The sequence below is a fragment of the Caldicoprobacter sp. genome (assembly GCF_047459465.1).
Classification (GTDB): Bacteria; Bacillota; Clostridia; order Caldicoprobacterales; family Caldicoprobacteraceae; genus Caldicoprobacter.
In genome coordinates, this window is the sequence record NZ_VSCO01000002.1 from 1 (window position 1) to 48,497 (window position 48,497).

At 46.5% G+C, this 48,497-nt stretch carries 47 protein-coding genes; 46 read left to right on the plus strand and 1 reads right to left on the minus strand.

Going from position 1 to position 48,497, the window contains the following annotated elements; translation table 11 throughout:
* Both FWJ59_RS00270 and FWJ59_RS00275 read left to right on the plus strand, forming a co-directional pair.
* The coding region (locus FWJ59_RS00270) for a TatD family hydrolase (RefSeq protein ID WP_414479977.1) at positions 1-665 on the plus strand (665 nt) is incomplete at its 5' end.
* A 60-nt stretch (positions 666-725) separates the two neighbouring features.
* Positions 726-1,316, plus strand: coding sequence for a TatD family nuclease-associated radical SAM protein (locus FWJ59_RS00275; protein ID WP_414479978.1), 591 nt, complete (start codon positions 726-728; stop codon positions 1,314-1,316).
* Positions 1,317-1,325: 9 nt separating this feature from the next.
* Here the strand turns inward: FWJ59_RS00275 and FWJ59_RS00280 are convergent, their stop codons facing one another.
* Entirely contained in the window at positions 1,326-3,356 is a 2,031-nt protein-coding gene (locus tag FWJ59_RS00280) for a penicillin-binding transpeptidase domain-containing protein (RefSeq protein WP_414479979.1), read from the minus strand.
* Between the two features lie 340 nt (positions 3,357-3,696).
* On the opposite strand from FWJ59_RS00280, the gene FWJ59_RS00285 reads away from it, so the two are divergent.
* From FWJ59_RS00285 to spoIIID, 44 genes are all read left to right on the plus strand, one after another.
* A complete protein-coding gene (locus tag FWJ59_RS00285; protein ID WP_414479980.1) occupies positions 3,697-4,728 on the plus strand; it encodes a G5 domain-containing protein in 1,032 nt (343 codons plus the stop codon).
* Positions 4,729-4,730: 2 nt separating this feature from the next.
* A complete protein-coding gene (gene rsmA, locus FWJ59_RS00290; protein WP_414479981.1) occupies positions 4,731-5,624 on the plus strand; it encodes a 16S rRNA (adenine(1518)-N(6)/adenine(1519)-N(6))-dimethyltransferase RsmA in 894 nt (297 codons plus the stop codon).
* A 106-nt stretch (positions 5,625-5,730) separates the two neighbouring features.
* On the plus strand, positions 5,731-7,167 hold the full coding sequence (locus FWJ59_RS00295; protein WP_414479982.1) for a hypothetical protein: 1,437 nt from the start codon (positions 5,731-5,733) through the stop codon (positions 7,165-7,167).
* A 257-nt stretch (positions 7,168-7,424) separates the two neighbouring features.
* Positions 7,425-8,195 carry a sporulation transcription factor Spo0A gene (spo0A, locus tag FWJ59_RS00300; protein ID WP_414479983.1) on the plus strand — a complete coding sequence of 257 codons (771 nt, stop codon included), beginning with the start codon at positions 7,425-7,427 and terminating at the stop codon, positions 8,193-8,195.
* A 113-nt stretch (positions 8,196-8,308) separates the two neighbouring features.
* On the plus strand, positions 8,309-8,614 hold the full coding sequence (locus tag FWJ59_RS00305) for an ArsR/SmtB family transcription factor (RefSeq protein ID WP_414479984.1): 306 nt from the start codon (positions 8,309-8,311) through the stop codon (positions 8,612-8,614).
* Positions 8,615-8,617: 3 nt separating this feature from the next.
* The gene (locus tag FWJ59_RS00310; RefSeq protein WP_414479985.1) at positions 8,618-10,297 is read left to right on the plus strand and encodes an FAD-dependent oxidoreductase; all 1,680 of its coding nucleotides are present in this window, start codon (positions 8,618-8,620) and stop codon (positions 10,295-10,297) included.
* Positions 10,298-10,613: 316 nt separating this feature from the next.
* Positions 10,614-11,009 (plus strand): hypothetical protein, encoded by a 396-nt coding sequence (locus tag FWJ59_RS00315; protein ID WP_414479986.1) that lies wholly within the window; start codon positions 10,614-10,616, stop codon positions 11,007-11,009.
* Between the two features lie 193 nt (positions 11,010-11,202).
* On the plus strand, positions 11,203-11,460 hold the full coding sequence (locus FWJ59_RS00320; RefSeq protein ID WP_414480020.1) for a Veg family protein: 258 nt from the start codon (positions 11,203-11,205) through the stop codon (positions 11,458-11,460).
* 77 nt (positions 11,461-11,537) lie between these two features.
* Positions 11,538-13,106, plus strand: a complete 1,569-nt coding sequence (locus tag FWJ59_RS00325; protein ID WP_414479987.1) for a DUF3794 and LysM peptidoglycan-binding domain-containing protein — start codon at positions 11,538-11,540, stop codon at positions 13,104-13,106.
* Positions 13,107-13,334: 228 nt separating this feature from the next.
* Positions 13,335-14,219 carry a 4-(cytidine 5'-diphospho)-2-C-methyl-D-erythritol kinase gene (ispE, locus tag FWJ59_RS00330; RefSeq protein WP_414479988.1) on the plus strand — a complete coding sequence of 295 codons (885 nt, stop codon included), beginning with the start codon at positions 13,335-13,337 and terminating at the stop codon, positions 14,217-14,219.
* A gap of 3 nt (positions 14,220-14,222) precedes the next feature.
* Positions 14,223-14,966, plus strand: a complete 744-nt coding sequence (locus FWJ59_RS00335) for an NTP transferase domain-containing protein (protein ID WP_414479989.1) — start codon at positions 14,223-14,225, stop codon at positions 14,964-14,966.
* A gap of 118 nt (positions 14,967-15,084) precedes the next feature.
* Positions 15,085-15,771 carry a stage II sporulation protein R gene (spoIIR, locus tag FWJ59_RS00340; RefSeq protein ID WP_414480021.1) on the plus strand — a complete coding sequence of 229 codons (687 nt, stop codon included), beginning with the start codon at positions 15,085-15,087 and terminating at the stop codon, positions 15,769-15,771.
* Between the two features lie 178 nt (positions 15,772-15,949).
* A complete protein-coding gene (gene sleB / locus FWJ59_RS00345; RefSeq protein WP_414479990.1) occupies positions 15,950-16,660 on the plus strand; it encodes a spore cortex-lytic enzyme in 711 nt (236 codons plus the stop codon).
* Positions 16,661-16,746: 86 nt separating this feature from the next.
* Positions 16,747-18,093 (plus strand): germination protein YpeB, encoded by a 1,347-nt coding sequence (gene ypeB, locus FWJ59_RS00350; protein ID WP_414479991.1) that lies wholly within the window; start codon positions 16,747-16,749, stop codon positions 18,091-18,093.
* A gap of 113 nt (positions 18,094-18,206) precedes the next feature.
* On the plus strand, positions 18,207-18,362 hold the full coding sequence (locus FWJ59_RS00355; RefSeq protein ID WP_414480022.1) for a small, acid-soluble spore protein, alpha/beta type: 156 nt from the start codon (positions 18,207-18,209) through the stop codon (positions 18,360-18,362).
* 375 nt (positions 18,363-18,737) lie between these two features.
* Positions 18,738-19,820, plus strand: coding sequence for a D-alanine--D-alanine ligase family protein (locus tag FWJ59_RS00360; RefSeq protein ID WP_414479992.1), 1,083 nt, complete (start codon positions 18,738-18,740; stop codon positions 19,818-19,820).
* A gap of 14 nt (positions 19,821-19,834) precedes the next feature.
* A complete protein-coding gene (gene murI / locus FWJ59_RS00365; RefSeq protein WP_414479993.1) occupies positions 19,835-20,641 on the plus strand; it encodes a glutamate racemase in 807 nt (268 codons plus the stop codon).
* 32 nt (positions 20,642-20,673) lie between these two features.
* Positions 20,674-21,318: an MBL fold metallo-hydrolase gene (locus FWJ59_RS00370; RefSeq protein WP_414479994.1), complete on the plus strand. Its 645-nt coding sequence runs from the start codon at positions 20,674-20,676 to the stop codon at positions 21,316-21,318.
* A gap of 28 nt (positions 21,319-21,346) precedes the next feature.
* Complete coding sequence (locus FWJ59_RS00375; protein WP_414479995.1) at positions 21,347-23,017, plus strand: CTP synthase; 1,671 nt, start codon at positions 21,347-21,349, stop codon at positions 23,015-23,017.
* Between the two features lie 723 nt (positions 23,018-23,740).
* Complete coding sequence (rho, locus tag FWJ59_RS00380; protein WP_414479996.1) at positions 23,741-25,768, plus strand: transcription termination factor Rho; 2,028 nt, start codon at positions 23,741-23,743, stop codon at positions 25,766-25,768.
* Positions 25,769-25,797: 29 nt separating this feature from the next.
* Positions 25,798-26,862: a sporulation integral membrane protein YtvI gene (ytvI, locus tag FWJ59_RS00385; RefSeq protein ID WP_414479997.1), complete on the plus strand. Its 1,065-nt coding sequence runs from the start codon at positions 25,798-25,800 to the stop codon at positions 26,860-26,862.
* 172 nt (positions 26,863-27,034) lie between these two features.
* On the plus strand, positions 27,035-27,247 hold the full coding sequence (gene rpmE / locus FWJ59_RS00390) for a 50S ribosomal protein L31 (RefSeq protein WP_414479998.1): 213 nt from the start codon (positions 27,035-27,037) through the stop codon (positions 27,245-27,247).
* 71 nt (positions 27,248-27,318) lie between these two features.
* Positions 27,319-28,305 carry a DUF1385 domain-containing protein gene (locus tag FWJ59_RS00395; RefSeq protein ID WP_414479999.1) on the plus strand — a complete coding sequence of 329 codons (987 nt, stop codon included), beginning with the start codon at positions 27,319-27,321 and terminating at the stop codon, positions 28,303-28,305.
* Entirely contained in the window at positions 28,247-29,116 is an 870-nt protein-coding gene (gene prmC / locus FWJ59_RS00400; protein WP_414480000.1) for a peptide chain release factor N(5)-glutamine methyltransferase, read from the plus strand. The genes FWJ59_RS00395 and prmC overlap by 59 nt, the downstream gene beginning before the upstream one ends.
* Before the next feature lie 85 nt (positions 29,117-29,201).
* Positions 29,202-30,278, plus strand: a complete 1,077-nt coding sequence (gene prfA / locus FWJ59_RS00405) for a peptide chain release factor 1 (protein WP_414480001.1) — start codon at positions 29,202-29,204, stop codon at positions 30,276-30,278.
* 41 nt (positions 30,279-30,319) lie between these two features.
* Positions 30,320-31,069: a ZIP family metal transporter gene (locus FWJ59_RS00410; RefSeq protein WP_414480002.1), complete on the plus strand. Its 750-nt coding sequence runs from the start codon at positions 30,320-30,322 to the stop codon at positions 31,067-31,069.
* 83 nt (positions 31,070-31,152) lie between these two features.
* Positions 31,153-32,202 carry an L-threonylcarbamoyladenylate synthase gene (locus tag FWJ59_RS00415; RefSeq protein ID WP_414480003.1) on the plus strand — a complete coding sequence of 350 codons (1,050 nt, stop codon included), beginning with the start codon at positions 31,153-31,155 and terminating at the stop codon, positions 32,200-32,202.
* Between the two features lie 28 nt (positions 32,203-32,230).
* Positions 32,231-32,698: a low molecular weight protein arginine phosphatase gene (locus FWJ59_RS00420; RefSeq protein WP_414480004.1), complete on the plus strand. Its 468-nt coding sequence runs from the start codon at positions 32,231-32,233 to the stop codon at positions 32,696-32,698.
* 69 nt (positions 32,699-32,767) lie between these two features.
* Positions 32,768-33,475 (plus strand): ribose-5-phosphate isomerase RpiA, encoded by a 708-nt coding sequence (gene rpiA, locus FWJ59_RS00425; protein ID WP_414480005.1) that lies wholly within the window; start codon positions 32,768-32,770, stop codon positions 33,473-33,475.
* Positions 33,476-33,524: 49 nt separating this feature from the next.
* Entirely contained in the window at positions 33,525-34,154 is a 630-nt protein-coding gene (upp, locus tag FWJ59_RS00430) for a uracil phosphoribosyltransferase (RefSeq protein WP_414480006.1), read from the plus strand.
* Between the two features lie 70 nt (positions 34,155-34,224).
* Complete coding sequence (locus FWJ59_RS00435; RefSeq protein WP_414480007.1) at positions 34,225-34,560, plus strand: hypothetical protein; 336 nt, start codon at positions 34,225-34,227, stop codon at positions 34,558-34,560.
* Entirely contained in the window at positions 34,547-36,511 is a 1,965-nt protein-coding gene (locus FWJ59_RS00440) for a V-type ATP synthase subunit I (protein ID WP_414480008.1), read from the plus strand. The genes FWJ59_RS00435 and FWJ59_RS00440 overlap by 14 nt, the downstream gene beginning before the upstream one ends.
* A 67-nt stretch (positions 36,512-36,578) precedes the next feature.
* A complete protein-coding gene (locus FWJ59_RS00445) occupies positions 36,579-37,043 on the plus strand; it encodes a V-type ATP synthase subunit K (RefSeq protein ID WP_414480023.1) in 465 nt (154 codons plus the stop codon).
* Positions 37,044-37,054: 11 nt separating this feature from the next.
* Positions 37,055-37,663, plus strand: coding sequence for a V-type ATP synthase subunit E (locus FWJ59_RS00450; protein WP_414480009.1), 609 nt, complete (start codon positions 37,055-37,057; stop codon positions 37,661-37,663).
* A gap of 58 nt (positions 37,664-37,721) precedes the next feature.
* Entirely contained in the window at positions 37,722-38,750 is a 1,029-nt protein-coding gene (locus FWJ59_RS00455; RefSeq protein ID WP_414480010.1) for a V-type ATP synthase subunit C, read from the plus strand.
* Positions 38,743-39,066 carry a V-type ATP synthase subunit F gene (locus FWJ59_RS00460; RefSeq protein ID WP_414480011.1) on the plus strand — a complete coding sequence of 108 codons (324 nt, stop codon included), beginning with the start codon at positions 38,743-38,745 and terminating at the stop codon, positions 39,064-39,066. The genes FWJ59_RS00455 and FWJ59_RS00460 overlap by 8 nt, the downstream gene beginning before the upstream one ends.
* Before the next feature lie 7 nt (positions 39,067-39,073).
* Positions 39,074-40,846 (plus strand): V-type ATP synthase subunit A, encoded by a 1,773-nt coding sequence (locus FWJ59_RS00465; protein WP_414480012.1) that lies wholly within the window; start codon positions 39,074-39,076, stop codon positions 40,844-40,846.
* Positions 40,839-42,224 (plus strand): V-type ATP synthase subunit B, encoded by a 1,386-nt coding sequence (locus FWJ59_RS00470; RefSeq protein WP_414480013.1) that lies wholly within the window; start codon positions 40,839-40,841, stop codon positions 42,222-42,224. Before FWJ59_RS00465 ends, FWJ59_RS00470 begins: the two co-directional genes overlap by 8 nt.
* Positions 42,225-42,227: 3 nt before the next feature.
* Positions 42,228-42,875 (plus strand): V-type ATP synthase subunit D, encoded by a 648-nt coding sequence (locus FWJ59_RS00475; protein WP_414480014.1) that lies wholly within the window; start codon positions 42,228-42,230, stop codon positions 42,873-42,875.
* A gap of 584 nt (positions 42,876-43,459) precedes the next feature.
* Positions 43,460-44,839: a uracil-xanthine permease family protein gene (locus tag FWJ59_RS00480; RefSeq protein WP_414480015.1), complete on the plus strand. Its 1,380-nt coding sequence runs from the start codon at positions 43,460-43,462 to the stop codon at positions 44,837-44,839.
* A 497-nt stretch (positions 44,840-45,336) separates the two neighbouring features.
* Positions 45,337-45,993 carry a YwmB family TATA-box binding protein gene (locus tag FWJ59_RS00485; RefSeq protein ID WP_414480016.1) on the plus strand — a complete coding sequence of 219 codons (657 nt, stop codon included), beginning with the start codon at positions 45,337-45,339 and terminating at the stop codon, positions 45,991-45,993.
* Positions 45,994-46,079: 86 nt separating this feature from the next.
* Positions 46,080-47,114, plus strand: coding sequence for a stage II sporulation protein D (spoIID, locus tag FWJ59_RS00490; RefSeq protein WP_414480017.1), 1,035 nt, complete (start codon positions 46,080-46,082; stop codon positions 47,112-47,114).
* Positions 47,115-47,176: 62 nt separating this feature from the next.
* Positions 47,177-48,037 carry a peptidoglycan DD-metalloendopeptidase family protein gene (locus FWJ59_RS00495; protein ID WP_414480018.1) on the plus strand — a complete coding sequence of 287 codons (861 nt, stop codon included), beginning with the start codon at positions 47,177-47,179 and terminating at the stop codon, positions 48,035-48,037.
* A gap of 136 nt (positions 48,038-48,173) precedes the next feature.
* Positions 48,174-48,434 carry a sporulation transcriptional regulator SpoIIID gene (gene spoIIID, locus FWJ59_RS00500; RefSeq protein WP_414480019.1) on the plus strand — a complete coding sequence of 87 codons (261 nt, stop codon included), beginning with the start codon at positions 48,174-48,176 and terminating at the stop codon, positions 48,432-48,434.
* The last annotated feature ends 63 nt before the right edge of the window (positions 48,435-48,497 follow it).

The window sequence follows — 48,497 nt, forward strand, 5'->3', positions numbered from 1 at the left end:
TAAATGTAGGCTCCACCCTTGAAACTTCTCGCATGTCGGTGGAGCTGGCAGCGCGGTATCCCTTCATATACGCCGCTGTGGGGGTTCACCCCCATGAGGTGTCGCAAATGAGCAGCCGGGATTTGGCTACCCTTGAAGCTATGACTACAGGCCAAAAAGTGGTGGCCATAGGTGAGATCGGCTTAGACTATTATTACGATTTTTCGCCCAGGGAGTTGCAGAGGGAATGGTTTGCCCAACAGATAGACCTGGCATACAGCCTGGGATTGCCCATAATCATACATGATAGGGAGGCCCATGCAGACGTGCTCGACATACTCAAAGCTAAAAAGGACAGGATAGTTGGCGGGGTAATGCACTGCTATTCGGGAAGCTGGGAGATGGCAAAGGATTTCATGGACCTTGGGCTTTACATCTCTCTGGGTGGTCCGGTTACTTTTAAAAATGCTAAAAGGCCGGTGGAGGTAGCTCAAAAAATTCCTCTGGACAGGCTGGTCATTGAAACCGATAGCCCCTATCTGGCACCTACACCTCATCGGGGTAAACGCAATAACCCTGCTTATGTAGGGCTGGTGGCCCAGAAAATTGCCGAGATCCGCGGGATGTCCTTTGAGGAAATAGCTGAAATTACGCTTAACAATGCTAAAAAGCTATTTAAAATATAGTGAATTGTGTTATAAGAAATTAAGATATGATGAGCGGATTTAAGAAAAGGAGATGGAGTAATGAACAACTACGTCTATAGGTTAGGGGATGCTCTATACATCAATTTGACCAATCGATGTACCAACTGCTGCGATTTTTGCATTCGCAATATCCATGACGGCATGGGGGAGTACAACCTATGGTTGGATAAAGAGCCCACCGTCCAAGAGGTGCTTGAGCAGATAGGGGATCCCACTCAGTACAGCGAAATAGTGTTTTGCGGATTTGGGGAGCCCATGATAAAGCTGGAGGAGCTCCTAGAGATTGCCCGCGAAGTCAAGAGAAAAGGAGGCAAGGTGAGGATCAATACCAACGGCCAGGCCAACCTTTACCACGGCAGGAATGTGGTGCCCTTGCTCAAGGGGCTGGTGGATGTAATCTCCATAAGCCTCAATGCGCCCACCGCTGAACAGTATGACGCCATATGCCATTCGCGCTATGGGAAAGAAGCCTTTGAAAATATTTTGGAGTTTGCCAGGGAATGCGTCAAGGTCATTCCAAGGGTGGTGCTTTCGGTGGTGGACGTATTATCCCCTGATGATATTGAAAGGTGTCGCGCCATTGCCGAGGATATAGGAGCACAGCTTAGGGTACGTCAGATGATAGAATGAGGAGGATGCTCACCGGTAATATTCCGTGAACATCCTCCTAGCTATGTCAAGCTTGACGTCTCCTTGGCCTGCTGGTACTTCCAGCGCCACGCATACAAGGAGGGGTTTTTCACTGTTTAGGGTAAATCCGATGAACCAGGCTATCTCCTGGGTTTTATCCCCAACCTGTGCCGTCCCGGTTTTGCCAGCGATGGTAAGCCCGGGAATTTTTACTCTATGCGCCGTCCCAGTTGGATCTTCCACCGTATCCACCAGCATGGGCAGCAAGGTTTCCACATGCTGTTGGGGTATGGCGCTTTCCAGCCATGGTTTTGGCTGTAAGGATTCCACGATTTGCCCCGAGGAGGTACGGATTTCCTTTATGATCTGTGGAAGCATCATCTTGCCGCCATTGTAGAAAGCGGTATACATGGCAGCCAACTGTAAGGGAGTTATCAGCATTTCACCCTGTCCGTAGCTGGTATTGGCAAGCAGGGCATCGCTCCATTGGGTGGCATCGTTTTTCACCTGGGAATTTTTCACCGGCAAAATAAATGGTAGGGCTTGACCTATGCCATATCGGGTAGCTAAGCTTTCGAAGTTTCTGTAGCCTATTTTTAGTCCCGTCCATGCGAAGAATATGTTATCTGACCACACGATGGCGTTGCGTAAATTTACATCCCCTGCTGGATGGGGCACCCGTCTAATAGGGGGAGCAGTCCAGTTTGACGAAGGGATCCATTCCTCTTTTTGGGCTTCGGGCACTACTGTTTCCGGAGTGATGACCCCCAGCTCCAGAGCCATGGCTGCCGTAAAGGGCTTGAATACAGACCCCGGTGGATACAGGCTTTGTATGCACCTGTTTACAAGGGGATGGTTAGGGTCCTGGGATATCGCTTTCCATAAGGAAGGAGACACTCCCACGGGGAATACGTTGGGGTCAAAGGAAGGTTGACTTACCATGGCCAGTATTTCGCCGGTTGATGGATTTAATGCTATAACGCTACCTCTATGATCTTTTAATGCTTCGTATGCGGTTTTTTGAAGATGAGGGTCGATGGTCAGCATAACGTCGTTGCCGTCCTGGGCTTCCACACTGGCTATGATATATTTTTGCTTTCCTTCTTGGTCTTCTATGTAGAGGGTATAGCCTTTCTGCCCTCTTAAGCTTTCTTCCAGCGCTGCTTCTATTCCCTGTCGTCCAATCAGGTCATCTGCTTCATATCCCTTGGATGCCTTTTCCTTCAGCTCATCCTGATTGATCTTTTGTACATATCCCGTTACATGCGCAAATGCTTGTTCCATGGGATACTGACGTGTGGTATAGCTTTTGCTGGACAACATGACCCCTTTTACCTTGAGAAGCTCACTTTTGTACTCTTCGGAAATATTAAATGGTAAGTTTTTGATGGGAACGAAGAAGTCGGGGTTGTCCTTTACCCATTTTTGGTTGAGTATGCTGTGTATGGCGCTTTCGTCCATTTCTATGAGGGACGCCAGGGCTTTAACAAAGCTATCGATGTCCGGAATGGCTGAAGGCTTGGCTCCCACCGTATAAGCCGGACCGTCAACAGCCAGCGGATTTCCTTCCCTGTCGGTTATGGTTCCCCGTTTGGCTGTGTGCTGTTTGATTCTCACTTTATCCCCTTCGCCCATGATGGGAAATATGAGGGAAGGGGACCATGATATCTTCCATTGCTTATCCTCCAAAACCAGCGGAAGGGTATATTCATATTCGAAAGTTCCCACCGTATTGGTATAGAACTGGGCCTTAAAGGGAAGATAGGCCTCATCCTCTTCGATGACAATTTCCTGTGCAGTGATTTCCAACTTGTCTAATTTGATAGCCGAAAATATGTTGGTATACCTGTTTACGAAGTCCTGTTGATTGATGGAGGATTGGGATTCCACAGACAAAAGTTCATACATGTCCTGATAGTTGCCCTGTTTCCAAGCCTCAAGATAAGCGTTGGCAGTCTCTTTTGGATGGGGCTTGGAGCAAGCCGGTACTGTGAAGCAGATAATCAAGCTCAATGCTATTAATACTACCAACCTTTTCATGAGGGCATTTCACCTCTCTGCCAAATTCGTGCTTTTGTATATTTTATCATACATCCTTTAAATATTCACCTGGTGAATTTTCGTTGTGATATACGATAAAGAGTATAGAATCGACATCATTTGGAATAATATAGAAATAAATAGAATAAAAAATTATGGATAAAAGTTTGAGCGTGGCTTCGTTGATGGGGACTTTATGATTAAAGCTATACCTATGCTATAAATATTACAAAACGTTGACAAAATATTAAAAAAATATTACAATGTGTAACAGATTTATTATTTGCGTTTGTTGTGCGTAGCCCACGCGATGCCTTGATGAATAAAAGGAGGGTGATTCATGAAACCTCAAATAGGCGGGGCAAATAATGCGCTGAGAGGCAAGTTTAAGTTCTTGTTGATGGTACTGATTGCCCTGCTTATATTAGGCGTAATTTCGGCCGCAGCTGTCTATTATATAGACAGCATAAGCTATGCGGTCACATTGAGGGATGATGGACGAGAGGTAGAGATAGTTACTTTAGAAAAAACGGTTGGTGAGTTTTTGGAGAAATATGAAATTGAGCTGGGACCAGGGGACAACATAAATCTTCATAGAGACGACAGGCTTTATGATGGCATCGTAATTGAGATAACGCGCACTTTGCCTTTTTACGTCGTAGCCGATCAAGAGGAAAAAACGGTATACCTTCCTCAAGGAGCTACGGTGGCTGATGTGCTCAAAAAGGCGGGCATTGCTTTGAGGGAAAAGGATGTGGTAAACTACAGGTTAGATGCAGGTGCCATTCCTGGGGAAAAGGTCATAGTAACCAGGTATGATGAGGAGGTCATAATAGAGAAGGAGCCCATTGCTTACAACGTAATTATCAAAAAAGATGACAATATGGATGAGGGAGAACAGAAGGTTGTCCAGGAAGGAAGAGAAGGGGAACTTCAAAGGAAGATACTGGTCACCTACCGGGATGGCCAGGAGATACTGAGAAAGGTGATAGAGGAAAAGGTGGCGGTACAGCCGGTAGACCGGGTTGTGCACGTTGGTACGGTAAAGAAAAAGATAACTTCCCGTGGAGATGTTTTGCGCTATTCCGCAGTAAAGACCTTTGTAGCCACCGCTTATACCCATACCGGCAACCCTACCAAAACCGGCGTTATGCCAAAGGTGGGATACATCGCGGTAGACCCTAGGATAATTCCACTGTATAAGACGGTGTATATAGAGTTCCCTAAGGGATGGGAGCATTTAAACGGTTACTATAAAGCCATGGATACTGGGGGAGCTATCAAGGGCTACAGGATAGATGTATTTATGGATAGCGAAAGTGAATGCATTAATTTTGGGAGAAGGAGTGTCAAAGTATACTTTCCTAAATGACGATGGGTAAGGATATACAATCGCTTACTTCGCCGAGAGTGGTCAAGGAGCTTATGGCCCGATACGGGGTGAGTTTTAAGAAGGGTTTGGGGCAAAACTTTCTAATTGATAGAAACATACTTGCCAAGATAATAAACGCGGCTGAACTTGATGGAGAAGATTTGATACTGGAAATCGGAGCAGGGATAGGGACCTTGACCAAGGAACTGGCCAAAGCTGCCAAGCAGGTGGTAGCAATTGAGATAGACGATAGGCTGTTGCCCATTCTCCATGATGTGCTTTCAGGTTACTCCAATGTGAATCTCATTCACGGGGATATTCTCAAGCTGGACATAAAGCAAGTGACGGAAGAATACTTCGGTGATCAGCCGTTTAAAGTGGTGGGCAATTTGCCGTATTATATCTCCACGCCGGTGCTGATGATGTTTTTGGAAAGTGGCTTGCGTTATGAGTCCATGGTAGTCATGGTACAGAAAGAAGTGGCGCTGAGGATGACGGCTGCGGCTGGCACCAAGGACTACGGAATGCTGTCCATTGCTGTTCAGTATTATACCTGCCCTGAAATAATAGCTATTGTGTCGGCCAATGTGTTTATTCCACCTCCCAAGGTGGATTCTGCCATCGTGTTGCTTAAAAGAAGACCCTATCCCCCGGTTCGGGTGGAGGATTCCCAGTTGTTTTTCCAAGTGGTAAGGGCGGCTTTCGGCCATAGACGAAAAACCGTACTTAACGCGTTAACGGCGTTGGAGCTGGAAGGTGTGGATAAGGAAAGATTACATGCTGTACTGAACAGATGCAGTATTAACTCACCAATGCGGGGTGAGGACCTCACCATACAGCAATACGCTGATATAGCCAATGAGCTGTGGTTTGAGAGCAAAAAAGTTTATAGATGAGCGTACACTGAATGATGGGAAACCCCAATTCGTGAGAATTGGGGTTTCTTTTTTTGTATTGTCTCATATATTTATAGTAAATAAAAAAGTAAAGGAGGGAGAAGAGTTGGCTAGAGGGTATTATCATCGTTCGTTTGTTATTTTACAACCTTGGGATACAAAGTTCAACATGAAAGCAGAAAAGTCACCTGCGGGCTATTGTAAAATTGAGGTGCGAAATGATAAATGCAGGATGTATTTCCATGTACAGGATTTAAAATTTCAGACGGCTCAGCAGGAAAGCTATGACATTTTTCTGGTATCGGCACAGGAAGGGATATCTCCTCAAAGGATTGCTACTATCGACGTTGATTCACGAGGGCGCGGAGAATGTGTTGTGGAAGTAAACGTAAACGATGTTGGTGGTTCGGGCTATTCTCTTGACCAATTCCATGGACTAGCCGTTGTACGTCATGATCGTGACGATATCAGCTATCCTTTGGTGGGTTATGCCAATAAGCGAGTAGAACTGGATTGGGCAGGACGAATAAAAAAGGATATAAGTAGATTTTACAATAAGTCTGTCAGGACAGTGGCTGAGAGCAGGAAAGAGAGCAGTCAGATGAGGTTGGCTGAGGAGAATAGGAGCGAGAAAGCTCATAAAGAGCCGTTATTACCCATTGACGATAAAAAGCAAAAAAGCATACAGGATATAATTACAGCGCTGGCGCCTTTGTTGCACAGTAAAATACAGGAGGGGCAAGAGGAAGGCAATAAATTACAGATGCAACAGGCATATGAAAAAGAAGATTTGGATACTGTTAAGGGTTTGACTGGCGACAGAGAAAAATCAGAAGACACCGCCATGATAAAAGAGCAAAAGAAAGATGAGAAGGATATTGATGTACAGCGCGATGAAGGCCGTAGCGCATCCGAAATGTTGCAGGATGTATTTGAGGTAAGAGAGGACAGGGTTGTCTCCGCGGACACTAATGGGAAAAAGGATGCTATGCTGGAAGAGGCACCTCAAGCACACACGGAAGACAGAGAATCAAAAGCCCGAGAAGCTGTGGTACAGGAGATGTCTCCCGAAGGAGGGCAAATTCAAGAGCAGGCTGATGCGGATGAAAGCAGACCTGCTGAGGGAGAAAGCAAGATTCAAGGGCATACAGCCGAGCTATCGAGGGAACAAACATACTGGGATAAAACCAAGGATTATTATATCAAGTTGTTTGAAACTCACAGGAGGGTTTATCCGTTTATATGGGAAAAGGAAGAAGTTCAATGGGTGGAGGTACCATATGTGGACGATTACAGCCAGTACGCCTACATAGCACCTCAGCATATTGATAACGTCTATTATGACCATTACATCGTGGGGCTTGTAAAGGAAAAAGGAGAGGTTCGCTATGTAGCATATGGGATTCCGGGGCCATACGGCTCCATGCCTCCCGTGTTTATGCAGGGATTTTCTAGATGGGTTCCATCAAGGTACGGTTATGGAATGGGATATTGGCTGATGTATGTTGATGCCTATACTGGAGAAATTGCATATCCATATTAATATGCCTTCTGGCCAGGTTAGGCATAGGATTGGGTTGACAAATTGAGGTGTGAAAAAAGGACAGCGCTATCCTTGGCGTTTTGTCCTTTTTTGTTTTCAAAAATGTTGTTGCCTCCATCTTCCAAACTCCAAAGAAATATGGTAAAATAAAAAAAGTATTTTACAAATTATACTAATTATGTAAAATTTCGACTTAAAATAACAAATTTCGCATAAATTTAACATTAAATGCATTAATTTGAGGGGTGAGGGTAAAAATGGAATCGAAAATTAGAGTTGTCGTCTTGGATGATAATATGGGCATAAGGGAGATTTTAAAGGATTACGTCAACATGCAGGATGATATGGAGGTGGTTGGAGTAGCTGGAGATGGAGTGACAGGCTTGGAAGTCATAAAGGCAACTTGTCCCGATGTCGTCATCATGGATATGATCATGCCGCAGCTGGATGGGTTGGGGGTGCTTGAACACCTCAATACGGGTAGTTTGCAACCTTCTCCTTCGGTGATATGTTTATCAGCGGTAGGGCAGGAGGACTTAATTCGCAAAGCCATAGAATTGGGAGCCAAATATTATATGGTAAAGCCCTTTGATTTAGCAATGATGGTAAAGAGGATAAGGGAAGTCGTGCGTAAAATCGAACCTGCTAAGGTCAATGCAGCAAGTGTCGTAAAAAGTGAAAACCTAGAAGAAAGGATTTCCAGTATATTTTTGACTATCGGAATCCCCGCTCACATCAAAGGTTATCATTTCTTGAGAGAAGCCATCAAGATGGTGGTGGAAAACTCCGAACTTATAAACTGCATTACCAAAGAGCTATATCCGGGCATTGCCAAAAAATTTAATACCACCCCCAGCAAGGTGGAACGGGCCATTCGCCATGCCATCGATGTGGCATGGAGCCGCGGTAAAGTGGAAAATATCAACAAACTGTTTGGGTATGTTGTATACAGTAAGAATGAAAAGCCTACCAATGGAGAGTTTATTGCGTTGGTTGCCGATAAGCTGAGCATGGAATGGTCGGCATAGTTGTTGAAGGTTTAATAAATGTTGACAGCGCCTTCCTATCATAATATGATAGTACAAGGATATAATAGATAGACGACGTGGAAAATATTCGTGATGGGAAGGATGGATTATAAATGGACCTGTCCAAGTATCAGCATAAGGCTGAGCTTTTAAAGGTATTGGGGCATCCTGTAAGGTTATGTATTGTACACGGCCTTATGCATAATGAGTGTAACGTATCGGGAATTCAGGAGTGCTTAAAGCTTCCCCAGTCCACAATTTCCCAGCATTTAGGAATATTGAAGGCCAGAGGTATCATTAAGGGAGAGCGACAGGGGGTGGAGGTAAAGTATTCGGTAGTCCACGATGATGCCATCAAAGTGGTGAAGATCCTGTTGGATGATGAGCCCCTTTTTTCTGCGGGGTCAAAGGAGGAATAACTTATGAGTAAGAAAAAGCTGGTTGTGATTGGGGATGAACTGGATGGTATAAGGGTAGCTGCCAGGGCTGTGCGGCAAAATCCAGAGATAGAAGCAAAGGTGTTGATGCCTAGAGGACGTTTTTCGTTTGATCGTTACATACTTGCCTATTTCATTCAAAATGCTGATGAAGATGTTTTTTCTTTTATGGAAAGCGTCATGGAAAGTTATAAAGTCCAATATGGCATTGACATTTTAACGCATCTTAAAGTGATCGACATCCTTCCTCTTGAGAAAAAAGTGGTGTTTGAAGACTTAAAAGAAGGGGTTAGTTCAGCAGTAGAATATGACAAGCTGGTCATTGCCACTGGAGTTGTTCCGGTTGTTCCAGAGGTAGAAGGCATCAATCTGGGCAACGTCGTGTTCCTCACATCACTAGATGATATTATGGCCATCCAGGAGGGAATAGAGTCCGGGCTAATAAAGAAAGCAGTTGTGGTAGGAGCTAGTATGGCGGGAGTTTACACAGCTGAAAGCCTGTGGAAACGGGGTATTAAGGTTACCCTTGTGGAAAAAGGCCCACAGATCCTCCCCGAGTTGGATATGGAGATGGCTGAGCTGGTCAGCAGGCAGATGGGGCATAAAGGCGTTGAAGTGCTGGTGGGAGAGAAGGTCTTATCATTGATAGGCAATGCAAAAGGAGATGTGGTAGAAGTCCATACCCCCGAGCATATAATTCCTGCTGATTTGGTCATATGGTTGGAGGACATAAAACCCGATGTGGAAATAGCCAAGAAAGCGGGAATTATTATAGGGGATAGCGGCGCAATCGAAGTAGACAAGTATATGGAGACCAATGTGCCCGGCATATACGCTGTTGGTAGCTGTGTCCAGAGGATTCATCATATAACCGGTAAACCTGTATGCCTTTATAAGCAGGCCGTTGACGATATGGCGTTCTATGTGGTCAGCGAGAATATAGCGGGTTCAAATGATTGTTCATTGGAGAAAGGCGTGTTGGGCACCATAAGCATACAGGCTTTTGACCTTGGGATAGCCAAGACTGGCCTTTCTCTACAGCAAGCCAAGGAAGAAGGCTATGAGGCCGAGACAGCCATCATCTCGGTCTATGACGATAAGTATGCGTGTGGTAGTAGTTATAGAGAAAATGTGGTTAAGCTGGTGGTAGATAGGTCAAATGGCAAGATATTGGGAGCGCAGTGCGTGGGAGGAGTGTTGTCAGATAAATTGGTGGATGCGGTTGCCGCTGTCATAAGTATGGGTGGTACGGTTAAGGATTTGGCCATGCTGGATGTGACACGTCATTTTTCGTATTTCATGAACCTGCATCCCCTTTCTCTGGTAGCCCATGTGATGCTCAACAAGCTGGAAGGTAAGTTTAAGGGCATTTCACCCCTTGAACTAAATGACATTATGCGCAGTGAAGAAGTTATTCTGTTGGATGTTCGTACCCCCTCGGAGTTTAAAATGGGGACGTTGCCGGGTGCCATAAATATACCCTTAGAGGAATTGGAAGCTAGGAAGGATGAATTAGACAGGCAACGCAATATAGTGTTGATAAGCGAAAGAGGTCGTAGGGCCTATCTTGCCTTTATTAAGCTTAGGCAAATGGGCTTTGAACGTTTAAGCGTTTTAGATGGTGGATTGCTCGTATATCCTTTTGCGTCGGGTGTGGATATGTAATGTGGGTTTTGTGGAAAAGTAGGCCTATATATCCACAGTTGGAAAAGCTATAAAATGAAGGCCTGGGGATAATTATGTGGATATTGTGGATAACTTTATGAACAATTTGTAGATAATTGGTGGAGGAAATATCTTGATTTTGATATAGATTTATATTAATTTATTAAGGGAATTTTATAGAGGCCCGTGAATAAAAAATAAGCGTATACCGCACAATTTATTTAATCTGTGTTTCAATTGAAAATTACATATAAGACAAATCTTGTTTCCGGAGGGATATAAGGGGATGGCCTATAAGAAATGCCCACGATGCAATTTGAACTATATTAAAGATACCGAGTCTTTATGTAAGGTATGCCTGGAGGAGGTTGGTAAATCTCTAAGCGATAACGATAGGGAAGAGGAATACGATATTTGCCCAGAATGCGGTGAAAATATCATTGAACCAGGGGAAGAGATGTGTGATCAATGTGCCATGGAACGCATGAAAGAAGGAGAGCGCATTGAAGGTGACGGCTGGGATGATTTCTTATTAGCGGTTGATGAAGACGACGAGATATTTAACCAGGATATCGACGACGATTTAAGTTCGCTGGAAGATTTGGGCGATTTAGAAGACTTAGCTGAAGCAGAGGACTTGGAGCCCCTCGAGGATTTGGAGATCGATGAAGAAGTCGATGAAGAATTTGAAGGGGACGAAGAAGAGGAGTAATTTTTGGAAACATAATACGACTATATGCGCCTATGCTGTATTTGATAGCATGGGCGTTTTTGTTTCTGTAACAGGATAAGGGATGCCTATTGTTGGCATCCCTTATCCTATAAATTTTTATTTTCAAATATATTTTATGCCATTTGTGGCAAAAATAATCCTAGACGAAATTTTGTTTAAAAAGGTGAGACTTATGATTGACGCACAGGCATTGATGAGGGTCAGAAAGGCAGTAGAGTCCAATATAGGAGAGAGGGTAAAACTAAAAGCAAATAGAGGGCGAAAAAAAAGCCTTGTTAAGGAAGGGGTTATCCAGGAGGTCTACCCCTGCATCTTTACGGTGCGCGTCAACATCGATGACAGGTCGATCCAAACGCTTTCATTTACATATTTCGATATACTCACATCCAATGTGGAAGTAGTAATATGCAAAAATAACGAGAGGATTTAAACATATTTTTCGACTGTCACCTATATTTATTATAATAGATATCTTTATGGGACAAAAGCATGGGAGGAGGAGTGAAGGTGACCGTCGAATGCACGAGGGATGTTTTGAAAGTGGACCAAACTGTGGGGCAACAGCTATCACAAGTGCTGGTAGAAGGGGATGTTGTGGTTCCAGAGGTTAAATCCGATATCGCCAGGATACTGGACGTTGACGGTACGGTAATTGTAAATAGCAAAGAGGTAATTCAGGACAAGGTTATGGTAGAAGGAGCTGTGCTGTGTACAGTTCTATATGTTGGCCAAGGCGATTCCCAGCTTATAGAGAGCCTAGAGACAGAGATAGGCTTTACCCATTACCTGGATGTGCCGGGCGCCAAGCCCAACATGCTATCCACGTTGAAGTGCCAGGTGGAGCACATTGAGTATGAGGTCATAAACAGCAGAAAACTTAGCATAAAAGCGGTGGTCAACCTGCACAGCAGGGTTAACGAAGTCATTGGGCTGGAGGTCATACACAACTTTAAAGATATGCCGAATATACAGATGCTGAAAGACAAGGTAGCGGTATCGTACAGCCAGGGGCAGGGCAGTTCCCAGGGTATAGTAAGAGAGGACCTGGAGTTGGAAGAAGGGATGCCTTCTATAAAGAAGATATTGAAGAAAAGCGCTTCGGTAAAGGTCAATAACAGAAAGGTCATGGATAACAGGGCGGTCATTGAGGGAGATATAAGGATTCAGCTGGTTTACCTGTGTGACGACCCCAACGAACCCCTTCAACATGTGAACTATGATATGCCCTTTACCCATTCTGTAGACATTGTAGGGGCATATCAGGGATTGGAGTGTGCTGCCGACGTATGGGTACAGGAGCTCTTCGTCGAGCCGAGGGAGGATATTAATGGAGAGATGCGGGTGCTCAATGTGGAAGCAGTGATAGCAGCTGAAGCTCGGGTATTTGAGACCGAAACAAAGGAGCTGTTGATAGATGCATACTGCCCGGGATTGTCCATTCAGCCCAAGAAGAGAAGAATAAGGTTGACGCAGACGGTGGGAGAAGTCCAAGATCAATTGGTGATAAAGGACAGCGTGACATTCCCGGAAAACGTTCCACAGGCTGCCAGGATTTTGTATGTGGAAACAAAACCTATCATCACAGATCAACATATAAGCGATGGCAAGGTAGTCATTGAGGGAGTGCTGGTGAGCAAGGTAATCTACCAATCCACCGATCCATCCTATGGGCTGGCCAGCATAAAGGAGGATATCCCCTTCAGGCATGGCATAACGGTTGAAGGGGCACGGGAAGATATGGAATGCCAGAGCCAGCTGATGGTAGACCATACCAGCTGTACTTTGATTGCCCCTGATGAAATCGAACTTCGTGCGGTGTTGACGGCGGAGGCAAGGGTGTTCTCCAGCTTGGAAAAGGAAGTATTCCTGGATGTTGAAGTTGAGGAGCTGAAACAAGGGGAAGACGCAGGGATTTACGTGTATTTCGTTCAGCCGGGAGACAGCCTGTGGTCCATAGCCAAAAAGTACAACACTACGATAGACACCATATTGAAATATAACGATATAGCTGAGTCGCAGGTATTGACTCCGGGAGAGAAGCTGCTCATCTATAAGAAGCTTGAGGTTTCGCTGTAAAACCCAAAGTAATTTTTAAACTCATGCGTGTTCATGCCCCTGAGAAATTAAGGCTAACATTTATTTGGGCATGAAAACACGCCTTTTGTTTTTATAGGCTACCAAGTTAGTCTCCTTTCAACAGCTGATAAAGCGATAAAGCCATTGGCAAGATACTGTATGCTAATGTATAATTTACTAAAGTGCTGCCTTTTTAATAAAACTGTAAGGATAAGGATTGGGGATACGGTGAGAAGGATTGTTTTAAAAGCTTATGCCAAAATCAATTGGGCGCTGGACGTGTTGGGCAAGCGCTCTGATGGATATCACGAAGTACGGATGGTCATGCAGTCGATAGATTTATGGGATATGGTCTCTCTTGTGGAAAAGGAAAATGGAATAAGCATCGTATGCAATATGAATGGCATACCTGTAGATGAGACAAATACAGCTTATAGGGCTGCTGCTTTGATTAAAGAAAGGTTTGGCATAGAAAAAGGCCTCGAGATTGAACTACAGAAACGTATTCCCATAGCGGCGGGTATGGCTGGAGGAAGCGCTGATGCCGCTGCCGTATTAGTAGGGCTTAACAGGATGTGGGGTCTCAATCTTCAAGACGGGGATCTTATGGCTCTAGCCAGCTTTATAGGTAGCGATGTGCCGTTTTGCCTTGTGGGAGGTACTGCTCTGGCAGGGGGCAGAGGGGAGGAGATAACGGCGCTTTCTCCGGTTAAAGGGATATGGCTGGTGCTGGTAACCCCTGAGCAACGCATCTCCACAGCCGAGGTCTACGGCAGGTTGAATTTAAGCCGGATATCTGTAAAGCCCGATATAGCCAGCATGGTGAATAGCTTACAGCGCAGGGATCTTGAAGGTATTGCCCGGAACATGATAAACGTTCTTGAGGGAGTAACCGCCGAATTGTGCCCTTGGATAGATGTGGTTAAGAGCGATATTATGGGACAAGGGGCTATTGGGTGCTGTATGAGCGGGAGCGGTCCCACTGTGTATGGCCTTTTTGGGGACGAGGGTGCGGCGCGAAAAGCATATGCGGCCTTAAGGCATAGATATCCGCAGTGCTATGTAGCTCAAACCACTGGTTTGGGAGTACAGGTAATGGAGGAGGCTTTTTAAAGCATGAATGCGGTAATATTGGCAGGAGATAACCAGGCCGATCTGGCCAGGATTAATGCAGCCAATAAAGCACTGCTGAACATCTGTGGCCGTCCGATGATAGAATACGTCGTTGATGCCTTGAGGAACTCTTCTTCGGTGAGCAGCATTTCCATAGTGGGGCCGGTTAAGCTTTTAAAGGAGTGCATTGGGAATAGAATAGACTATTATTTTGAGGATAGGGGTTCATTTTTTGAAAACCTAGAAGCCGCAATGCAGCCCTTTAAAACCGATAGGAGGGTTATAATTGTCTCATCCGATATACCGATGATTACAGGTCAAGTGGTGGATGACTTTGTGAACCGATGTATAAACGCTGATGCCGACCTGTGTTACCCAATTGTTGAAAAGAGCTTGAATGAGAGCATGTTTCCCGGCTTTAAAAGGACCTATGTACGTCTTAAAGAGGGTACCTTCACTGGAGGCAATATGTTTTATGTAAATCCTGCTATTATTGACAAGTGCCGCCAGTTTGCAACCCGACTGGTTGAGTACCGAAAGACCCCATGGAAGACGGCCAGAATTTTGGGACTTGACCTGTTGATTCTGTTAACTATAGGCAGGTTGTCAATATCAAAGGTAGAACAGCGCTTTTATGAGCTTTTGGGCATAAGGGGAGTAGCCATCATATCTCCTTTCCCACAGCTGGCCAACGATGTGGATAAACCCAGCGATATTGAGATGGTGGAAAAATACCTTGCCCGATGATTAAAAAATTGAAAACTGTCAATACTTCTAATATCAGCTTAAAGTACGGCAGGTATTGGGGGTATTGACAGTGAAGCGCAAGCCATGGGCTGTGTACTTATTTATAATTTCCTTGATAATGCTATTGATAGCAGCTGGTGTGTATACAAATGCTTCTCAACAGCAGTACATACGCTTTCATATAGTAGCCAACAGCGATTCTCCTGAAGACCAAGCCTTGAAGCTTAAGGTGCGGGACAGGTTACTGGAAATATTTGGCCAGGAGTTTGCTGATATCAATTCTATGGAGACGGGGAGGGAGAAGATCAGAAGCAGCTTAGACGAGATACAGAGGATTGCACTTCTTGAAGTAGAACAGGCAGGCAAGTCATACCCCGTGCAGGTTCAATTTGGACGCTTTTTGTTTCCCACTAAGGCATATGGTCATCTGGTTTTGCCGGCGGGGGAATATGAGGCTTTAAAGGTAATTATAGGAGATGGTAAAGGGTCTAACTGGTGGTGTGTAATGTTTCCGCCCCTGTGCTTTATAGATATCTCTCACGGTGTGGCCAGGCACAGCGAAGAGGCAACAAAGGTTGGTGGCGCTTCACAGGCTAATATAGCTAGCGAGGTTAAAGGCAATAACCCCCAACAGGAAAGCCCTGCCAAGGGTACCGAATCTATGAAGCTTGGTGAATGGGAAGATAAAGGAGATTTGACAAGTTATAGAAAAATAGAATACAGATGGAAGGTAGCCGAATGGTTAAAGATTTCGGAAGTTAGAATAAAGAGGCTGCTTTCCTTTTTAAGCTTCTGGGATCGATAAAAAGGTGCCTATGGCACCTTTTTATCATATAAGCGTAAACCTACTTTTGTTAACCGTAATTTAAAGAGTTGGATATGGAAACTATCTGAGCTTTATATAAGGAATATTTCGGTAGGTATATTCAGTTTAGGGTTAACAAAAAATATAACAGAAGCCATATGCTAGAAAGGGAGATGGTATGGGGCATAAAAACAAGCTTTCTGTTATAGCTGTTTTGTTAACCCTTTTTATTTGCGGCACAATGCTGATGGAGCATTGGAAAAGTCAAAATGCGGCCGTCGAGACCATACTGTACTGGGGCTCTACCGGCAGCAAGGTGATGGAGGTTCAGAGAAAACTCAAACAGTGGGGCTATTACGATGGACCCATAGATGGGATATACGGTGCGAAAACCTTTGAAGCCGTAAAGCTTTTTCAAAGGAAAAATGGACTGAAAGTAGATGGGGTGGTAGGGCCTCAGACGGCGGCAGCTCTGGGCATCACCCTGAATGATACTTCTACTTCTTACCAGCCTTCAAGGGGTGGTGGAACTTCCAGCAGCGGGGATTTGTACTTGCTAGCCAGGCTGGTACATGCTGAAGCCAGGGGAGAACCTTATATTGGAAAGGTAGCGGTGGCGGCGGTGGTATTAAACCGCGTAAAGCATCCTGCTTTTCCCAACACCATTGCAGGGGTGATATACCAACCGGGTGCCTTTACGGCTGTTACTGACGGCCAGATAAACCTGGCTCCTGATGAAGAGGCGCTGCGGGCAGCCAGGGATGCTCTAAACGGATGGGATCCCACTTATGGTGCTCTTTACTATTATAATCCGGCCAAGACTACCAGCAGTTGGATATGGTCCAGACCTGTACACATCGTTATCGGGAATCATCGCTTTGCTAAATGAGCTGTGATAGCGTGAAACAGATTAATTTATATATCTATGGCGCACAGAAGAGGGCAGCAGTACTGATATGACGGGAGGCAGTGCATATGATCAGGTGGATGCTGACGATAGTATTAGCAGTGGCTTTGATAGCGGTAGGATTGTGGGGATACAATCAGTATTTACAGAATATGGAATACCGCAACTACATAGAAAATCTGTATCAAAAGTCGTTTTTTGAGCTTGTAGGGCAGATAGGCGATATAGATACAAAGCTTTCCAAGCTTATGGTGAGCGGGGATCAAAGCCAAAGCATGGTGCTGCTCGCCGAGGTATGGAGGCAGGCTGATGCCGCCCAGGTAAACTTAGGGCAATTGCCATTGGGCCATCTGTCGCTTATAAAGACCTCGAAGTTTATAAACCAGCTGGCAGATTACTGTTATTACCTTACCAAAAAAGTGGGGCAAGACCGGACCATATCATTGGAGGAGATGGATAAACTGCAAAAGTTACGTAACAATTGTGCACAGTTGAATGAAGAGCTTAAAGTATTGGTTGATAATCTCAATTCAGGCGGGGTCAAGTGGGGCGAAATAAGGCAAGCCAAAATCAAGCAGGAGCTCAATGAAAAAGCAGAGAACCTAATTGAGCAACAGTTTATCAAAATAGAGAGGACCGGTATTGATTACCCAACGTTGATATACGATGGACCGTTTTCCGAAACGCTTCAGCAGAGAAAGGATATCCGTATTCAGGGTGAGGCTATTGATCAAAAGAAGGCCCAGGAAATTGCTGCCGACTTTGTAGGGAGAGCCAGGGTAGGCGAAGTAAATGACGGTCCTGAGACCACGGCCGATATAGAGACCTGGGGAGTGTATATAAAGCCCAAGGATGGCAATGGAACCATCTTTGTCTCGGTAAGCAAAAAGGGCGGCAAGGTAGTGAATATGATTTCTGACGGGGAGATTAAATCGGCCAAGCTCTCCCTTGAAGAGGCACAGGATAGGGCAGAAAGGTTTTTGGCCCAAAAAGGATACAGCTCCATGATACCTACTTATAGCCAGAAGTTTGATGGTACGCTGGTAATAAATTTTGCATATAAGCAGGGCGATGTCATAGTATATCCCGATCTCATTAAGGTAAAGGTATCGCTCGAGGATGGCAGTATCGTTGGTTTTGATGCGCGCAACTACCTGATAGCCCATAAAGAGAGGGATATAGACCCTCCAAAGCTGTCGCTTGAGGAAGCGCGCAAGCTGGTAAATCCCAATCTCAAGGTAAAGTCGGAAGGGTTGGCCATCATTCCTACCGAGTCGGGCGGCGAGAGGCTGTGCTACGAGTTTAAGGGTGAATATGGAGGAGACAACTTCATAGTCTATATTGATGCAAACAATGGAAAAGAAGTAAATATATTGAAGATTATTGATACCGGCGATGGAACCTTGGTAATCTAGCCATATTTTTTGCAGCATAATGCGCTTTAAGGCCGGAAAAACTATTATCAGCAAAAGATAAATAGTCTTTTGCTTTTAAAGGGGGTATTATCGTGGCTAGAAGGCGCGGAATTATGTCCGATAGGCTTAAAGAAGAGATTGCCAAGGAATTGGGCGTATACGACATCGTCAAGACTAGGGGTTGGGGTGACGTCTCTTCCCGGGATTGCGGAAATATAGTTGCCAAGGCTATAGAAATGGCCGAGAGGAGCATAAGTAGGACCAACTAGCCATATAATGCTAAAAGCATGGGCGGGGGCTATTGCCTCCGCTTATGCTTTTGGTCGTATCTTTGAGTTTTAATAGTGTTTGGCAAACAAATAACCATTTTTTGAGGAAATATCTGCGAAATGTTGAATAAGAATAGTTATAAGAATAGTTTCAAGAAATAAGCGCCCCAATGATTTTAAGATGGGGGAGATGAGGGGCGATTAGGGTCAAATAAATTGTAGACTTATCATAATTGTGGTATAATCTAATTATACATAAATGAGAAGCAATGGCAAAGATTAACTGCAACTTATAGAATTGCTTGCAGCCTTAATGTGGGATATGCAAGGCTTGTCAGGCAAAGTCGTAGATAGGCTGAAGGGGGAAAAGAGTACATGCCTCAAAAGTTAAAGGTAGCTGTTCTTTTTGGAGGGCAATCGGGGGAACATGAGGTTTCCCTGATGTCGTGTGCTTCAGTGGTGAAAAACATGGACCGCAATAAATATGATATATATTTTATAGGCATTACCAAGACGGGAAGATGGCTCCTTTTTGAAGGGGATGTGGAGGACATCCAGAGCGGAAGATGGGAAGCTACCTCAAAGCCCATAGTGTTTCCTGGCGATCCTTCGTTCAAGGGCTTTTTTCTTGTAGACAACCCGTCCCATATATATAAGGTGGATGTGGTTTTCCCTATAATGCATGGACCCCATGCTGAGGATGGGACCATACAGGGGTTACTGGAGCTGGCTAATATTCCTTATGTGGGCTGCGATGTGGTGGCTTCCTCTGTAGCCATGGATAAGGCTATGGCTAAGGCCGTTTTTAGTAGCTGTGGTTTACCGCAGGGAAAGTACTTGGTGGTATTGAGGCAGCAGTTTGAGCAAGAGCCACAGCCCATAATAGATGCCATTGAATCGTATTTAGGCTATCCGTGTTTTGTAAAGCCTTCCAATATGGGTTCCAGCGTGGGGATTACCAAAGCCCACGACAGGCAGGAACTCATCGAGGGGTTAAAGGAAGCTGGACGCTATGATAGGAAGCTGGTAGTTGAAGCTTTTATCAATGGCAGGGAGATAGAATGCGCTGTCTTGGGGAACAACGATCCTCAAGCCTCTGTGCTGGGAGAGATCATCCCGTGCAATGAATTTTACGATTATAACGCAAAGTACTTCGATGATGGTAAGTCACAATTGATCATACCAGCCGACCTTCCGGAAGAAAAGGCGCAGGAGATTCGTCAGTTGGCCATAAAGGCCTATAAAGCCCTGGACTGCAGCGGAATGGCCCGGGTGGACTTTTTCGTGGATAAAGACACCCTTGAGGTGTTTGTAAACGAGGTTAACACCATACCTGGATTTACTAGAATAAGCATGTATCCTAAACTGTGGGAGGCGACGGGTGTGCCGTATTCCACCCTTATAGATAGGCTAATAGAGCTTGCGCTGGACAGGTTTAAGGAAAAGCATCCCGAGTGAAGGGAGACTGTGCGGTGGATCCAAGGCCTATTGGCGTATTCGATTCAGGATTGGGCGGGTTAACGGTAGTGAAGGAGTTGATGGCCCAGTTGCCCAACGAGAACATAGTCTATTTTGGCGATACGGCTCGCCTTCCGTATGGGACGCGCTCCAGGGAGACCATCATCAAGTACTCCATACAGTGCATACGATTTCTTCTCACTCAAAACATAAAGGCCGTGGTCATCGCTTGTAACACGGCAAGTTCAATGGCCCTTGAGACCGTAAAAGAAGTTTTTGATCTTCCCATAATAGGGGTAGTTGAGCCCGGTGCAGCCCATGCCGTCAAGGCTACGCGAAACGGCAAAGTGGGCATAATTGGCACTGAGGCCACAGTACAGAGCGGCTCCTACGCCAGGGCCATTGCCAGGTTGAACCCTGGTATACATACCCGCAGCGTAGCATGCTCGCTATTTGTGCCCATAGTAGAAGAAGGGTGGAGTGACACGCGTATAGCCTATTTAACCGCTGAAAGATACCTTGCACCTTTGAAGGAATGGGGTGCCGATACCCTTATATTGGGTTGTACCCATTATCCTCTGTTGATGAATACAATTTCAAAAGTTATGGGTCCCCATGTAACGCTAATCAACCCTGCGGTGAGTACAGTTCATGAAGTAAAACGAATTCTTGAGCAGGGGGATATGCTCAATGACAACCATAACCAACCTCAATATCGCTATTATGTGAGCGACTTTAGCCAGAAGTTTAAGCAGATAGGAAGCCGCTTTTTAAATAGGGAGATAATATATGCTGGTAAGGTGGACATAGAAAATTATTAGTAAATTTATCTAGGATGTGAGGAGGGAGAGTTATGAAGATTACATGGTTTGGACATGCCTGTTTTAAATTGGCCTCGGACTCAGGGGTTACCATAATTACCGATCCATATGATGAAACGGTGGGGTATAAGTTGCCGGAGGAACATGCCGATATTGTTACGGTAAGCCATCAACATTTTGACCACAGCTACGTACAGGGTATACCTGGCAAGCCGGAGGTTATCAGCGAAGCAGGCAATTTCTCGGTAAAGGGCATACCCATAAGAGGCATAGTCAGCTATCACGATGACCAGGGTGGTAGAAAAAGAGGCACTAACATCGTATACGTGTATGAGATAGATGGGGTAAGGGTATGCCATTTAGGGGATCTGGGGCATGTTCTTTCCAAGGAGCAGGTTGAGCAAATAGGACATGTGGACGTGCTACTTATACCTGTGGGAGGTACCTATACCATTGACGCAAAGGCAGCAGCCAGCGTGGTTTCAACCCTAAAGCCTTCCATAGCCATCCCCATGCACTACAAGACCGCCAAAATTGATTTTCCCATCGATGGCGTCGAGAAGTTCTTAGAGGTCATGGGAGGCGGGACCTACATCCATGACCATACTCTGGAGGTTAAAAAGCAGGATATAGAGGGAAAGGAGACCCGAATTTTGGTTCTTGATTATGAATGCTGATAAAAATTCTTGACAAGCAGATGAAGAGATGTATAAAATTGATGGTTGTAGAAATTTGCTGAAGCATGTTTCGGAGGGGGATAAAGTGGCTAAGTTTGTATTCATTACCGGAGGGGTGGTGTCTTCTCTCGGGAAAGGTATAACTGCTGCATCTTTAGGGAGGTTGCTAAAGAGCAGGGGGTTGAAGGTTTCCATCCAGAAATTCGACCCCTATATTAATGTCGACCCGGGTACCATGAGCCCCTATCAGCACGGTGAGGTGTTCGTTACCGAGGATGGCGCTGAAACCGACTTGGATCTGGGACATTATGAGAGGTTTATCGATGAAAACCTGAGTAAGAATAATAACGTGACTGCCGGAAAGATATATTGGTCGGTTATCAACAAGGAACGGCGGGGAGATTACCTGGGGGGCACCGTCCAGGTAATTCCTCACATAACTAATGAAATAAAGGAAAGGATTTTCCGCGTGGCACAGGAGTCGGACGTAGACGTGGTCATCACCGAAATCGGTGGAACGGTGGGCGATATCGAGAGCCTACCTTTTTTAGAGGCCATCCGCCAGATCAAGTGGGAAGTAGGAGCAGACAACTGTATGTATATACACGTTACGCTGGTTCCGTATCTGGGGAAGGCAGGGGAGCTGAAGACCAAGCCTACGCAGCATAGCGTGAAGGAGCTACGCAGCATTGGCATTCAACCTGATGTAATAGTATGCAGATCTGTAAAGCCTTTAAGCAGAGAGCTAAAAGAAAAGATAGGTCTTTTTTGTAATGTGGAAGCCAGGCAGGTGGTACAAAACCTGGATGCCGATAACCTCTATGAAGTGCCCCTATTGCTCAAAAAAGAAGGCTTGGATGACTTGGTGATTGAAAGGCTGAAGCTAAACTGTGGACAGGCCGACCTGGAAGAATGGTGCGAGATGGTTCAGCGTATGAAAAATTTAAAGAACAAGGTTACCATTGGCCTGGTAGGCAAATATGTTGAGCTTCACGATGCATACCTTAGCGTGGTGGAAGCCCTTTCCCACGGCGGGCTTTGTCATGATACCGAGGTCCAAATAAAGTGGATTCACTCTGAACAGGTATGCCAGGACAATGTGGACGAGCTGCTATCGGATGTAGATGGGATATTGGTACCGGGTGGTTTTGGAGACCGGGGAATAGAGGGAAAGATGTATGCCAGCCGATATGCCAGGGAGAATAAAATACCTTATTTTGGTATATGTCTGGGCATGCAACTGGCTGTAGTGGAGTTTGCTCGAAATGTGGTGGGGCTTACCGGTGCTCACAGCACTGAGTTTGATCCATATACCCCCTATCCCGTAATACACCTCATGCCCGAGCAGGAGAAGATGGATTCAAAAGGAGGAACAATGCGGTTGGGGGTATATCCATGTAAGACTTTGGAAAATACGCTGCTCAGAAAAGCTTATGGCCAGGAGATGGTACAAGAACGGCATCGCCACAGATATGAGTATAACAACAGCTTTAGAGATATTCTTTTATCTCATGGGCTTATCATATCGGGCGTTTCGCCGGATAACAGATTGGTAGAGGCAGTGGAACTGGTCGATCATCCGTGGTTTGTAGGCGTGCAGTATCATCCTGAATTTAAATCCCGTCCTAACAGGCCTCATCCTCTGTTTAGGGATTTTGTGGGGGCTGCAGTGGCATATAAGAATCACAAGAACAAGTAACCAGTGATTTTATATAAATTTTTGTATAACCCTACTAATTTTAAGTGGGGTTTTTTTGTAAATTTTTTTTGTTGACGGCGAAGGACTTTTTGCTTATGATATCTATATACTGCTCATAATGCCACATTGCCGGTACCCTTGGATGCCTTTCAAATCTACTTTCTCATGTGGGAAAGTTTGTGCGTATATACAAAAGCTTATGGGGTTTTATGTAAAAATAGCGTTTTTGATTGGAAAGCGTGACGAGGGTATGTATAGTTAATACACAATTTTACCGGTGGATTTCATATACTGTTAAATAGTGTTTATGTGGTGTGGGTTGTACTAACTATTTTTGTGTACTGAATTTATGGCACCCTGTATGAATGACGGAAAACTGGGAATAATATGAAAACAGAGCGTATTTCCCTCAGCATTTATGAATGCACCCCTTGAGCCGGTAGTATTCCGTATGTCTTGAATGTACAGACCATTTAATTCAGCAGCTGAAAAGGCTCCTATATTTTGCAAAAATAGAGATGGATTTTAAATTTGGTGGACTATCGTAATTCATTCCTGTAGGGATACTAAACGGCGTTATTGAACCAGGAAGTCCTATATCCCATAAAATGGCTCAATTTACTGTCAAAAATCAAAAGATGAAAACTAGAGCATAAAAAAAGCTGTATATAGTTTGTACATTATAAAGCAAAAAATCTAAATAGAAAGCGAGGAGAAAAGGCTTTGGATCTGAGCAATCTAGACTTAAACAATTTGGAAAACAATAATATATTTGAACTCAGAGAGTTTGGCAAGGAAATAGGAGTAAAGGGCGTTACCAGGTATAGAAAAGCTGAACTCATTGAGCGTATAAAAGAGAGACTTAGGGAGATGGCCCAAGAGCAGCAGCGGGAATGGCTTGCCAAAAAACAGGGATCGCAGGATGAGCAGTTCCAGGACCAGCAGGTTCAACATGAGGACCAGGCTGTTCAGCCTGTAGCACAACAGGAAAATGAGCAGGGTCAACAGGTGCAACAAGAACAGCCAATTATTCCGCTTGCGCAGGAAGGCCTAAGCGTACGGCAGGAGCAGGAAGAGAAGCCAGCTGATGGGCAGCTTGAGCAGGAGGGAGAGGCTGTCCAGCCACCGCAGGAAGCTGCTCAGCCCAAGCCTGGCAGAAGGGGAAGACCCAGGAAAAAGAAGGAGGTTGCCCAAGAAAAGGAGACAACCGGTGGAGATGCCCAACAGCTGCATCTGCTTGATCAAGTAGGTCAATCGATAGCAGAGGAGCGGGCAGATCAAGAGCAGCAGCCTTCTCTAATGAAACAGGAGGCACAAGAGGCGGTACAGGAACAAAGGACGGTACAGCAGCCCGATAGGGGAGAAATGGCGCAAAAGCAGGGAGAGCCACAGCATCAAGTTGGAGAATGCGGTGCTGAAGGGGGCGAGGAGAGAGAGAGAGCTGTTGTAGCCCGCAAAAAAGAGGACCTACTGGAGAAGATCATTACTGATAAAGAGGAATATGAGAGGCAGGTTGCTTACGCGCGGAAATACTTCAATACATCCAATCCTGCTGTGCCTATTCTGCTGAGCACCGGAGAGTGCGGCGACGCCAAAGGCGTACTGGAAGTGCTGCCGGACGGTTATGGATTCCTGCGCGCCGAAAACTATATGCCCGGCAGTAAGGATGTGTATGTTTCCCAATCGCAGATACGCCGTTTTAATCTGAAGACCGGCGATTTGGTGGAAGGCAAAACCCGCCCTGCAAAAGAGGGCGAGAAGTTTCAAGCGCTTCTTTATGTGACCGCTGTCAACGGTGAAGATCCTGAAAAGGCTACCCAGAGAAAGCCTTTTGATGAGCTGACTCCCATATTCCCCAACGAGCGCATAACGCTGGAGAATCCCAGGAATCCCAAGGAGCTGGCCACGCGTCTCATTGATCTCATAGCTCCAATAGGCAAAGGCCAGAGAGGGCTGATTGTATCGCCTCCCAAGGCAGGAAAAACCACGCTGCTCAAGAAGATCGCCGACAGCATTGCCACCAATTATCCTGATATCTACCTCATAGTGCTGCTCATCGATGAGCGGCCCGAAGAGGTTACCGATATGCAGCGCTCCATAAAGGGAGATGTGGTGTATTCCACATTTGACGAGTTGCCCGAACACCATACAAAGGTGGCCGAAATGGTTTTGGAGCGCGCACAAAGGCTGGTAGAGCATGGTAAGGACGTAGTGATATTGTTGGATAGCCTTACCCGTCTGGCCCGTGCCTATAACCTCACCGTGCCTGCAACAGGTAAGATACTGTCGGGCGGTATCGATTCGGCGGCCCTCCACAAGCCCAAGAGGTTCTTTGGTGCGGCCCGTAATATTGAGGGGGGCGGAAGCCTGACCATCATTGCCACCGCCTTAATCGATACCGGAAGCCGCATGGATGAAGTCATATACGAGGAGTTTAAAGGTACGGGTAATATGGAAATCCATCTGGATAGAAAGCTATCTGAGAAGAGGATTTTCCCGGCTATAGACATCTTCAAATCGGGCACGCGTAGGGAAGAGCTGCTGCTCACCCAGAGGGAGCTGGAATGCGTATGGGCTATTCGCAAGAATTTGAGCGAAGGGCGACCAGACAGGATAATCGAGATCATAATAAACGATCTGATGCGTACCAATTCCAACGAAGAGTTTATAGACTTGATGTTAGAGCATTTTGAGAAAATGGAAAAAGACGGCTATTTTGTTGACCGCGAGAGCTATTACAGCTATCGCTAAACAGCAATACGGTGGGGTATAGATAAACTATGATAAGCGTAAGCCCACGATACAGAAAATATTTAAAGACCACAACAAGGGTAGTTCTAGTGCTCCTGCTGGTACTCTTTGTGCCCCTCAAGGTTCTCCCTTATATGGCTCCCTTTGTGGTGGCTTTGTTTATAGCCTTTATCATTGAACGGCCGGTAAGATTTTTGACTGATAAATTCAGATTGCCCCGTGGGGCAGCTGTGGGCATAGTCCTCTTCTTTTTTACTCTGGTTACGGGCGGAATTTTGATACTCATATTTTCGGAATTGGTCAACGAGATATGGCGCTTAACCAGGGAAATCCCCAGCGCCCAGGTGGTTAAAGGGTACATCGACATGTTATTGGGCAGGGTGCAGAATCTGTATTTGAGCCTACCCGCTGAGTTTGAGAGCACCATCAGAGACAGCCTTGGGTCTGTTGTGGGAAGCATATCGGCATCTCTGCACAGCCTGCTCAATTATCTACTGAACATGGCAAAGTTTTTGCCACAGGCATTTCTCTTCATAGTGATATCCCTGGTGGCCTCCTTTTTCATGAGTAGGGATAGGGAGAAGATATCCAGGTTTGTCTATAAGCAGATGCCGGAAGGGTGGAGGAACAAGATCCGTACGGTAAAAGATGACCTTTTTACCGCACTGGTGGGGTTCATCAAAGCACAGGCCATCCTCATTTCGGTTACCTTTATCGAGCTACTGATAGGATACAGCTTAATCGGGGTTAAATACGTATTTTCATCGGCTCTCATAACGGCGGTGGTGGATGCCCTGCCGCTATTGGGCACCGGTACTATACTCATTCCGGCCGCGGCTGTTAATTTAATTATGGGTAATGTTGCAAGGGGATTCGCCTTTATAGCGCTTTATATCGTGATATTGATAGTTCGCCAGTTTTTAGAGCCCAAGGTGGTGGGACAGAGCCTGGGCTTGCATCCCCTTGTTACCCTTATATCGATATATGTGGGGCTGCGGCTTTTTGGAATCATAGGGCTGTTTTTGGGGCCCCTTGTTGTGGCTATTATAAAGGCTTTACAAAAGGCTAGGATTTTGCCTCAATGGAAGGCGTAGAGGAGAAATTAGACGACTCTAAGCCGGGTTATTGCAAAACGACCGCGGGAAGGAAAAAGGGACAGCCAAAAACTGGTTGTGGCTGAAAAACGTCTTGAAATTCACGCTCTCGATGTGCTATACTGTAGTAGTTATGATAGGGTTGCAATTATCAACGAAAGAGGTGACTGTGATGAAGAAAGGTATACATCCCGAGTATGGAGAGGCCATAGTAAGGTGCGCATGTGGAGAGACATTTGTTACCGGTTCTACTAAAAAGGAGATCAGGGTTGAGATATGCTCGAAATGCCATCCTTTCTTTACCGGGAAACAAAAGCTGGTAGATACGGGAGGACGTGTAGAGAGATTTAAGAAGAGATATGAGCTAAATAGCGACCAGGTGTGAATTCCACAAAACAGTGCAGATTGGGGTTATACCCTGGTCTGCATTTTTGTTTATCATAAGGGGTGTAGTTGATGAGAAAATGCGATATAGGGGGGCAAGCAGTATTGGAAGGGGTGATGATGCGCGCCCCTTCCCGTATGGCTATAGCAGTTAGGCGCTATGACGGCCAGATAATAGTGCGAGACCAGCAGCTGTCTTCCCTAAAGGATAGGCATTCAATTTTTAAGCTGCCGGTCATAAGGGGTGTTGTAACTTTTGCTGAGACGCTGGTGGTGGGCATAAGGTCTCTTATGGCCTCTGCCGAGATGTACGGCGACCCAAGCGTTGTACAGGAGTATAAGCCATCCAGAGTTGAAAGGTTTGTAGCCGATAAAACTGGCAAAAAGGTAGAAGACGTAATGACATGGTTTGCGCTGCTATTGGCCATCGGCCTGGCCATAGCGCTATTTGTGGTGGCTCCCGCTGTGCTGACGGGGTTGCTCAGGCAATGGATAGCCCATCGCGTCATGCTGGGATTGATTGAGGGAGCAATAAGGCTTGCCGTATTTATCGGTTATATCGTGCTGGTGACCCGGATTAAAGATATACAGCGGGTTTTCCAATATCATGGGGCAGAGCATAAGGTCATTCACTGTTATGAACACGGTGAGGAGCTATCAATAGAAAACGCCAGAAAGTACAGCACGTTGCATCCCAGATGCGGTACCGCCTTTTTGCTGGTGGTGATGGTGGTGAGCATCGTGATGTTTTCAGCATTAGGGTGGAACAACATGATAGCCCGCATCTTGGTAAAGCTATTGCTGTTGCCTTTGGTGGCGGGCATCTCATATGAAATAATAAAGTGGGCAGGAAGAACCAGCTGGCCGGGAGTGAAATTTGTCATGTTCCCAGGACTTATGCTGCAAAAGCTTACCACCCGCGAGCCGGATGATGACCAGCTGGAAGTTGCCATGAAAGCTTTTATGCAGGCTGCGGGCTTGACTGACAAGGGGGCTCAAGATGCGGCTGAAGGGGATGGAAATATTAAGGAAGGGGCAAAAGATTTTAGAGTGTCATAATATCCCGGCATCGAGGCTGGAGGCAGAGCTTTTGATGGCTCATATGCTGAAATGCCAAAGGCATGACCTGTACCTTGCGCGGGACTGGACACTAGACGCCTCTCAGGCGCAACGCTTCTTTGATCTGATATATAGACGGTGTGAGGGGTGTCCCATTCAGTATATAACCAACAAGCAGGAGTTCATGGGGCTGGAATTTTATGTAGACCAGAGGGTATTGATACCCCGTGCCGATACCGAAATACTGGTGGAACACGTGATTAAATGGGCATCTCAAAGGGTGGGAACTGTGCGTATACTGGATATAGGTACCGGAAGCGGTGCGATTGCCATAAGCCTTGCACTTTTTTTGCCCCGTGCCCGCATAACAGCCGTTGATATTTCGGCAGGGGCATTGGAGGTGGCAAGGCTCAATGCTTGCCGGCATGGGGTTGAAGATCGCATAGCCTTTTTAGAAGGAGATTTATTTTCCCCCTTAGATGGCCATACTGATGTCCAGCCCTTTGATGTTGTCGTATCCAACCCGCCATATATACCCACTCAGGAGATTGAGAATTTGGAGCGACATATTAGAGATTACGAGCCGCGCATTGCCCTCGATGGAGGGCATGATGGTTTAAAGTTTTACAGCCGTTTGGCCAGGGAAGGGTTGAATTGGCTGAGAACAGGAGGCCTATTGGCGGTTGAAGTAGGATATGGCCAGGCTCAAAAGGTCAAATCCATATTGGAAAATACGGGGTGTTATGTAGATATTGCCATATACAAGGATTTAGCTGGTATTGAGCGGGTGGTTTTTGCCATACGCCGCTGAAATGCTGTTATGATAAGAGGTTGAAATGTCTTTATTTTAATTTTTAAGCTAATTTAAGCTAACTTCTATTAAAAGGGGAAGGTGTATGCTGGATAAACTGGAGTTTATTGAAAGAAAATATGAAGAATTGAGCAAGGCAATTGCCGATCCAGAGATTATCGCCAAACAAAATGAATGGAAGAAATTGGTCAAAGAGCATGCCGACCTTGAGGATATCGTAATCAAATACAGGGAATATAAAACGATAGAGCAGGATATAGCGGTGGCCCGCGAAATGCTAAAGGAGAAGCTGGATGAAGAGTCTTTAGCCATGCTCCGGGAAGAGCTAGATGCCCTTGAAGAGAGAAAGGAAAAGGCACTCCAAGATCTTAGGCTTTTGCTTCTTCCTAAAGATCCCAATGATGAAAAGAACGTGGTTATGGAGATACGGGCTGGGGCAGGCGGAGAAGAAGCAGCCCTTTTTGGCGCTGACCTGTTTAGGATGTACAGCAGGTACGCTGAGCGCAAGGGCTGGAGGATAGAGATCATGAGTGCCAATTACACAGACATGGGGGGTGTCAAGGAGCTCATATTCGTGGTTGAAGGCAGAGGAGCCTACAGCCGGCTCAAATACGAGAGCGGGGTCCACCGTGTACAGAGAATACCGACCACCGAATCGGGTGGTAGGATTCACACCTCCACTGCTACCGTGGCCGTGCTGCCGGAAGCCGAAGATATTGAGGTGGAGATAAATCCTGACGACTTAAGGATCGAGGTCTTCAGGTCATCGGGGCATGGAGGCCAAAGTGTCAATACCACCGATTCGGCTGTGCGCATAACCCATATTCCTACAGGCATAGTGGTCACATGCCAGGATGAGAGGTCGCAACAGAAGAATAAGGAAAAAGCCATGAGGGTTTTAAAGGCCCGTGTGCTTGATGCCGTTCGGAGGGAACGGGAACAGGAATATGCTCAGGTTAGAAAAAGCCAGGTGGGTACCGGCGATAGAAGTGAAAGAATACGTACCTATAATTTTCCTCAAGGACGCGTAACCGACCATCGAATTGGTAAGACGATATATAATTTAGAAGGTTTTTTGGATGGAGATATGGACGAAATCATAAATGAGCTTATAATAAACGAACAGGCTGAAAGGCTTAAGAATACCCAAACATCCCAGTGAATACAATTTTTATATAAGCTCTAGTTTGGGGATGGTTTGGGTTGGGTGATCTGTTCTTCAGCTGTGTCATGGGTACAGCCGCCGGCATTTTGGGTACTGGCTTAGGGGGACTCATTGGATTTGTCTTAAACAACCCCAGTAGGCGATTTTTGAGTGCATTATTGAATTTTTCTGCCGGACTGATGGTAGCAGTGGTGTGCTTTGACCTTCTGCCAGAGGCTTTTGAAATAGGAGGCTTTGACGTCAGCATAGTCGGGGTGTGCTTAGGGGTGGTCATGATCTTAGCCTGCGATGAGGCCATAACCGCCTGGAAGAGCTACTATAAAGGGGACCAACGCTCTCCCATGGGCCAGTATGTAAAGACCGGCATACTGTTGGGGATAGGCATTGCTCTTCACAATTTTCCCGAAGGTTTAGCCATAGGGTCAGGTTTTACGGCTATGAAATCCTATGGCATAGGGCTCAGCTTGGTCATCGCATTTCATGACGTTCCTGAGGGCATTGCCATGGCTGCGCCCATGAGAATAGGCGGTATGGCCAGGTGGAAGGTCTTTCTGTCAGCGGTTATGGCAGGAATCCCAACGGGCATTGGAGCGCTGGTGGGGTATCTGCTGGGCGAGATATCGCCTTATTTCATAAGCCTGTGCTTGGGGTTTGCCGGTGGCGCCATGCTATACATAACTTGTTCGGAGCTCATCCCAAAATCCAACGACCTGTACAGGGGAAGGATTTCGGGGATGAGCCTTATAATGGGAGTGATAGCCGGAATTGTAGTGTCTTCCATGCTCTGATATACAAAGCTTGTGGCCTAATAGAGCATATAATATTAAATGGGGCTCATATCATTGTGTTTATGCGAAAGGAGAAAGTACAATTGAAGACCAGGGTACTAAAGATAAACGATGTGGAAAGCGATTGTAGCGCTATACTGGAAGCTGCCAGGCTGATACAGGCCGGGGAAGTGGTAGCATTTCCCACTGAGACGGTATACGGCTTGGGGGCCAATGCTTTGGATGCGGCTGCCGTTCAAAAGATCTTTGAGGCAAAGGGCCGTCCATCGGACAACCCTCTAATAGTGCATATTTCAAAACGCCAGGATGTGGACAGGCTGATAAAAGAATTACCTTCCTCGGCGATCACCCTTATGGAGCGTTTCTGGCCGGGACCTCTTACCATGATCTTTAAAAAGTCTCCACTTATACCCGATGCAGTGACGGCTGGGCTGGATACAGTAGCCATTAGGATGCCGCGCCATCCGGTGGCTTTAAGGCTTATAGAGTGTAGCGGGGTGCCGATTGCTGCTCCCAGCGCCAACAGGTCGGGTCATACCAGCCCTACCATGGCGCAGCATGTCCTGGATGACCTCGACGGCAGGATTCCCCTTATACTGGATGGAGGAAGGTGTGATGTAGGCCTAGAGTCCACGGTTTTGGATATGACGGCTGAGGTCCCAACTATCTTGAGGCCCGGCGGCATCACATACGAGATGTTGATGCAGGTGTTGGGAGAAGTGAGGGTTGATGATGGGGCTTTAAAGCCGGTTAAGACGCAACGGGTCAAATCTCCCGGAATGAAATATACCCATTATGCACCTCACGCCCAGGTGGTGGTGGTGCGGGGGGAGCCCCACCAAATGGTGGCCAGGATAAACGTTATGGCAGAAGAGTATGCAAAACAGGGCATGAAGGTAGGAATACTTGCAACTCAAGAAACGAAAGATTATTACAAAGAAGGCCAAGTACTGGTGTTAGGAAGCCGCAAGCAACCTGCCACCATGGCCTCCAACCTATTTTGGGCTTTGAGGCGGTTTGATGATCTGGGAGTGGATATTGTATTGGCCGAATGGATAGAGACAAAGGATGAAGGTTTGGCAATAATGAACCGCATGTTGAGGGCGGCCGCTTTCCGCGTGATCGAGGCGTGAAAACCTACTTTTGAAGGAGGTTTTGTAGTTGACCACGGTTTTGTTTGTGTGTACAGGCAATACCTGCCGAAGCCCTATGGCTGAGGCCTTATTTAATGACTTGGCCAATAAAAAAGGGCTAGATAGCGTAAGGGCCGTTTCTGCCGGTTTGGCTGCTATCGAAGGGAACAAGGCTACGCCCCAGGCTATCGAAGTTATGAAGCGGAGAGGGATAGACTTAAGCGGTCACCGAGCCAGAAATGTGGACGCATCACTTGTAAAAGAAGCTGATCTGATACTAACCATGACCCATCGACACAAAGCCATATTGAGCAGCATGTATCCCGAGGCCGCATCCAAAATACATGTGCTTAAAGAATACGCACAAGGTGGATCGGTTAAAGGGGAATTGGTGGATATCCTTGATCCCTTTGGTCAACCGATAGAGGTTTACGAAAGCTGCGCTCATGAGCTGGAGGAGTCTCTTACAAAGCTGATAGAAAGGCTGAAAGCCTAATTTTTTATTGCAATTATCAAATGGATTAGGTTATAATATTAGAGAATGTGGGTGGGGGTATTGTGTGCTATGAAAGCCCAGAGCGAGGGTAAAAATTTAAAGAAAATGGTGGGTGTGGCAGCGGCTGATTTGGTGAAGGATGGTATGACGGTTGGGATTGGGACAGGCAGTACGGCTGCGTTTTTTATTGAGGAGCTGGGTCGAAGAGTGAGACAGGGCTTGTCCATTCGCGGCGTGCCAACGTCCTATCAAGCCAAGCTCATGTGTCATCAGCATGGGATACCAGTGCTTGATGTTTCGTTGGTGGACAGGCTGGATATCGCCATTGATGGCGCTGATGAGATTGATTACAGCTTAAACGCCATAAAGGGCGGCGGTGCTGCCAATACCATGGAAAAGGTTATAGCCGCCATGGCTGATGAGTTCGTGATCATAGTGGATCATTCCAAGCTGGTGGAAAGGTTGGCTGTATCTTTTCCTGTGCCGGTGGAAGTTATTCCGGCAGCTCTTAGCTTTGTAATGCGAAAGCTCAGAGAAATCGGCTCCAGACCTGAGCTCAGAATAGCAGTTAGAAAAGCGGGGCCAGTGGTGACCGATAATGGCAATTTTATCGTGGACCTGTATTTTGATGAGGCGCCTGATGTGTACCGGTTAAACCACATTCTTAAATCCATCCCGGGGATAGTGGAGACCGGCCTTTTTTTGGGAATGGCGCGTAAAGCCTTGGTTGCATGGGAGGATGGAGTGGAGGTAATGCTGGCAGGTCAAAAGGATTGAATGCCATACCGGTGACCACGTAAAGTTTAACGATAAAAGGAGAGATAAAATGGGAAGAGTGCACGTTTTAGACCATCCGTTGATTCAGCATAAGTTATCTCTCATAAGGGATAAGGAGACAGGGGCTAAGGAGTTCAGAGAGTTGGTGGCGGAGATATCTCTGCTTATGGCTTATGAGGTCACACGTGACCTGCCGCTTAAAGAGGTGGAGATAGAGACCCCGGTGGCTAAGGCCACAGCCAAGGTCATATCCGGCAAGAAGCTGGGAATTATACCAATTTTAAGGGCGGGGCTTGGAATGGTAGATGGCATGCTCAAACTCATTCCGGCCGCTAAAGTAGGGCATATTGGCCTATATCGCGACCCAGAGACGCTAGAACCGGTGGGATATTATTGCAAGCTGCCTCCAGATGTGCATGAGAGGGAGCTCATCGTAATTGATCCCATGTTGGCTACCGGAGGTTCGGCATCTGCTGCCTTAAAGCTAATAAAAGAAAGAGGTGCCAAGAGCATAAAGTTTGTTTGCTTGATAGCCGCTCCCGAAGGAATTAAACGCCTCCAGCGGGATCACGACGATGTAGACATCTATGTGGCTGCTATAGATAAATGCCTCAATGAACACGGATATATAGTGCCCGGCTTGGGAGATGCGGGAGATAGATTGTTTGGAACAAAATGATTTCGATGGCAGGGTGTAGGAAGTAGATTGGCTGTTTGCGTTGCAAGGCATAACGGTCATTTGAGGGGGAATGCCGGCTATGGATATGGATGCTATTAGGGAGATCAGGCAAGCAGAGCAGCAGGCCGAAGAGATAAAGAAGCAGGCAATGGAAAAGGCAAGAGATATATTGAGGAAGGCTGAGGAAGAGGGTAACCGATTCCTAGCAGAGGTGGTTCAGCAAGCGCAACAGGAGAGGCAGCAGTTTATGCGTCAGGCTGAACACGAAGCCAAGAAGGAGATAGAATCTTTAGGCCAAAAAGTGGAGCAGGAATGCCAGAAGATACGTCAAGTAGCCCAAATCAGGATGGATGAAGCCATTTCCTTGGTTATGGGAAAGGTCGTGAATATCCATGGCCATAGTTGAGATGAAGAAATTGCTCCTCGTTGGCTTGCAGGCAGACAGGGATAGGATACTCAATGCTATTCAACTCATGGGTAATGTGGAGATCGATAATATCGAGCTTGAAGAGCCTGTCCAGGAAGGGCAGGGTGGCGAGAATACGCTTTTACAAAGATATGATGGGCAGGGGGTTGTGGAGCGCATCGAATCCCAGCTGTCGGAGCTGAAATTTGCGCTGGACTTTATCGGCCGCTATCGTAATTTGAAGCGTTCCGCTTTTGCGCCCAAACCCGTTGTCAGCATAGAAGAGCTTCATAAGGTTAGCGAAAATGCCGATTCCATATTGCAGGTTGCAGCTACCTGCCGTAAGCTGGAACAGCGCCTTGCTGAGCTGTCATCCCGTGAAACCCGTATACTCGGCACGAGGGAGCAGCTGTTACCATGGAAGGATTTGAACGTTTCTCTGGAGCAAATAGGCAATACCTTGTTGACCACCCATACCATGATAGGCACGATAGAAAAAGGTCTTGCAGCGCAGTTTGAGGCCAGGATGCAAGAATTTGGCACTAGGGAGTTTTACATAGAGAGGGTGGGAGAGAACAAGGAACAGGTCAACTATTTTTTAGCATATCATAAGGATTTAGCACAAGAGGTGGATAAACTTTTAAAGGAATTGGGCTTTAACCGCGTGAGCTTTAATATGAAAGGCACTCCTGCCGAAATTATAAAGCGATGCGATGATGAACTACGTGACATTGATGCTGAAAGGAAAAAAATAGAGGAGCAGGCAAAGGCGCTGGCAGTGCGGGCCAATGAGCTTGAGGTCCTTTACGATGCCTTATCTATACAGCGGGATAAAGAAGAGGAAGGGTTAAAGCTTTTGCAAACCGGTCAGGCCTTTGTGCTCAAAGGGTGGGTTCCCAGCCGTTTTGCTGAAGCCTTTGTATCCAGGATACATGGCATTACCTCCGCGGTTTATATTCGTCTGGATGATCCGGAGCCCGATGAGCTCTTCCCGGTGGCTTATGATAATCCGCCTTTGGTTCAGCCCTTCGAGCTGATTACCGAGCTTTATAGCACGCCTCATCCCCGCAGCATTGATCCCAATCCTTTTGTTGCGCCGTTCTTCTTCATCTTTTTCGGCATAATGATGGGAGATGCGGGGTATGGCATTATCATGGCTTTATTAGCTTATCTGGCCATTCGCAAGCTCAACCTCAAAGGAATGGCCAAGAAGCTAATCATGCTGGTATTTTTGGGAGGTATATCTACTTTCCTGTGGGGTGCCATTTTTGGAGGATGGTTTGGCAATGCGGGACAGCTTTTAGGGCTGCCTCCCTTATGGTTTGAACCGGCTGTTCAGCCTATAAAGATGCTCATATTCTGTTTTGCTTTGGGCCTCATTCAGATTTTTGTAGGCATGGGCATTCAGGCTTACATGAGCATACGCCAGGGCAGGGTCTGGGATGCCATATTTGATCAGGGGCTTTGGTATGTTACCTTAATAGGGCTAGTGCTTATGGCTACGGGTTTAAAAGTGGTAGGACAGTATATGGCGCTGGCCGGAGCAATCGGGCTTGTGCTCACCCAGGGCAGGCATCAAAAGAACATCATAAAAAGAATATTTTCGGGTATATTGAGCCTGTACAACATTACTGGATATTTCAGCGATATGCTTTCATATTCAAGACTTTTTGCCCTGGCTTTAAGCGGCGGCGTTATCGGTACCGTCATAAATCAGCTGGGACTTATGGCAGCAAAGTCGTGGTTTGGTTGGATAATAGCTGCGGTTGTACTGGTAATAGGGCATTCGTTCAATATGCTCATGAATATGTTGAGCGCATATGTTCACTCCAGCAGGTTGCAGTACATAGAATTTTTCGGCAGGTTTTTTGAGGCTGGGGGCCATGCCTTTAAGCCTTTACGCATAAAGACGAAATTTATCGATGTATACAAGGAAGGGGAGGCTGTTTGATATGGAATTAGGACACATTTTTGCCGTATTGGGGACTGCTGCGTCAACTACCGGGACGGGCTTGAGCATGGGACAGATATATGCCATTTTAGGGGCCGCTGCAGCGGTGGTGCTGGCAGGGCTGGGTTCGGTATTTGGTGTGGCCATCGCAGGACAAAGTGCGGCAGGTGTGGTAACCGAAGATCCCGACAAATTTGGTCAGGTATTGCTGCTTCAGGCCTTGCCTGGTACGCAGGGAATTTACGGTCTGCTCATAGGTTTCATTATCATGAATAAGATGAACATCTTCGGTGGCATGGTAGATGTTTCCACCGAGACGGGGCTATTGCTTTTTGTGAGCGCTTTGCCCATAGCCATAGTAGGCCTTATATCGGCCATATACCAGGGAAAAACCTCCGCGGCCGCCATTGGAATAATCGCAAAGCGGCCCGAAGAGCTTGGTAAGGCCATCACATTTCCGGTAGTGGTGGAAACCTATGCCGTGCTGGCTCTGCTGGCTTCCTTCTTAATGGTGAACGGTATTCCGGTGTAGGAGTGGACACTATGGATGGGATTGACAAGATCAAACAGCGTATTCTGGAAGATGCTCGGCAGGAAGCCGAACGCATAATCAAGTCAGCTGAGGAAAAGGCAGAGGAAATTAAGAAGGCCAAAGCCGATGAGGCCGGCAGGCTAAAAAAACGTTTGACCGAGCAAAACATAGAGGCGGCTCGAGAACATAAAAGAAGGATGCTGGTATCGGCTCAGCTGGAGATGAAGAAGAAGGTGCTGGCCGTCAAACGGGACATGATAGAGGCCGTATTTGCAGGGGTTATTGAGAGGATAAGCCGCATGCCAGATGATCAATACAGGGAAGTTATCGCTTCCATGCTTTTGAATGCTCCTCTTCAGGGAGATGAAGAGGTGTTATTTTCGGTTTATGATGAGCACCGCCTGGATCAGAATTTCCTGGATTACATTAATGAGCAATTGAAAAAACAGGGGCGTAACGGACGGCTGCGCCTCTCGCCTGATAGAGGGCAGTTTAAGGCCGGCTTTATCCTTCGGGGCCATAAGGTTGAGATAAATTGCTCTTTTGAAGCAATTGTGAGGGCATTGCGAGCTGAGATGGAATCTCAAGTAGCCGAGATGCTGTTTGGTGAGCTTTCTTAAATTTGCCTTGTTAAGCCTATAAAGTTTTTGGAGTAAGAAGCATATTGATTGGCTTGTTGTGGGCAGTAGGAAGGATGATATGATGCCTCAACCCAGTTATGAATATGGAGTAGCCAGAGTCAGAGTTTTAGAGACCAAACTGCTTACCCGGGAGCGCATTGAACGGATGGCTGATGCCCCATCGGCCGAGGAAGCGCTCAAAGTTCTGTCGGAGACCAGCTATGCCCCTTTGGTTGCAGAGCTGGTTTCTCCCTATGAATATGATGAGCTGCTTTCCAAAGAGATGAGTAGGGTACGTACCTTTATAGATGAGATTTCGCCGGATCCGGCCATTACGGACTTATTTTTCTTAAAATATGACTTTCATAATCTCAAGGTTTTATTGAAGTACAGATATTTAGGTGGCCAAGATGAGGGGCTGCCCTTGGTTCAAATAGGTACCATTCCGGTGGAAATATTAAGAAAAGGTGTGGATGATCCCGAAAGTGGCCTGCTTCCACCTTTTATGGTCAATGCAGTAAGGAGAGTGGACCAGGCCTGTGCTTTGAAGATTGATCCCCAAAAGATCGATATACTTTTGGATCTAGCCATGTACGACCATATATTTGAGGTGTGTCGCAGGAAAAGGAACGGGTTTGCTCTTGGTTATTTTCAGATGCAGGTTGACCTTTTAAACCTCCGTTCGCTTTTGCGGGCAAAGAGACTGGGGCAGGGGTTTGACTTTTTGAAGGAGATGCTCATCCCGCACGGCAGCTTAAATGTATCTTTTTATAGCCGTGCCATGGAGCAACCTTATGAACAGTTGATCAAAGAGGCGGAATCCACTCCTTACGGTAAGGTGATGGCCGAGGGCGTGCAGGATTTTCTGCGCACCGGTACTCTGACCGCTTTTGAAAGGCTGATGGATGACTTCCTGCTGAATTACGTCAAGGCCTTAAGATATAATCCTTTTGGGATAGAAGCCATTGTGGGCTATCTATTGGCCAAGGAAAACGAAATTAAGCTAATACGCATAATCATGGTGGGCAAGATAAACAACCTGCCTGCTGAAAAAATCCGTGAAAGGCTTCGTGATGTGTATGTATAAGATGGGCGTAATTGGCGACAAAGATTCGATATTGGGGTTTAAAGCTTTGGGCCTGTCGGTATTTCCGGTTACGCAGCCCGAACAGGCTGCTAGGCTCATCCACAAGCTGGCAAAAGAGAATTATGTGATTTTGTTTGTCACAGAATCGCTGGCACAGGATATCAAGGAGACCATCGATAGATACGGCTCTCAGCCTTTTCCCATTATTACCTTGATTCCCAACAATGCTGGAAGCATGGGATTGGGAATGGAAGGGATCAAATCCAACGTGGAAAAGGCGGTAGGAGTGGACATTTTATTTGGAGAGCGAGGGTAGGTGAGCTATGCAGGGTAGGATAGTAAAGGTATCGGGACCGCTTGTAGTAGCCGAAGGGATGGCCGATGCCAAGATGTTCGACGTGGTGCGGGTAAGCGATAAGCGGCTTATCGGCGAGATAATAGAGCTAAGAGGGGATAAGGCTTCCATTCAGGTATATGAGGAGACTGCGGGATTAGGTCCGGGAGAGCCCGTGTATTCCACCGGCGAGCCTTTAAGCGTGGAGCTGGGGCCTGGGCTTATTGGCTCAATATTTGACGGTATACAGCGGCCCTTAACCCTTATTCGCGAGAAGGTGGGCGATCGCATTGCAAGAGGGATTGAGGTTCCTGCCTTGGATCGGGAGCGCAAATGGGAGTTTATGCCCCGCGTCAAGCCGGGAGATCGAGTTGAACCCGGCGATATAATAGGTGTGGTCCAGGAGACTTCCATAGTGGAGCACCGTATTATGGTGCCCCAGGGGATAGAAGGGGTTATAGAGTGGATTCATGAGGGAATGGCTACAATTATAGAGCCGGTGGCCAGGGTAAAGATGCCCAATGGCGCTCTTGTGCACATTACCATGATGCAGAAGACCCCTGTCCGCGTGGGGAGAAAATACAAGCAAAAACTTCCTCCCATTGTTCCGCTTATAACGGGCCAGCGAATCATTGATACCTTCTTCCCGGTAGCAAAGGGAGGAGTGGCTGCCGTACCCGGGCCCTTTGGCAGTGGCAAGACGGTGGTGCAGCACCAGTTGGCAAAGTGGGCCGATGCCGACATCATAGTATATGTGGGATGTGGCGAGCGCGGTAACGAGATGACCGATGTTCTTATGGAGTTTCCTCAGCTAAAGGATCCAAAGACCGGCGAGCCCCTTATGAAGCGGACGGTGCTTATTGCCAATACTTCCGATATGCCGGTGGCTGCCCGTGAGGCTTCCATATACACCGGTATAACCATTGCCGAGTACTTTAGGGATATGGGCTATAACGTGGCCATCATGGCCGACTCCACTTCAAGGTGGGCTGAAGCCCTCCGCGAGATGTCGGGCCGTCTGGAGGAAATGCCCGGCGAGGAAGGCTATCCGGCTTATTTAGGCTCCAGGCTTGCCGAATTCTACGAACGGGCTGGCCGAGTCATTTGCTTGGGTAAGGACAACCGGGAAGGCACCATAACCGCCATTGGTGCCGTTTCACCGCCTGGCGGTGACTTTTCGGAACCCGTAACCCAAGCCACATTGCGTATAGTCAAGGTATTCTGGGGTTTGGATTCACAACTGGCATACCGCAGGCATTTTCCTGCTATAAACTGGTTGACCAGCTATTCGCTGTATCTTGACCGGCTAAACGAGTGGTACATAAGGGAGATATCGGAGGAGTGGCCTAAGCTCAGGCAGGAGGCCATGTCCCTGTTACAGGAGGAGGCCCAGCTGGAGGAGATAGTCAGGCTGGTGGGGGTGGATGCCTTATCGGTGAAGGATAGGCTGGTGCTGGAGGCTGCCAAATCCATAAGGGAAGATTACCTGCACCAAAACGCTTTCCACGAGGTGGATACCTATACTTCCCTTATAAAGCAGTACAAGATGCTGAAGCTGATAATCGAATTCTATCATCTGGGACAAAGAGCATTGGATTCGGGAGCCGAGTTCAGCCAGGTGGTAAGCCTCCCTGTAAGGGAGCGCATAGGGCGAGCCAAGTACATTTCTGAGGACCAGTTGGAGCAGCTGGATGAGATTTTAAACGAGTTAAAGGAACAGATGTCGTCCTTGATGTCGGAGGGAGGCGTCTCTTATGCTTAAAGAGTACAGGACCATTACTGAAGTAGTTGGTCCATTGATGCTGGTAGAACACGTGGAGGGAGCAAAATATAACGAGCTGGTGGAGATTCAACAGTCCAATGGAGAGGTTCGCAGGGGCCGTGTCCTTGAGGTGGATGGCGATAAGGCATTGGTTCAGCTCTTTGAGGGCTCTCACGGCTTGAGGATTGCCGACAGCAAGGTGCGCTTTTTGGGCAGGGGTATAGAGCTGGGCGTATCTAGGGATATGTTGGGGCGCGTATTCGATGGAATGGGGAGACCCATAGACGGAGGCCCAGAGATCATTCCCAAAAAGCGCATGGACATAAACGGAGAACCCATCAATCCCGCTGCGCGCGACTACCCGTCGGAATTCATCCAAACCGGGATTTCGGCTATCGATGGCCTCAATACTCTGGTGCGCGGGCAAAAGCTGCCCATTTTCTCGGGGGCAGGCTTGCCTCATGCCCAGCTGGCAGCGCAGATTGCCCGGCAAGCTACAGTGCCGGGCAGCGACACCGAATTCGCCGTAGTGTTTGCGGCCATAGGCATAACCTTTGAGGAGGCCGACTTCTTCGTATCTGATTTTAGAAGGACCGGTGCCATCGAGCGGGCGGTGCTGTTCATGAATTTGGCCGATGACCCGGCAATTGAGCGCATCTCCACACCCCGCATGGCATTGACAGCTGCCGAATATCTGGCCTTTGAAGAGGATATGCACGTACTGGTTATACTTACTGATATGACCAACTACGCCGAAGCCCTCAGGGAGATATCGGCCGCTCGTAAAGAGGTGCCTGGCCGCCGTGGCTATCCGGGCTACATGTATACCGACCTGGCTACCATGTACGAGAGGGCCGGAAGGATAAAGGGCAAGAAGGGCTCTATTACTCAGATACCTATACTAACCATGCCCGAGGACGACAAGACCCATCCCATTCCCGACCTGACGGGATATATTACTGAAGGCCAGATAATATTGAGCAGGGAGCTTTACCGCAAGGGCATAAATCCACCCATTGATGTTTTGCCATCCCTGTCCCGTCTGAAGGATAAGGGCATAGGAAAGGGGAAAACCCGGGAGGACCACGCCGATACCATGAACCAGCTGTTTGCGGCCTATGCCCGTGGCAAGGAGGCCAAGGAGCTGGCGGTGGTGCTGGGCGAAGCGGCCCTTTCGGAGATGGATAAGCTATATGCCAAGTTTGCCGATGAATTTGAGAGGAGATATGTATCTCAGGGCTTTGAGACCAACCGTTCCATCGAGGAGACCCTTAATCTCGGGTGGGAATTGCTTTCCATACTGCCAAAGAGTGAGCTTAAACGAATTCGGGACGAGTACCTCGATAAATATTTTCCCGGAGACAAAGGGGATGAATAGTTTATGGCTATCATGAGGGTTAATCCCACGCGCATGGAACTTACCCGCTTGAAAACAAGGCTTCAGGTGGCAGTAAGGGGTCACAAGCTGCTCAAAGACAAGCGGGATGAGATGATGCGCAAATTTTTAGACCTGATAAAACAGAATAAGGAGTTGCGGGAGCGCGTGGAGCAAAAATTAACCCTGGCGTTTAAGGATTTTGTGATGGCGCGGGCTGTCATGTCTTCCGAAGTGCTGGAGGAGGCTATAATGTTTCCCACCCGTAGGGTGGAGATAAAACCTTCAATTGGTAATATCATGGGCGTAGCTGTTCCCGTCATTGAGTATAAGGAAGTGATCGACCAAGAGCTCTCTCCTTATCCCTATAGCTTTGCGGCCACTTCGGCCGAACTGGATGGCGCCATTGCCGCCTTTTCCGACATCCTGCCACTTATGGTGGAGTTGGCTCAGATAGAAAAGACTTGTCAGATGCTGGCAGATGAAATTGAGAAAACCCGCCGCAGGGTAAATGCTCTGGAATACGTAATTATCCCTCAGCTCCAAGAGACGATACGCTATATTACCATGAAGCTGGATGAAAACGAGCGCGGAAATCGTACCAGGTTGATGAAGGTCAAGGATATGCTGGAGGAAAAAAATGCAAATGTATGACGAAGTTAGCCTGTAAGGCCATGTAAAAGTCAATTTTGGTTTACACGACGAATTTGGGAAGATTATATGGCTATCAATAGGTGCTCCGGTGGGTGTGTTACACCCACCGGCTAGAATAAAGCTTGCCACAACCTCCTCTTTTTGGCATATTTCTCAACTTTGGTTATCTGCGATTTTGGAAAGTAAAAGCTTGACCAAATTCCTTCACTTTTCTTTATGTCCCTTGTATATCCTTTCTCATAAAGGGTGACCTATGTAATTTGAATGCGATAGATTATCGCGGGAAGGCAACGCATATCTACAAAAAAGTTATTGATAAATTTATCTGCATATGTTACACTGTTTCAAGTGGGGATATTTTTAAGTCTGGTACAGAGATGCCGACAAGATATCCTGCAACAAGAGCATAGCATAACGTTGTGTTGAGGATAATCTTGCCTGCACTATGTGACAGACAAGATTTTTTTATGTAAAGGGGGATGAGTATAAGTATAGCGAGAACAGCAAATAGTTTGTACGGCTTATATGCCACAGTTGGGTGGCATAGGAATTCACACAAATAAAAATTAAGGAGAGATGCTGTCATGTCCAAAATTCAACATGCCATAGGGTATCTTCCCGATGAACGTCCGCCGATATGGAAGCTTCTACTTTACGCGATACAACAGGTTATCGTAATGTTTCCTGCAACGGTAGCTGTAGCAATCATTACAGGTTTTCACATCTCGACGACCATCTTTGCCAGCGGCCTTGCTACCCTCTGTTTTATTCTGGTTACAGGACGAAAGATCCCGCTTTATTATGGGTCAAGCTTTTCATATATCACTGCCGTTGCTAGCCTGATGAACTCCCAAGCGTTGGCGGGATACACTCTCAATGAAAAGATAGCGGTAGCTCAATTTGGCATCGTCATGTCAGGGCTTGTATCTATAGCGGCAGGGCTTATCGTCAACCGCTTTGGGAGGGATTCCCTGGAAAGGATCTTGCCGGCATCGGTTACAGGTCCTATTGCTATGGTGATCGGGCTTACGCTCGCGGGGACAGCGTTAAACGATGCGGCCTCCATTGCGATTGATACCGCAGGAACCATTGCTGTTGCGGAATCCCAGATAGCTCTTGCCAAGAACATGGCTTGGCTAGTTTCGCTCGTCACATTGATCTCAACTATCTTGTTCTCAGTATATTTGAAAGGTTTTATGGGTCAAATTCCACTTATTCTTGGCCCAATCGTGGGCTGTATTACGGCCTTCATCATCAAACTTGTAACGGGCATTAACCTTTTTAAAGTTTTGCCTGCCACAGCCAACACTGGAATTTTTGCTCTTCCCATATTTACGCTTCCCAAACCCTCATGGATGGCGGTTGCAGCCATTATGCCCATAGCAATTGCTACCATTCCCGAATCAACGGCACACATATACCAGCTGGACCTTTATGTAAATGATTTGGCAAACAAAAAGGGTAAGGGTAAGAGGTATGATATTGCCGACAAGCTTGGGCTTAACTTGATCGGCGACGGCATCGGCGATATAGTTGCCGGATTTATTGGAGGTCCTGCTGGCACCAACTATGGGGAAAACATAAGCGCCATGGCTATCACCAGAGTGTTTTCCACATCGGTTCTCATTGCTGCTTCCATAATAGCCATGATTATTTCCTGCTTTACACCTCTAATAAATGCCATCTATTCAATCCCCACCGCGGTAATAGGGGGCATTGAAATCTACTTGTTTGGCGCAATAGCCGTTCAAGGGGTTGCCATCATGGTTGAAAGAAAGGTGGATCTGTTTAGCGCTAGAACTATAGCGGTTATTGCAACCATCATGATTATCGGCCTTGGAGGACAATACGCCTTTGGAGGCAACATACCCTTCTTTGGCATGGAGGTTCCAAGCGTTGCAGGGGCAGCCATATTCGGAATACTCCTTAACCTGGTATTGAGCATAGGGGAGAGGGAAAGATAATATAGTGTTTAATGATGTTTAATTCCATAAAGCTTTGTAGGAGAGTTGTCCATGGGACAACTCTTTTTTTATGGCTGTATGGGATTTGCCTAAATTCATGGTATGGTTAAGTATAAAAGCTGGTGGATGATAAAGCTTTTATTGAGGGGTGGGGTTACACGAGTTGCCAACATGGCCTGGAAGCTGACGGAAAGTGCATTGTGAGGTTCCTATCCTCGCAGTTTATTTTTTTGACCCTATTGGGGCTTGTGTAACCCAAAATGAATGGATTTTTTTTGGACAAGGCGAAAAGAGCTCAGATCAATGACGCCCGTATAAAAACCCTGTAAATGGCAATAATCAAAACATGACAATTATTCAGCACGAGTTTGGGAGGGTACAGGGTCATAGTGGGTTATAAGAGGGCATTGCTTTCAGCAATAATTATATGTTTAGCTCTATTTCCTATCCCTAGGCAAGGGTGGGCTGTTCAGCAATCATTTGAGGGGTTTATTGCCTTGGAGCAGGTATTGGATTTTGTTGGGTGTGACAGAGAGTATTTAAATGTCAATGGCTGGTGCTTGCTGAATAAGGACTATATGTCCCTTGACGATCTGAAATCATTGGCAACAAAAGCGGCTTACTTTTTTGAGTTGGAAGGATATGAATTTATTTCCACCCAGGGTAATGGTATAAAGCAGGTGAGCATAAGGGGCACCAATAAATATGGGCAGATAATCTCAATAGCCTGCAAGAGTATTCAGACTTTGGATGGGAATAACGCTGGATACGAAAGCTATATTGTAGTGGACATAGCGGATGATGTACGTAGGGCTAATAGCGCGGCAGTTAAGGATTTGTTAAAAGGTTTTTTTGAGACAGTAGGGGTAAACTCTACCATTACAATGACGCTCTCCGGAAGTTTTGAGGGTGAGCTTGAGCCCGGCGAGATGCGAGGTATTTGTAGCGAAATATTGAAGTACCTTGGGGCTGTGGAGGTTGAAGGTTTATACCAGGAAGGGCTTGTGAGCGTCAGCGGCTATGCTCCTGTGCTGGGCAAAGGGATTGTATCGGGAAGCAGGCAGGTAAATGTTCAGGTAGCGCTGCGCTACAGCCCCTATAAGGGCAGGACATATGTCTGGATAGGGACACCCATTATAAGCATTGAGTACTGAAAGCTGCTATTTGAGTTCTAACTCCCCGCTTTCCATCATACAATGGTATCATTGATTGAAATTTTGGATGGAGAGTGGGGGAGAGGATGAGATGGTGGATCAACCTGCTGCTGTCAATAGTCATAATCGTGGTAGTTATTCCTGCATTGACCGTACAGGACTTTTCCCTGTTTGGATTTGATGATAGGATGCCTCCATCTGAAACTGATTGGCAACCAAGGGATGAAATCGATATTAAAACTAAAAGCCCAAAAAGCGTTGAAAACCTGGAAGTAACCGTATATGACCATGCCACCAAAAGTATAATCAAAATGCCTCTAGAGGAATATATTGTAGGCGTGGTGGCGGCTGAGATGCCGGCATCATTTGAGCTGGAAGCATTGAAGGCCCAGGCTGTTGCTGCTAGAACTTTTGCTATAAGAAAGATGCGCGCCTTGGGTGGCAGTGGGTGTTCCAGCCATCCACAGGCTGATGTATGCAGCTTATACAGTCACTGTCAAGCGTGGATTTCCGACGAACAACAAAAGAAGAATTGGGGCAGCGACTACGCGACCAACCATGAAAAAATAGTCAGGGCGGTGGAAGAAACCAGGGGTTATATAATGACGTATAAGGGTACTCCTATTGAGGTGTTTTTTCATTCAACTAGCAACGGTAAAACCGAGGATGCCGGGGAAGTTTTTTCCCATTCATTGCCCTACTATACTGTAGTGGAAAGCCCCGGGGAAGAGAACAGCCCCAAATACAAGCAAACGTTCACCTTTTCCAATGATCAATTTGTGAAGATTTTCAAAAGTAGATACCCTGACAGCAATTTGAGCGCTAAAAACTTATCTTCTCAGATAAAGATAAAGAGCTATACGAAAAGCGGAAGGGTAGGGGAGCTGATAGTAGGAGGCATTACTGTAAAGGGAACTGATTTTCGTTACCTTTATGGCCTCAATTCCACCGATTTTAAGTTCAAGTTTGAGGGGGATAAGGTGATCATCGAAACAACGGGATATGGCCATGGGGTGGGCATGAGCCAGGTGGGAGCCAACTATATGGCGCAGCAGGGCCACACCTACACAGATATATTAAGGCACTACTACAAGGGAGTGGATATCGAAAAATACAGATAAAATTCATATATCTGTATTTTTTTTTATTTTTTGGATAGAATCCTTAAAAGGAGGTGATTTGAATGGGTTTTGCTAAATATAAAGAGAAGATTAGAAATGCGTTTAATAAGCAGGCGTTTAAGGATTTCTGGAACAGACTTGGCTTTTATATCATCCTATTCATATGCGTGTGTGCAATAGGCGCTACGGCGTTTTGGACATCAATGGATAGGGATAAGATGCAAGGAGAAGCTCAAGGTGATATGGCCGAACAGGATATACAGGACGAGCTCGTTGAAGAGCCGGTACAGCAGGCAGATGCCAGCGACAAAGTGAATATAAGGATAATAGACGTGGCAGAGGATAAGACCCAGGGTGAGCGGGAAGAAGAGACCTCTCAGTCGCAGCCTGATAAAGTCGACCATGGCGATGATAAATCGAAAACTGCAGGGGATAAGCTGATTCCGGTGAATGCAGTGAATTCTAAGCCGAAGGTCGTTAATACCGGTGCGACCGCTCAGGCGCAAAAAACCTCTAAGGTTTTGTTACAAAAGCCCGTGAACGGAAGGATCGTAGTGGATTTTGCTCTGGACCACTTACAGTATTCGAGAACGCTCAAAGAGTGGACAACCCATCCCGGAATTGACATCGAAAGCCCGGTGGGCACTCCCGTCAGGGCAGCGCTGGATGGAGTGGTGGAATCCATAGAAGAGGACTCACTGATGGGCATCATAATCACTATCGATCATGGAAATGGCTTGAAAACGCGGTATGCAAATCTCTCCACCAAGGATATGGTTAGGCTCAACCAACAGGTGAAGAAAGGACAAGTTATAAGCGGAGTGGGTAGAACGGCAATAAGCGAGATACTGGATGCCCCTCACCTCCATTTTGAGGTGTTAAAGGATGGAGAAAATGTCGACCCTAAGAACTACTTAGAGTAAAGAGCTCCGTAAACTCAAATTACGGAGCTCTTTTTTATATTTTTTCTTCTATATGGGTTTTTCTCTGCATAATTATTTTATAAACACAAATTTTATGGCAATTTTTAAAGGGATTGCGGTGAGGGGGGTCTTGGACTTGAAGGATTATATTGAGGAGAGAGTTCTTGAAATAGCCAACTATATGATTCAATCCAAAGCTACCGTCAGAGAGGTGGCTAAAGTTTTCAAGGTGAGCAAAAGTACAGTCCACAAAGACGTCTCGGAGCGCCTTCCCAAAATCAATCCCATCCTGTGGGAAGAAGTGAAAAAGGTGCTGGAGCACAATAAGGCAGAACGGCACATCAGAGGAGGTAAGGCTACCCGCTTAAAATACAAAATGATGAAAGAACAAGGTTAAAAAACAAAAAAATAAAGAGGATTTTTGGAAAAAAAGTAGAATATTTAAGTGTAAATATTGGAT

Coding starts and splice junctions, on each gene's coding strand:
- FWJ59_RS00275 (WP_414479978.1), top strand. CDS start 726: ATGAACAACTACGTCTATAGGTTAGGGGATGCTCTATACATCAATTTG.
- FWJ59_RS00280 (WP_414479979.1), bottom strand. CDS start 3,356: ATGAAAAGGTTGGTAGTATTAATAGCATTGAGCTTGATTATCTGCTTC.
- FWJ59_RS00285 (WP_414479980.1), top strand. CDS start 3,697: ATGAAACCTCAAATAGGCGGGGCAAATAATGCGCTGAGAGGCAAGTTT.
- rsmA (WP_414479981.1), top strand. CDS start 4,731: ATGGGTAAGGATATACAATCGCTTACTTCGCCGAGAGTGGTCAAGGAG.
- spo0A (WP_414479983.1), top strand. CDS start 7,425: ATGGAATCGAAAATTAGAGTTGTCGTCTTGGATGATAATATGGGCATA.
- FWJ59_RS00305 (WP_414479984.1), top strand. CDS start 8,309: ATGGACCTGTCCAAGTATCAGCATAAGGCTGAGCTTTTAAAGGTATTG.
- FWJ59_RS00310 (WP_414479985.1), top strand. CDS start 8,618: ATGAGTAAGAAAAAGCTGGTTGTGATTGGGGATGAACTGGATGGTATA.
- FWJ59_RS00320 (WP_414480020.1), top strand. CDS start 11,203: ATGATTGACGCACAGGCATTGATGAGGGTCAGAAAGGCAGTAGAGTCC.
- FWJ59_RS00335 (WP_414479989.1), top strand. CDS start 14,223: ATGAATGCGGTAATATTGGCAGGAGATAACCAGGCCGATCTGGCCAGG.
- spoIIR (WP_414480021.1), top strand. CDS start 15,085: ATGCTATTGATAGCAGCTGGTGTGTATACAAATGCTTCTCAACAGCAG.
- sleB (WP_414479990.1), top strand. CDS start 15,950: ATGGGGCATAAAAACAAGCTTTCTGTTATAGCTGTTTTGTTAACCCTT.
- ypeB (WP_414479991.1), top strand. CDS start 16,747: ATGATCAGGTGGATGCTGACGATAGTATTAGCAGTGGCTTTGATAGCG.
- FWJ59_RS00355 (WP_414480022.1), top strand. CDS start 18,207: ATGTCCGATAGGCTTAAAGAAGAGATTGCCAAGGAATTGGGCGTATAC.
- FWJ59_RS00360 (WP_414479992.1), top strand. CDS start 18,738: ATGCCTCAAAAGTTAAAGGTAGCTGTTCTTTTTGGAGGGCAATCGGGG.
- FWJ59_RS00370 (WP_414479994.1), top strand. CDS start 20,674: ATGAAGATTACATGGTTTGGACATGCCTGTTTTAAATTGGCCTCGGAC.
- FWJ59_RS00375 (WP_414479995.1), top strand. CDS start 21,347: ATGTATAAAATTGATGGTTGTAGAAATTTGCTGAAGCATGTTTCGGAG.
- ytvI (WP_414479997.1), top strand. CDS start 25,798: ATGATAAGCGTAAGCCCACGATACAGAAAATATTTAAAGACCACAACA.
- rpmE (WP_414479998.1), top strand. CDS start 27,035: ATGAAGAAAGGTATACATCCCGAGTATGGAGAGGCCATAGTAAGGTGC.
- FWJ59_RS00395 (WP_414479999.1), top strand. CDS start 27,319: ATGAGAAAATGCGATATAGGGGGGCAAGCAGTATTGGAAGGGGTGATG.
- prmC (WP_414480000.1), top strand. CDS start 28,247: ATGCGGCTGAAGGGGATGGAAATATTAAGGAAGGGGCAAAAGATTTTA.
- prfA (WP_414480001.1), top strand. CDS start 29,202: ATGCTGGATAAACTGGAGTTTATTGAAAGAAAATATGAAGAATTGAGC.
- rpiA (WP_414480005.1), top strand. CDS start 32,768: ATGAAAGCCCAGAGCGAGGGTAAAAATTTAAAGAAAATGGTGGGTGTG.
- upp (WP_414480006.1), top strand. CDS start 33,525: ATGGGAAGAGTGCACGTTTTAGACCATCCGTTGATTCAGCATAAGTTA.
- FWJ59_RS00435 (WP_414480007.1), top strand. CDS start 34,225: ATGCCGGCTATGGATATGGATGCTATTAGGGAGATCAGGCAAGCAGAG.
- FWJ59_RS00440 (WP_414480008.1), top strand. CDS start 34,547: ATGGCCATAGTTGAGATGAAGAAATTGCTCCTCGTTGGCTTGCAGGCA.
- FWJ59_RS00445 (WP_414480023.1), top strand. CDS start 36,579: ATGGGACAGATATATGCCATTTTAGGGGCCGCTGCAGCGGTGGTGCTG.
- FWJ59_RS00450 (WP_414480009.1), top strand. CDS start 37,055: ATGGATGGGATTGACAAGATCAAACAGCGTATTCTGGAAGATGCTCGG.
- FWJ59_RS00460 (WP_414480011.1), top strand. CDS start 38,743: ATGTATAAGATGGGCGTAATTGGCGACAAAGATTCGATATTGGGGTTT.
- FWJ59_RS00465 (WP_414480012.1), top strand. CDS start 39,074: ATGCAGGGTAGGATAGTAAAGGTATCGGGACCGCTTGTAGTAGCCGAA.
- FWJ59_RS00470 (WP_414480013.1), top strand. CDS start 40,839: ATGCTTAAAGAGTACAGGACCATTACTGAAGTAGTTGGTCCATTGATG.
- FWJ59_RS00475 (WP_414480014.1), top strand. CDS start 42,228: ATGGCTATCATGAGGGTTAATCCCACGCGCATGGAACTTACCCGCTTG.
- FWJ59_RS00480 (WP_414480015.1), top strand. CDS start 43,460: ATGTCCAAAATTCAACATGCCATAGGGTATCTTCCCGATGAACGTCCG.
- spoIID (WP_414480017.1), top strand. CDS start 46,080: ATGAGATGGTGGATCAACCTGCTGCTGTCAATAGTCATAATCGTGGTA.
- FWJ59_RS00495 (WP_414480018.1), top strand. CDS start 47,177: ATGGGTTTTGCTAAATATAAAGAGAAGATTAGAAATGCGTTTAATAAG.